Genomic DNA, 50,448 nt, shown 5'->3' with positions numbered 1-50,448 from the left:
CGTTTCAGTGACAGGATGTTTCCATTGAGGTGTCTGTCCCAATATTAGGACGGACTTTTTGGAATTTCAATGGGATTTTGCAGTAAAAAGTTTAAAGAGTTCTTCCAAAAAAAGTAGCCTCTTTATAATCAAAAAAGCCTCGCATCCCTGCAAGGATTTTTCTGTAGTCGTTGTAGCATCGAAGTACTTCCGCGATAGATAGTTTTTCGTTCTATTATACCGGGTCACAGACCCTCTTGATCATTTGAAGGCACAAGTCGCAGACTTGCGCCAGTTTGGGGCTATAGCACATCAAAACGTAAAGCATTTCGTCCAGCAGGTCGCTGAGGTATAAGGCTCCGGTGTCGTGCAGGTAGGTGTCCAGTTCTTTGAAGTTGTGATGGTAGTGGTTAGGCATAGAAAAAAGTTTAGTTATGCATATCTGCTACAAACATACACTTTAATCCATTTCAGCCAAAGATCATACTATTTTTTTATACACCAAAATCATGGTATTTTTGAACAATCAATGATTAACCGCTTTATTAATAGCATATAGTGTATGAGCACATTTAGTAAAAGGCTTAAAGAACAAAGGGAGGCACTTGGGTTATCGCAATCCAAACTAGCCCAAGAGGTAGGAGTACATCAATCGATTATTGGCAGATACGAAAGAGACGAGGCCAAACCAACTATCGATGTAGTTTCTAAAATAGCTCTAGCTTTAAATACTACGGTGGGCTACTTGTTAGGTGAAAATGAGCAAGCTGATACCTTTAAAGATCCTGATATGCTCAAGCGTTTTAAGGACATTATTTCATTCCCTAAAGATAAAAGAGACCATATTTTGTATGCCATTGATTCAATGATCAAAGCTACTAAACTTGATAGCCTCTAAACTTTAAAAGTAAAAGCCGCTCTACTGAACGGCTTTTTTAACTTCTACAAGACTTTCAAATTATGTTCTAGTATGCCATGTAATGCAGGAATAAGGAAAGAAAGAATCAAATAACCTCCTATTAACCACTCATCTCTTACTTTTCGTTCCGGGTCTTCATCCTTCCATTTCTCTTCAAAATTTTCAAGGTCTAAATTTTTTTCATATTTATACCAGTTCATAAAGCCAATTAGAATAATCAAAGGTAGCACATAGTATTTATGGGGAAGGGAAAAGGGATAAACTAATCTAATTAATACTAAAATATCAAGTAATGTAAAAAATTGTATTAGCGATAGTATTAGCGTTCCTTTTGTTTCAGGAACATTATCTCCTTTCTCTCTAAAAAAAGTATAGATTCTATAGAAAAGATAATCAAATAAGCTCTTTAATTTCTTCATTATTAATTACCCTTAGGGATTGGTATGAAGCCAGCTGGCCCTGGTAAAAACATAAAATTATTATCTATATGCTCTCCTATTGATTCTCCTGTCATGCCTACTGTTATCATATTAGACACAAAATAAACTCCTGAAACGGCCGCCCCGATAGGCCCCATAAACCCAATCACACCAAAGGTTGCATCTAGGCCATTACTAATCGTTAAACCATTATCATACATGTCGTATGCTGTGAAAGCAAGCCCTACGTACCCCATCCGGTTGCTAAATTTAGTAGCACCTTTTACGGTACCAGCCCATTCAGTAACTCCCGTATATAACGGCCTAGAGTTTTTCACCACAATACTTGCAGCACCTCCAAAAATAGAAGCCTGGGCAGCAGCAACATTACGCCAATTATGACCACTTTCTTCAGGAGCTTGATTAAACCGGCTAAACAATGAAGGGTTAAGAGGGTTAAAAGCGGCAACATCGAGTTTGATATTTTGAGGAAGCACTTCCAACCTTCCGGTAATATCCTCTCCATGGTTTCTGGCTCCGGTAACACCGGCCACCTGGTAGAAAGTACCATCTGAAGCCAACTCACCTCCTAAGAAGTTACCTATTTGTCTTCGATCTGCTACCGTTGGGGCGCTGCTAATGGCCCGTGCAAAGTCAAACCTGTTTCCATTATTGATACCATAAAACCCGTTAAAGGCAGAAGATGACATCAACATTGCATTCCCTTCAACAGAACGGTGAAAGTCACTCCAGTGCTGACCGCTTCCCGGCCCTGTATACCCCATATTCCCCAAACTATTAAACACCTGATACCCTCCATTGACAAACACATCATCCCTGCTCAGGTCTGCATAGGATCCCCCACTCGGATCTGAATAGTAAATAGGATTAGCCCCGGCATAGCTGTATGGGCTTTCATCCAGATAACTACTGGCATAAGGGTCAACCCCTGTCATTCTTCCCGTAGCGGGGTCATAGTGGCGTAATGGAAGCTCGTAAATACCCAGGTCCTCATTCAACTCGCTGCCACCATTAAACAAATAGTTATTCTTCAAGCTTGTAGGTCTTGTCCAACTGGTGTTATGTTGCAGGCCGAAAGGGTAATAGTCATTCATTTGCACTACAGGGTGCTCCCGAAGGGTTATTTTCATATCATCAAAGAACACCGGCAATGGGCTGTCACTCTCATTGCTCAGGTAAATATAAACAAAACCCGACTTTTCTGCCACAACACCCTCAAGGGAGATGCGCCTGTGGTAGAAGGATTGAGATGTTATCTGTGCGTGACCATGTTTGTAGGGTTTCATATTTCTATCAAACATGATATAGTTCAGATATGCAGCGGGCCGCGTATCACTACTGGTGCCGCTTAGCAGCATGTTATTGCTATGAGCAGTGTTGAAAGCATCGTAGGTAGCCTGCTCATAGGTGTTCCCCCCGTTCACTCCACCAAAGGCTCCTGCTATTGAGCTCACCAATACCGTAGCCGCTTGTGTGGTGGAATAGCCGCTGCCGCCCTCAAAGTATCCGTACACTTCCATATCCAGCTCGTCACCGGGGTATACCGGCAGGCTCAGAGCGGGACCCGTGGGTTGCGAATTGTTGAGCTGTACCACCTCGTTATCACCACTGACGTGGATATCAGAAGCTGTTGCATCAGCACTGTTGAACTGCACCCTCGTCTCCGAAAGGTTGCCGTAAACTGATTCCTCGTCTATAGCTGTTTCGCTCTCAAACCGGGCAGCAAACTCTATGGTTTTCGGCCGCGTGGTAAAAACTACCCTGGTATTTCCCAGGTGATCCCTTATGAAGTACTGGTATTCATACCCCCTCGCTGCATTGGCCACCACACGACCTTGTTCATGGTGGATATACCGGAGTGTATCATTTTCATAAATAAACCCTCCTATATAATCGGTACGCTTTTTCAGTTGACCAGAAGCATTATACTCCTCACGGGCCAGCTTCACCCCGCCAGCAGTATAAATATACCGGGTATACTCCCCGCTACCTTTGGTTATCCTCTCCGGCAAATCCAGGTGATTATAGGTGATGGTACTGATATCCTTGTTATTGTCATAAGTCATGTTTCCATTACTGTCATACAGGTAATCATCACCAATTGTATCTTTAAAGCCTTCGCCACTGAAAGAAGAGTTACTATCATCCTTCACTTTGATCAGTTGGTTGCTATGTGCTGAGGTGCCCTGCCCATAATTATAGACCAGTTCATCTATCTTTTCCCTTCCACCAACATCTGCAAACCTGGTTAGCCTCAGGATGTTGCCATTCAGGTCATATTGAATGCCTGCCACATCATAATCACCTGCACTTCCCCATGAGCTGTTGTGCCGTTTGTGATACCATGCTGACTTTAGCCGGTTCATGCCATCATAACTATAGGTATAAGCGCTTTCATCCAGATCCCCCAGCCCCAGGTGACTGCCCCATTTCACGGCTGAGATGTTACCATTGTAGGCAGGAGTATTCTGAAGGTTGTTCTCCACCCGGTCGTGATAGAACTCTATACCAAAGTAGTCTTGGGGCTCTGTCCCATCATTATGCAACTTTGCTCCATTGATCCTGGTCAGCCACCCCCGGATATTATAGCGGTAGTCCACCGATTGTGCAAACGTGTTTCCTTCATCTTCGGAGTGTAAATTTTTCTCTATTAACTCACCGAGTTCATTGTAATGATTTTCGGCCAGTAGTTTTGTTCCATAGTCTATCATTACATTTTTGATAGTCTTTCCCTGCTCTATCAGCGTCCCTTGCACATATAGATCCCGGGCCTGCTCAAAGTCCATCTCCAGTGTTACACTTTCATGGTCATAAAATTTCAGTTTTCCCTGCTCGCGCTTGATGCTGTAGCTACTGGTACCACTGCTGGAGGACAGCCATTTTTTAAAAGCGCCATTGACCCGTATTAAAGGCCGGCTGCTGCCGTTGTAATAAACGATACAGGCCCCTTCGCTGCTGTTCCCCGGCCAGTTCAGGCATATTCTCTTCCCCCCGGACTGGTGATACCGGTAGGTAACCCCTCCGTCTTCCCCTGACAGGATCACTTGTTTACTCGTTGCCCGGTGCGGCCCCTCTTCTCCCTTCCAATACAATTCATAATTCTGATTGACCCCTACATTCTCAAGGTCAGTCCACTGTACTCCCTCACTCAAAGCATGATATGTCTTCAATAACCTTTCTGCATGGTCGTAATCGAAGCTGCGGGTGATGTCTGTCTGGGATTCGGTGGGTGAAGCATAGTCGAAAGATGTTCTCGCCTCCAATACTGTGGAATTAGTAGCGTGTATACTTACATCTACAATTAATTCTGTTTCTGAAGGTACTCCCGAGGTATAGAAAACCTGGTCATTATGTAGATAATTTATGATTCCGTTAATCCTCTCTACTTTGAAAATATCTCCTTCCTGGTAATTATGAAACCACCCCCTATGCCCACCGTTTTCATATATCAGGATGCGACTGTCTTCGTAAAGATATATCGCATAATCGATCGTATGATAGGTCAGAGACTCATCTTTGTCTGATAAACCAAACATTAACTTTTCAGTGGAAGAGGCTGCTTTAAAACTTGCCCATCCGTCTTCCGAAGCTTTTAGTTTATTAATGGAAGATGCTCCCGCGTTCGTCCAGCCTGAAGCACCTGGCTTTACCAAACTGTCAGGACGTGAGTAGACTCCCTTCATTCCTGTCCATAGTACTGGATATGGCGCTTGAGCATCAGGTGTACCAAATGAACAGGTAACATAACCCAGTGAAGCCGGTGCAAAGGATAATGCGGCATCTATTGAAAGTGGTGTAGTGCTCTGCCCTTCAAAAGTGTATACGAGATTATTATTGACCAACACCCTCACTTCTCCATTTACACGCTCCATACGCACCCGATCGCCCGCGTTTATGGTGCCTTTGGCTCCTAATGAGCTGCCGTTTCTGTATGCCCGTAGGCTTTTGCCATAGAAATATACGGAATAGTCAATATCCCAATAGCTATGACTGTCATCCCATTCATTAAAGCCTATGAACTTGTTAGTATTTGTTTCCAGTACGGTGGTCTCAAACCAGCCGTCCTCATTCGCTGCCAGGGTGTTGGCCGAAGAGGCCCCCGCACTCCAGTTGGCAGTAGTATTGGAGGTAAGCATAGTGCTCGTGGCAGTAACATTCCGCAAATTTTTCCAGATCACCTTCATAGGCTGAAAGTGTGTAAGCTTGCTTTCCAGTACTTTCCCCACAAAATCATAGGTGCTGGTCATTCTTTCGGTGCCTTCCTTATGGTTGTTGCTTACTGTCTGGATCACTCGGTACTTGTCATCATAATAATTTACGGTGCTGATCCACCGCTCTTCCCCTAATATACGGGTTTTTGTTCCGGTCACAAGGCCTTTTACCCTGTTAAAGTAGGTGCTGTGGTCTTTATCGGGGATAAAGGCGTAGTCAGGAAGTGTTGCATGGTGAAAGTCATAGTTGTCATAATATGTGACGGACAGAAAACTGTTATCATCTTTCACCTGCGGGAATGTCAAATCGCTGTAGTCAAAATGACCTGAACTTTTAGTTTCGTAATACCGGGGACTCGCCATCTTTATAACATCACCCAAGGAATAAATAGCAGCATCAACAACCAATGGTCCTGTCTGAACATTAGGAGTGATATGAAAAATGTTTCCGTTTCGTTTATACCTAATCTCATTACCTTTTCTTTCTATCTGAAAAACATCTCCTGGATCCAGATAACCGGTATGCCACTTCTTGACACCACTTTCATATACATAAAATACTGATTGATTGATGTAAACAGCGTAGTCAATGGTATTGTAGTGTGCATTAACATCAGCATCGGAAAATCCAATCATGTACCGATCATTAACATATTTCGTTTCGAAGTGGATGGTGCCATCCTGATCATCCTGAAGCACTACCCCTGTAGAGGCTCCAGAATTACCCCAGCCGTTGGCTGCGGTACTTGTTAACAGACCATCTACTACCTCTGCGCCCTGAAATTGTGTCCAAATTATTTCCTGGTTATAGTAGCGGTCCAATTTATCTTGCATGGCTACTCTATCCGCGCCATCTTGATAAATACCAGTGGCTACCAGTCGGTTCAGTGCATCATATTTATTAAACAGCCACTCGCCCTTCAATCTCTGGTTGCCATCCTGGGTCAGCGCCAGCCTGTCTCTCTCATCGTATACCATATGCACCCAGGCTGTTCCCGGGTCTTTTTTGCCTACCATGCGATCTCTGTGGTCGTACTCATGCTGAAAAGCCCAGCGATCCAGCAGATCCTGTGAAACTGTAAAAGGCAAAGTGGGATTTCCTATTTCCTTTACCGCTTCAGGGGGTAATACGTACCTCAAATTGCCGTAGGTGTCATACACGTAATAGGTGTCAGCCCATGCTCCTGTACCTTCGGTTGCCTGGCTTCTGGTAAGTATGGTACGTCCTTCGGCATCAACAAAGCTGAAGCGATTATGGCCGTCTTCATCTGATACGGTGGTTTTCTGCAACTCACCCGGTCCGTAGGTATTCGCGATCAACAGGCCTTCATTAACGGTAAACCGGTAAAAGGCCTCACTGCCATCGATAAAAGTGTATTGGTATGCCATAGTATTGCCGGTGCCCGGCTGCCAGGCATCACCAGCAAAACCGGATTCGCGCAGCAGCCCACGAGGTGAATCGTCTATCTTTCTTTTGGCAAATGGGCTGTTCGTTTGAGACGAATAGTCTACTTCTGTTTGATAATACTGCTGTACTTTGGTTTTCCAGTCGGTGACAAATTTATCCGGTTTGGTGTCGGTCACATATGGCAGCCATGTGGTGGTTTCACGACCGGTTTCATCATACTCCCGCGTTTTTATGATGTGGTTCCCGCTTTCGCCATAGTGTATAGCCTGCTCCGCCCGGCCCATACCGTCATAAAAAACCAGTGACTCGATCTTATCGCTTGCTGGCAGGTCCCTTACCTCCGCCTCATGCTTTACGCCTTCTTTTTTGATGGTGACGGTGTGTTTATAGCTTCGATTTTCTTTCTCAAGGGCATGCCGCACCAGGTAATAGTCTGAAATATCGTAGCCACTCACTCCTGCTTTGGTCACCTTCACTGCATAGTGGCCCGCTCGTGTTACTTCCAGGTTTTTTGACACTTCACCTTCAATAGCCCCATACTGATCAAACCACTGATAGCTGTCGTAGCTAAGATTTGTGGTAAGTGTAACGGTAGTCTGGGCAAGGTCCAGAATGGCATTTCCTACCGGTACTACCTTTGGCCTGGTGTAAACAGAAACCTGCACCGCTGTTCGCGGGCCTTCACATCCTTTGTCATGGACTCCCGCCACATAATAGGTTTTTGATTGGGTAAAGATATCTTTCCAGCTTTTACTGACGCTGGCTACGGGGTTTATTGCTGTGGCGCTGGTATACCAGTTATACGAAACGGCATTGGGTGTAGAAGCCGTTAAGTTAAGGTATCCTTCTCCGAATCTTTTTGTACCGCTTACCGAAACCTCTCCGGGTTGGGGGTCTACTACTACATACTTACTCACACTTGCCCCCCAACAGCCGGCAGTAGAGCGGCTTCTTAAATAGTACGTGCCGGTAGAGAGCGCCCGGTATGTAGAATTGGAATCATCCATACTATACCCATTCTCATTTTTACCCTGCCAGTACCAGACAACTCCTGTTGGGGGAGTACCCCGCCTCAATATATCGTTGTTGCAGCCTTCCAGTCCGGGAGCATCCGGAATACCTGGCGTACTTTGCACTGTAACAGACTCACTCCATGAATGGGTACTCCAGCAGCCGCCATAGGAGCGGGCTCTCACATAGTATACATTTGAGCTATCCACTGTATGGGTATTGCCTACATACGTCATGGAGGTACTCTTCCCTATGATATCCCAAAAATACTGTACATACTGCTCGGGATTGGTAACAGTCAAGACCTTATTGCCACAGGTATTTGTTGATACTGTGAACTTCGGATTAGCAGGGGCATCGCATCCGCCATCTCCTCCGCCTCCGTCATTACCTCCGCCATCTCCACCTCCGCCACCATCATCAGGTGGTGGGGGTGCGTTCAACTGCTCCACCTGTGTGGTGTCATTTTGCTCTTGTGACTGGGCTAATCTGTATGAAAAGGTGATCAATATTAGTATCAATAGCACCTTTATAAATGATCTGTAAATAATCATTTTAGCTTTATTTTTAAAATTCCTCACAATCAACTGTTCTCTTTCCTTTTAGGAATACTTCCTGGCTTACAGCGTCTCCCATGGCATCGGTGATGGTACATCTGAGGGTGCCAGCTTCCTGGAAGGTATAGGTAATGATAAACTCACCTGTGGAGATGGTAGTAAACTGGCTGGTTTCATGTTTTCTAAATTGCCACTTTACATCATAGGATCCACATCCGTTTCTCGCGGTGCCTATTACTTTTATTACATCTCCGGGGCAATACATGGACTGCTCTCCATAAAAAATATCGAATTCATCCATCTGAAGCGGGCTCAGGTAGGTGTCGGTATTGATGTGATGGTAGATGGTTTTGCTGTTGAGCGCTCTCTCGTCTGTTACCGTACATTTTAAAGTAAAGTATTCCTCGCATGCATACAGGTTCCCGGTGCTTATGCTGCTTGACGAATTATTCAATGGGTATTGCCTGTTCTGTGCATCGATGTAGTACCAGTTATACCTGAGTTTTCCGCATCCGCCTGCGGCAATAACTTTTAAAGCGTTGCTTTGTACCTGGAAGCTGGCCGTGATCGGGTAATCACCGGAGGGGTCTTCACACGGTGGCAGGTAATGGTTGTGGTAGCTGAACTGTTGCAGGATATTTTCATCCTTATCCCGTACCCTCACCAGGCTCCCGCTTTCATCGTACTCATTGTAAGTGAAAATATCATTAACATCTGATTGCGATATCGCCTGTGATTTGCTATTGAAGGAGGCGGTGGTCATTATACTGCCGGAAGGGTATACTTTTATTTCGTCCAGCGCTTCTCCCTTATTGATTGCGGAGGTAAAAGGGCCGGTATAAAGTAGCCATTCTCCGTTTTCAAGGTACCAGTAGCTCATCTCATAGCTCTTGCCGGATGGCGGAGTAAACGGAATGGTGAAGCTTCCTCCCTGGTGGCTGTACAGTCCTGCTTTGGCTTCGTCATAACAGCATTCTTCAAAGCCATTGTAGTACACTTCGGAGGCATCGGCCCTGACGGCCTGTGCTACCGGAAGCAGCTTATCTTCATCCCAAACGGCAGCATATTTTTCGTCATTATGGGTGGTGGTCACTACATTGCCGTATCCGTCATAGGCTAATGAGGCTTTTTTCTTGTAGTTCAGCGAGCTGACTGTTGGGATCTCAGACTCCGCCACGCCTCCGTCAGGCACACGCTCTAAATGATATATCGCGACCGGCACCATCTGGGTTTCTCCATTTATAGCGTTGGTGTTGGCGCTGAATTCGACAGCCTGCCCGTTGGTAATTGTACTGCCGGCATTATCTGTTCGTGTGGTATGGCTTTCTACAACCACGGATTTCATATTTCTGACTGTCAGCTCGTCACAGAAGCCAACGCCCGGATAGTCCTCCGCGTAGGAGTAGGCTTGTTCGAAGTGTACATTGCCCGGCAGGTTTTGCACGACCTGTCTTGGATAGTTTTGTGCTGTGTAGCTGTAGTTAGCCGATGAAGACTGGCTGTTACCCTCATCTCCGTATGCGGTGTTTTCCACTTCAAGCAAACGGGCTTTCCTGAATGGCACCTGTTTGTAGGTGAGGCCGCAGACTTTATCTTCATGGCCTGCCACCGAACCGGTGCCGCCATTCAGGTAGAGCTCACGGATCGCGGCTTCCACTCCTCCGGTTCCCCCGTTTACCAGGTCTGAGGTGAGCTGCAGCAGGGGTACACCGGATTCCTCAAACACTTCATAGTCATAGCTTGTGCCGGATATCAGCCTGTAGGTGTTATTTTCTTTGGCGTATTGCTCCTGCGACTTTAGCTTTCCGTAAAGAAAATCCAGGTGAGTAGTAATGGGACCACTGGAGCTGTTGTTGTAGCCTTCGGAGGTAACGGTGGCCGTTGAAGCTTTGTCGTTATAAAACGCAAAGCTGTTCATGCCTCTTCCGGCCACTTCGGTCTTAACTACGCCATAAGTGACCGCAGGCGCCAACCCCAGGTAGTTATTGATAAAGTTAGTACGAACACTGGTGTTCTTTAAAGTCCATTGGCTGTTGATATTATGCCACCGCTGGCCGGTGTACCTGGTCACGGGGGGCGCCTGCAGTTTCCCGGAAGTTGAGCCTCCGGGCTGTGTATAGGCGTACGTGGTCGTAATCACCGGCCCTGTTCCGTCATGCGATTCTATGGTTTTGATCCGGTAGCCTCCTCCATAGCTGTATCCCACTCCATGCTCATCTGTCAGTGTCTCTTCAAATTGATGGGGTTCATAGGTGTAAACTACTTTCTTTCCCAGGCTGTAAGCCATCTCTTTTAACAGGCCTGCCGGGGTGGACGAAGGTTTTTTAACTACTCCGGATGTGGTAAGCTCATCTTCCAAATGATGGTTGTAGGTTACTTTGGGGAAGTCTCCCGTAGCTGTACCTCCATTGTAGTACCCCCAGTAATCGGTGCTACCATAGGCTCTGTTGATATTGTCTCTGTCGTAGTAGGTAAACTTTGTTTCCGCGTAGGCATTGCCGACCGTTTCCCGGTGTTCGGAGATCTTTTCGAGCCATAACAGGGGGCCTTTTTCATGGTGGAGGGTGAAAATCTTTAGAAGCTCTCCTGTATGACTAACATCATGGTGCCTGAATATCCGCACACTTTTTAATCTCTTTCGCGAGCTGCCATCCTGCCGGTCTGAGGCTATTTCAAATTGTGCTGAAAATGCGCTTAACCCGGAGTTTAAGGTGATCTTTTTTAAATATGGGGTGTAGTAATGGGATACAGCGCTTTCAGTCTCCAGCAAAGAGGGTATGCCTGAAGCGTAATATTCTGTTTTCCCCGCATTCTTCACTACGGGTATTTTAAATGGTGTATGATATTCAAATGATATCATCTCGCCATTAGGGTATACTATTTCCCTGATAAACCAGGCTGTGACCGCGATCTTGTCTGTCTGGCTGTTTCCGGCTTGCTCTACAAACCCTGTGCCTCCAAACCGGTAAATGATACCCGAATGGTCCTTTACTTCCCAGATATCAAGCTCATTGCTGGGTAGGGAAATATCCAAACGGTCGAAGCCGGAGTTGATGATGCTGCCATCAGGCCTGAAAAGAAACTTGCCCGAATGCCCTGCAAAGCTGTAGTAAAACTGGTCGGGTTGTGTATCATACCCCTGGGTCAGGTAGTTGTTAAGCCCGGCAACGCCTGCACCCTGGATAGTGGTGGGAAGGTTGCTTCCTATATATCCATGCGCTGAAAAATCATCCGATGATTTAATCACACGAGCTATCATACCTCCTGCCTCCAGAGACCATCCCTCACCTGCCCAACTGGAATAAAGGTTGTGATGGGGGGTTTGGGTATGATACCTCAGGGAGATCGGCAACGCGGCTTTTCTCCCCTTCAACGTGTAGAGCGGTGCGCCTGCGTCAGGTACCCCGGTATGAAGTCCTGACCGAATAGCAACGTGACGGATAGTGGCGAGCACATCTGACGAGGGCAATACTGATCTTGAATCTCTTATGTGCAAATGCTGGGCTTTGCCGGCTACTGTAGCCAGTAAGAGAAAACAAATACAGGGTAAGACGCGCTTTAAAATGAATTGAACACAGTTAATACACATATTATGTTAATTTTGTGCAGTTTTTATTTTGGGTTGCAATTTTACCAAAGTATTTAAAAAATCAAAGAATTTTTAAGACTAAAATAAATCAAATTGTTTCCGAATCGTATTAGTACTGTTATAGATAGTACGCTAAGATGATTTTGGGTTTCGCACCCCGCCAGTAACTGATTTACTGATTTAAAAACATGGTTCAATTTTAATACTGCTCACTGAAAAATCTCTTCAGTGCAACAAGAAATATCAACTTTTATAATTTTATAACTCAAGTGGTAGAATTCCAGGTCGAAAGGCGGAGGTTAATTAGTGTCTGTAAGAAAACTCTAAGTGGCTTTGCCAAAGGGCGGGACGAATTCCCAAAAAGCGGAGCGCACTGAGGTACGAGAGCATTTTGGAACAAGCGTAACGCAGACCTTGACGTTTTCTTAGAGCCACTAATTATAAATCCAATATAATATTTGCCTTCCTGCCAGACCTGTCGATACCAGATTTTTCAAACCCAAACGTGAAGGTGACTCTCTCTTTATAGCAATAACTCCGCCTTATAGTACAGAAATATATAGGTGCGCCCAACTCTTTCATTTCATTGATAATGTTGTAGACTTGTCGTTCGCTAATCCCCATTCTCAACGACAAATCCTTTGGAGAGCCTGTGGCTTTTTTCTTTATCAGCTTGTCCATTCTCTCAATTTGTTTAATTTTTTCAAACAACTTCATGCTCTGTAGACGTTGGTTTTAGAATTTTGAGTTCGAGCAGGTTTTTCCAATAATCTTTCTAATCTTTGAAAAGCAGACCTTTCTTATATTTATTCGGAATTACCAAAGCGCCCAACATATCGTAATACCTTGCCAGCACCTCTTTATATAGTGGAGAATTGTCCTTCACGTAAACACACTGGTGGTGCGATAACAGAAAAAAAATGCTCAGACTGCATTTTGAGACTTGTATTGTCTTTTGACCCAGGTCAACCAATACTACGCGCCAACCTTCTTGTATAAAATATGAGTCTTTCATTATCCTGGTATAGTCGTATATCTTCATCTTCATTAATTAGTGTTTGTAAGAAAACTCTAAGTGGCTTTAAGAAAACGTTCCCGCCAAAGGGCGGGACGAAGTCCCAAAAAGCGGAGCGTGGGACAAGCGTACCGCAGACATTGACGTTTTCTTAGAGACACTAATTAGAAGGATAATTGACTTCATCTCTGATGATCATCATGTGGACCCGGTCACGCAAGTGATTCAGGCCTTGTAGATGATCCTGAAAATGCTTGTGAAGTTTTCGAAACTCTTCTTCATAGAATTCATAGCATCCGGTTTTCTTAAGTAGCGGTATCAGATCATCACCGTATAAGTGGTAGCCAAAACCGATATTCGCCTGCTGATAGGTATATAATATTTTGTTGGTTTCCTCAATTAAAGAATTGAGGTTCGTTAGCAGCAGGTTATACTTCTTTTGTGATTCTTCCCATGTAGTTTTCATGCACTTTCATTTTTTAAATTTTTTGCCACATCCCGGGAGATGGCAAGGCACATCTCCCGGTCAGCGGCTATTTTCAACCTAAAACCGTCTTATAAATTTTCATAGACGAAGCTTCTTTTGGATTCGTCATATCTGTTTATCCTCCCGATTTCATTAAAGATGTTCAGGTAGTTATAGACGTGTCTTTTCGATATGTTCAGCTTTTCTGCCAATTCTGTTACGGTTCCTGTTGATTCACTTTTGATCAACTCATCGAGATAAAACATTTTCTTAATTGCGTGCTTTAAGGCCAATTTCTTATGCATTAAAGTGGACAATTAGGATATGGATACGCTGAACCCGGTTTTTAGGGGATTTCTGAAGTTCAGGTTTTTGTCAAAGTGAATTTTCGCGACCGTCTGCCGGGAATCCTGTGAAACAAATTCGAGAACGGCTTTTCTACGGACACAATTAATTCCGATAGTCGACAGCATTGATCCACATCGATATTCCAACTCTTCGTGCGCCAACCAGCAAATGCGGTAACTTTTTATTTGCTGGAAGGCGGTGGTAACAAAAGAATTGCTAATATCGGAGGTACATAGCTCCAATCTTGGATACAGTAGTGTTGTGTTGGTTAACATGGCTGGTTAGGCTTTATGATTAATTAATATTTGGTTTTTTGAATGTTTATCAAGTCAAATAAACATTTTTTTGAATATTTATTCAAGTAGACCTGAGAAATATTTACATGAAGCTCGTGTTTTTCTTCAATAACGGCTACGTGGCCAGGTTGAATAAGGGCTTACGGTACAGAGAGTGACGAACAGGTGCTGGTTAGTCTAAGTGCAAGTGGAGAGAAACGAAAAATGAGTAACTTGTCGAGCGTAGCAACCGGCAAATACTTTTTGCATGAACCGGTGGTTCACAGATTAATTTGTTTTCTTATATTTAGGAACCAAATTTAACATGGCGCCTCGCTGCCATCAATATTTAGTAACACAACTTGTACTCGACTAAATTGGCAAAATCAAAAAATAAAATAGCTTTTTTTCGGAAAAGACGCGGGTTCACCCAAGATGACATAAGGCAGGAAATTTATAAAAGAACAGGAAAAAAATTTACCCAGGGCACTATCTCATCATGGGAAAATGGTAATACTGCGCCTGATATGAATATTTTGAATATTCTGGCGTCCATACTTGACGTAAGCGTCAACGCATTTTACGAACCTGATCAGGAGGATGAAGATATCATTAATCGTGCTGAACTGGCCAGATTCGAACAAGACCTTCGGGAAGCGAAATTAATGTTTAGCCGGGATCAAACAAAAGAGGCTTTTACCAGACTGGAAACTTTAAGCGGTGAAATGCTTGAAAAGCTATCGACACTTTCAACTTCTTATGAAAAGATGAAAGTACAGGTAAAGGCAGTAAGGGAAATAATGAAGATATAGCTCATCCGGCCAATACCTTCCTCACCAAATACGCTCTTCTTAAATGTATGAACAAAGGGATCGCGATCAGGATCGCAACAAGAATGGCAATGGCCATATACACCCTGCTTTCCTTCAAAGCGGCCACTAGTTCTTCAACCTGCCCCTTTAAAAGAGGGACCTCATAATTTACCTGAAGCATGTACTGATTATTCAATGACATTAATTTGTGATTCAATTCATCTATCAGGGTCAATTGTTCATTATAGAGATTTTCATATAACAACATTTCCTTGCCGTCAGGGTATTGATTCTTTTCGGCTTCTATGTTGTGTATTTTGTTTAGCAACTTTAGCGCCTTTAACAGGTCGCGGTTAATAATATCACTCTTGGTATCAAGAGCAATTGATCTCAAATATTCACTGGCTTTCGAATATTCACTTCTTTCAAAATGCAACTGTCCAAAATTTAGAAGGGTTATACCTCTTAATTTAAAATCCGGGTCCCGCACCTGTTGCACTAAATCCAGGGAATGATTAAAAAGGTCTGCAGCTTTGTCGAACTTTTCTTCGGCCAGGTATGATTCACCAATATTATTAAATGCAATTATCTCTTTTCTTTTTTTGTCGGTGAGATTGTCTATTGAAATTGATTTTAAATAGTTGTCCCTGGCAAGATCGTATTTCCCCTCCTCATAATAAGATATTCCCATCCGGTTATAAACAAGATTTAAAATATATGAATCGCCATTGGCTTGTAAAATCGCCTTATTATATTTTTCGATAGCCTCGCTGTGTTTGCCCTTCGCTGCCAAACATCTCCCTATGTTCAAATTGATCCAGGAAAAATAGGTTTCGTCCCCTTCATTGCTAAATAGCTCGTAAGCCTTCTCAAAATATTTCTGCGCGTTGTTATAGTCTTCAGCCAGCAAGAATATATCGCCCAGATTATAGTAATTGTCTGCCAGATGGAGATATTTTTTCAACGCCTTGAATATTTCAATAGCATTCACATAGTTGGAAACTGCCTTATCAAGAGCTCCCTCTTTTGTATCGATATAAGCCAGAATTCCGTATGCTTTACCAAGCCACAATTGATTGCCAACACGACTGGCTAATTGCTTCTGCTGAAGGGCATAATCATATGCAAGGCCGGGATCAGTCGGATACAATCGCTTGCTGAGTTGGTAAAGAGCCTCCAACCTGACTTCCTCTCTTGAGCTTTCGGCCAGAAGCTTTAAGCTATCTATATCCGAGGCTTTGGCTGCAAAAGAAAGCAATAAGGCAAACGATATTAAAAATTTCATTTTTTTACTATATTTACTGGTTTCAGTCAGCAAAATACAGTAATAATTCAAAAAAGCAGAAGCCTCAATTCTGCAATATAAACCCTTTCCTTACACCTGATTGATATAATTGAACTCAATATAATTATTGGCTTCTATCCATGCACTTTATGTCAGTCTCTCGGGGGTATCACAGGAGGATCTTCTTCCCCAGTATCAAGCTGCTCGTGAGTATCGAGGAAATCTGGTGTGATTTCTTCAGATTCATCAGCACAGGCAGTAAAGCCTAACCCGCCAATTATTATTCCAAACGCAAAAATTAATCTTTTCATGCTCTTTTCATTTTGTTGTAACTGTGACATGAAATAACGGACAAAAGCAGTGCAATAAAAATGGATGTGAAGTTGGGAGTTACTCCTGTAATGAAAACTACAGCAGTGAAGGTCGTTTGTAAATTATGGTTCCATCATTGGATTTTTTATTCTTAACAGCCGAGAAAAGATCTGTACCAGAAAAAAGGAATTCATACAAATTCACTCCACTTATTCCAATCATAGATCAAATATTACATGCTCCCCAATTGATGCCAGTGAAATTTAGTAACACCAATTAACCTTTCACAACATTATTGATTGCAAAAATTCTGGCATTAACAAGTTACAAAATTTAAAGGCAACTTAATATCCCTTTCATGGCGTGCCCTATTTACAATATTGTTTAATAAAATAAGAGGCCTTGGCATCGCCTAGTTCCAGGGCTTTCTTCCAGCTTTCGCACGCTTTATCGGTTTCCTCAAGCTGATAGTGAATATTACCCTTCACTTTATGATATGATGCTTCCGATGTCTTTAGCTCTATGGCTTTGTTGATAGCCTCCAATGCCCCCCCTACGTTGCCTGATGACACCTTGGCGTTGGCCAGATGGAAATAAGCGCTGGCATCTTCCGGTGTGAGCTGAATTACTTTATTGTAGTCGGTAATAGCCCCCTCGTAGTCCTCATTTTCCTCCCTTAGATAAGCCCGGTTATAGTAGGCATTTGCATTATCGGGCTCTTTTTTTATTACTTCATCAAGGTCGTTGGCTGCCGCGCGTGTATTACCTATGAAGAGATTGGCGCGTGCCCTGTCCATATAAACACTTGCATCCTTTTTTCCGGCATTCATCGCGTTTTGAATATCTCTCAGGGCTCCTTCGTAATCCTGTGTTTCTATCAGCGCTCGCGCCCTGTGGTAATAGGTATCACCGCTTTTATTGCCTGCTTCTATCGTCTTATCAAAATAAGATAGCGCTCTGATATAGTCGCCCAGGTAATAATAAGACTCCGCCAGGTAAATGATCACTTCTCCATCCGGCTTTTCTTCCAGCTTCTCATACTTTGATAGATCTTTGGCGGCTTCTCCATACTTCTGCATGGCAAAATAGGTTTTTCCCCGGTTTTCATAAGCACGCGCATAACTGCCATCATTCCTGATAGCGTCTGTATAACTGGCAACAGCCTCATCAAATTTATCAAGCAACTGATAGGCTTTACCCCTATTATTGAAAACGATAGGATTGCTCACCCCGTTTTTTATGGCTACATCATAGTCATTGATAGCGCTTTCATAGTTCTTAAGTCTGAACTTTGCGTTTCCGCGGTGAAAGTGCGCTGATCCGTAGTTATTTTTTGCATCAACAGCTTTATTCAGTGCCGAAACAGCACCTTCGAAATCATTTATTTCATAAAGTGCATGCCCCAGGTTATGGTATACCTCTGCTTCGCTGGCACCCAATTCCACTGCTTTTTTAAGATCGGCAGCAGCCATTTGATATTTTTCGAGTTGGTAGCCTGCCATACCACGATTAGTGTATGTTTCAATGCCTTCCACGCCCATTTGAATAGCTTTATCCAGGTATGGTAAAGCATCTTCATATTTTCCCTGGTAATAAAGGGCATTTCCAAGCCCATAGTAAAGCAACTTGTCGTTCACACCAAGTGCTCTGGCTTTTTCAAGGGCTGCCACTGCTCCCTGATGATCTTTGGTCTGAAATTTTGACACGCCCAGGTACAGGTACTCATGCATTCCTCCCTGGCCGGCATCTATGATCTTGTTGAGATCTGTGATAGCCCCTTTATAATCCTCAGACAAGTATTTGGCTGTTCCTCTGTTGAGCAAAGCAATATTGTAATCAGGCTTGATCTGAAGCGCTTTATCAAAGTCAATAATGGCCTGAACCAGTTGCTTGTTGATCATTTTGGCTTTACCACGATTGTTATAGATAATTTCGTCATTAGCGCCCAGCGTAATGGCCTGGTCATAGCTTTTAATAGCCTGATCATACTGCTCAAGACGGAACTGGGCATTTCCAAGATGGTACAAGACCTGCTTGTCTTTAGATCCTTTGGCCACGGCTTTTTGCAGATTGACTGCTGCATCTTCATAGCTCTTTAGTTCGTATTGGGAGATACCCATGTTGGCATAAAGCCCGGCATTATCGATACCTCCTAATTGTGCCTGGGTGAGGTCGGCAACAGCGCCACGGTAATCCTTCAGGTTGAACCTTGCCAGGCCTCTCTTCTCATATATTTCTGCAGATTTTTCTCCCAACTCTTCCGCTTTATCCAGATATTCAGCCGTTTTTTTGTAATCTTTATCTTCAAAGCTTAACAAGCCGCTATAAACATAAATTTTTGGCTCCTTTACCCCTTCCTTGACCGCCTTTTCAAGATAGGTCCTGGCCTCCTGCTTATTCCCCGTTTCATAATAGGCCAAAGCCAGCATTTTTACCACCTCTTTGCTTTGCCCTGAGGCCTCTTTTGCCTTTTCAAGATCGGAGATGGCGCCAGTATAATCCTTTAATTCAAAGCGTGCAGCGCCCCTGTTAAGCAAAGCCCTCCCATAATCCCCTTTCAGAGCTATTGCTTTGTCAAAATCTGCAACCGCACCCTGGTAATTCTTCATTACGAGCTTGGCTTTTCCCCTGTTATTGAGCACCACATGATCATCAGCCTTTAAACTGATGGCTTTATCATAAGCGCCAACTGCCTTTTGCATCTCATTCTTCGAATAATAGATATCTCCAAGGGATTTGTAAGTATCGTAGTCTGCAACTCCCAGAGACAGGGCTTTTTCGAAATCTTCAAATGCTCCGTCAACATTGTTGGAAGTATATCTGGCGTGACCGCGGTAGCGATAGAGGTCATTGTTTTGAACGCCCCCGTTTAGTGCCTGGGTTATATATTCCTCTGCTTTGGCATTATTTTTACTCTCGTAAGCCGCTATACCCAACATTTCATATACCTGAGGTGTGGCCTGACCTGCTTCGGCTGCCTTTACCAGGTAGGTATAAGCCTCCTTAGCATTACCCGTTTTATACAAAGCCGTTCCCAGTTTCAAATTCAGTTCTTCATTGGTAGCTCCGCGCTGCATAGCTGATCGCAGGTCTTTTACAGCTCCTTCAAAATTGCCACTGTTAAAGCGAGCAAGACCTAACTTTTCATAAACTTCGGGATCTGAGCTACCTGATTTCTGAATGGTTTCATAGTCGGCTATTGCTCCCGCCCAGTCTTTCATAGCATATTTTGCAGCAGCTCTGTTTTCCACTGCTTTGCCATAATCAGTTTGGAGGGCAAGGGCCTGGTCAAAATCCTTCACCGCTTCGGCATGCTTCCCAAGATAGAATCTGGCCTTCCCCCGGTTATTAAAAATCACCGCATCAGTAGCCTGTATAGCTATGGCCTTGTCATAATTGGCTTCTGCCAGGTTATATTCTTCCTTTTTAAACTGAAGATTACCTAAATAGAAGAATGCGTTATAATCCTTTGTACCCTTATCGATGGCTTGTTTGAGATCAGGCAAAGCGCCCTCTTCATTCTTCAGTTCATAGCGTGCCAATCCCCGGTATAAATAGTTTTCAGTGGCATTGTTGCCTTTATTCAGCGCCTCGGAAAGGGTGGTTTCAGCAGCAGCATAATTCTTACTCAGAAAATAGGCTTTCCCCAGTTTGGTGGTCAGGTCCTGCGCTTCCACATTGGCACGTTGGGCCTGCTCATAATACTGCGCTGCTTTTTTATAGTCGTTTTTTATGAAGTAGACATTACCCAGATAATAGGGCAATTCACCAATCTTACTGCCACGCTGTATGGCACTTTCCATATCTTTGATGGCCTCATCATATTTCTCCAACCTGTACAAGGCTATACCTTTTCGGGCAAAATTTTCATCCGTAACCTTACCGGAACTGATCAACTGAGCATAGTCTGCAATGGCTGCGTCCCATTTTTCAAGCTTAAAATTTGCCTCCGCACGATTCTCGAGCGCCTTGTCATAGTCAGATTTCAGTGATAGCGCCTTATCGTAGTCAGCGATGGCTTCCTGATATTTATCCAGGTAAGATCTGGCTTTCCCCCGGTTATTGAAAACCACAGGATCTGTTGCTTCAATGGCTATGGCTTTATCGTAGTTGGCCTCCGCCAAATGATATTCCTCTTTTTTGAATTGCAGGTTGCCAAGGTAGAAGTAGGCATTATAATCTTTCGCGCCCTTTTCCACAGCGTGCTTCAGGTCCTGCAGGGCCCCTTCCTCATTTTTAAGCTCATAGCGTGCCAGCCCTCGGTAGAGATAGTTATTCAGGTCATTGTTCCCTGCGTTCAGAGCATTGGAAAAAGTGGTTTCAGCAGCAGCGTAGTTCTTACTAAGGAAATAGGTCATTCCTAATTTTGTCGTCAGATCATCAACCGCTACATTAGCTCGCTGTGCCTGTTCATAATACTGACCGGCCTTTTTATAATCTTCTTTGGCAAAATAAATATTACCCAGATAGTAGGTCAGCTCAGGGATCTTACTGCCGCGCTGGATCGCACTTTCCAGATCTTTGGTTGCCTCATCATATTTCTCCTGCTGGTACAAGGCAATACCCTTTCGGGCAAAATTTTCATCCGTAACCTTTCCTGATTTGATCAACTGGTCATAATCAGCGCCTGCTTCACTCCATTTCTTCAACTCATAGTAGGCCTCTGCCCGGTTTTCCAGGGCTTTGTCGTATTTACTATCTGCTGCCAGCGCCTTGCTGTAATCTTCGACAGCTCCACTATAGTTCTTTAAAATGAATTTTGCTTTACCTCGATTATTAAACAGCGTAGCATCTTTTCTCCCTGCTGACTCGGCCTGATCATAGTATTTTATGGCGTCCTGATAGCTCTCCAGCCTGAATTTGGCATTCCCTAAATTGAATAGCGCTTCGGCATCCTTGAAACCGGAACCCACAGCCTTCTCCAGGTCGCCCGCCGCCCCCTGGTAGTCCTTTTGCTCATATTTCACAAGCCCTCTGTAGCCATATAGCTCAGGGGAGTCTATCCGGGCTTTTACAGCATTGTCAAAATCGGACTTTGCTTTGTCATACTCCTTCAGGTGATAATAGGAGATGCCTCTTTTGACATACACCTCAGTGTTGCTAAACTTGGAATTGATCAACTGAGAATAATCGAGTACGGCACTGCGAAAATCTTGCTTATCAAATTTTTCGTTGGCTTTGGCATAAGCCTTCTGAAGTGGATCGCCCTGTTCATCCTGTGCCAGGGAGAAGCCTGAAATAAGGCTCAAAAATAAGATTGAAAGTAAGTAAAAGTGCTTATTCATATTCATTTCAAAAAATGGCCGGATAGTAAAGTTATTAAAATACGGCTTTAAACGATATTTTTTAATTTAAAATCATTGCCAGGGGTTGAAAAATACAATGGCTTCATGTTCTTCAGATACCGATCAATAATCAATTTACTAAAAATTTGATCAGGAGCACAAATTGATGGCTCAGTTGTAAAAGAATACCGTTTAGAAAAAACACCTTTACGCAGATGACGCTTTTTAATAAAATTGCAAACTAAACACTGCCGAAATCCTTAAAGCTGACTTGAAGAAATATTATACTATAGTTTTATTCTTTTTCTACATTAGCACATTCATGGGCTATGGTATTTTTACTATTGCTCACGATATTTTGCATCATATTCCTAACATAATTCACCACCACGACCACCACCATGCTCATCATGTAGAGGATCACAGTGAAACATTGGGACAGCTCAAAGAAACAGGATCAGAAGATACTGATACACTAAATCCGTTTGAAGTGACATGCTTGATCAATTTTCTTCCAAAGAATAATACCCTGAGCATGACACGTCCGCTTGATTATGAAATTATCATCTCGGTGAACCAAAATTTGGCAAAAGTACACCGCCGGTCACCGCCAACTCCTCCTCCTAACTAATAGCCCCTTCTTCGCCACAGATCAGTCGCAACCAGCGCTGGTCATTACTTTACATTTTCAATCATTGACAAGTCACCTGCAAGGAGACCTCAGGCAGCCTATGCCTGAAATGTCAGTATATTAAAATATTTTTATGAACAAAATAACACTAGTTTTATTCATAATAGCGATCTGCTATTGCCCGGAGATATTAGGCCAGGTAGTAATTAGTGGTGTGATTTATGAAAAAACCAACACAGCCTTACCAGGAGCCAATATCACTGTAGATAATGGCCAAGGCACTTCGAGCGATATGCTTGGCCGTTTTAAATTAATACTTAAACCAGGGGATTATGCTATCACAGCATCTCATATTGGATATGAGAGTCTACAAATAAATGTTAAAGTTGGCAGTGAACCTGTTGATAACGTTGATTTCCATCTGACCCCTGGTGAGATTGAACTATCTGATGTGGTAGTTACCACAGAAGAAGCCAGAAGTTTGAAAAGGATCTCCGCTTATGATATCAAACTCAGACCTACCGGATCGTCACAGGATGTTTTAAGGTTGGTGCCGGGATTGTTTATCGCTCAACATGCCGGAGGGGGAAAAGCAGAACAGATCTTCCTACGCGGCTTTGATATCGATCATGGTACTGATATCGCTTTATCTGTAGATGGCTTGCCTGTGAATATGGTCTCGCATGCTCATGGACAGGGGTACTCGGATCTGCATTTTCTGATACCTGAAACGATTGAGTCTGTCAATTTTAATAAAGGCCCTTACTATGCGGAACAGGGTAATTTTAATACCGCAGGCTACGCTGCCTTCCAAACCTTGACCAGGCTGGATAATAGCATGGTCAAAGTTGAGGGAGGTCAGTACGGTACACTGAGAGCAGTGACCATGCTGGATGTACTCAACAGGCAGGTTGCAGGCAATAGAGAACATTTGTATCTGGCATCAGAGATTAACCTTACCGATGGCTATTTTGACAGCAATCAGAATTTTTCCAGGATAAATTTTATGGCAAAGTATGCAGGTTATTTAGGAAATGATCGTTTGCTCAAGATCGTTGCCTCTAACTTCAGCAGCCAATGGGACGCATCGGGGCAAATACCCCAGCGAGCTATCAACAGTGGTCAAATAGGCCGATTTGGAGCTATTGATGACACAGAGGGAGGAAAAACCGGGAGAACGAATCTTAACTTACAATATGTAAGCAGTCTGCCAAATGACGCTATTCTTTCTCATCAGATGTTTTTCACCAGGTATGACTTCAAATTGGTATCCAATTTTACTTTTTTCTTAAATGACCCTGTCCACGGTGATCAGATCACCCAGTCGGAGAACAGGTATATTTATGGCTACAACGGCACCTTTGAAAAGGAGGGGCAGTTGAAGGGTGCAAAAATAAAATCTGAGGTAGGCGCGGGGTTTCGGTTTGATGATATAGAAGACATCCGCCTCTCTCATACCCTAAACCGAAAAGAGGTGCTTGAAGACCTGGCAAGGGGTGATATTTCTGAAGTAAACCTGTATGGATATGTCAGTGAAACGCTCCATCCTGCTGCTGATCTTGCTATAAATGCCTCCTTACGCTACGACTACTTCATGTTCAGCTATGTGGATGCACTTTCTACAGCATACGAAAGACAAACGGAACGTAAAGGCGCTGTGAGCCCTAAATTGAGTATTAACTACAGGCTAACCCCTGCTGCTACGCTATTTGTCAAGGGAGGACTTGGTTTTCATTCGAATGACACCCGTGTGGTTGTGGCGCGTGAGGGGCGTGACATACTCCCCAAAGCCTATGGGCTGGATGTAGGAGGTATTTTTAAGCCTGCTCCCAACATAGCTGTTAATATTGCGCTATGGCAGCTCCACCTGGATCAGGAGTTCGTATATGTAGGTGACGAGGGAATTGTAGAGCCATCAGGAAAAACCAGAAGGAAAGGTGTTGACCTGTCGATCAGGTATCAATTGTTAAAATGGTTATACCTGGACACCGATATTAACTATACTGATCCCGAAGCTGTAGACGAGCCAGAGGGTGCAAATTATATTCCGTTGGCACCTACATTCACGAGTATCGGAGGGCTTAGCGTCAGGTTTGCAAACGGGATCAACGGTAGTCTCAGATATCGCTATCTTGATGACAGGCCTGCTAATGAAGATAATAGCGTGGTTGCTAAAGGTTATTTCCTGCTCGATGCCGTGGTGAACTATAGGCAACCAAAGTACGAAATAGGTATATCAGTAGTTAACCTGCTAAACCGCAAATGGAAAGAAGCCCAGTTTGACACAGAATCACGGTTATATAATGAAACCACTGCTGTATCTGAGATACACTTTACTCCCGGAAGTCCTTTTTTCTTTAAAGGGAGTATCAGTTATTTCTTTTAAGACCGATGGAAGGTGTCTCAAAAGACCAAACTCAAAAACTGAAAGTCATTCTGACGCAGGAAGAATCTTACTAAGATCCAAAACACCTGCCTTATAACTTAGTAGGTCCCTCGTCACGTCGGGATGACTGGTCTTTTGAGACAGCTCCTATTGGTTTCCTGTCAATTACTCCACATTAGCGCCCACATCACCCTGCGCCACCAATGTAGCCAGATCGTCAGCGCTCAAGTGTACATTGATGTGACCGTGATAATTGATCAGATCATCGTAGGTCATAGCCTCTCCTTCATCAGTTTCAGTAATATTCGTACTGCTTATGCCCATACTACTAACATTTGACAGGCTAATGGCTATATCTCCAGGCGCCTCCGCCACCGAGCCTACATGTATGTGAGCAGGATGATCACCGGCAAATGTAGTACCTGCCAGATCGATCACTACCAGTGTTTCATCATTCGCCCTTTTATGAAAAGTAGCTGTTCCTGTAACGCCAGGTACATCGACCGCAGTCAAATCATAAGCCTCACTTTCACCTGTAAGTGCATTTTGACCTATGTCACCCTGCGCTATCAGAGTGCCCAAATTATCAGCGCTTTGATGCACATTGATATAACCATCGTAGCTGATAAGCGCTTCATAAGTAAGGGCGTCACCGTCATCAAATTTTGCCACATGGGTCATACTCATACCTGTTTCTCCGTTTACACTATTCAGGGAAACAACAATGTCACCTCCTTCAGCAGCCGTATTCATGTGTATGTGTGCCGGATGAGTACCACCTGATGCTGTGTTATCCAGATCGATAGTAACAAGTGTTTCTCCATTCACTCTTTCCTGGAAAGTAGCCACACCCTGAATATCAGGATCTGATACCGAAGCAAGGTCATACTGAACAGACTCACCTGTCAATTCGTTGCCACCAATGTCCCCTGCTGCAACCAGTGTTTGCAGATCACCAGGACTTAAATGTACATTAACGTGTCCGTCAAATTCAAGTAATTCTTCATATGACAGGCCCGATTGATCATCAGCCTCTGTAACAATAGTAGTACTTTTTCCAGTATTACCATCTACAGAAGTCAGGGTCACTGCTATATCGCCACCTTCCACTGCTGAATTAAAATGGATATGTGCCGGATAAGTCTGGTCCGAAGAGGTGCCTGTAAGATCAATTTCGACAGAGGTAGTACCATCGGAAAGCTCGTGAAAAGTGACCTCTCCACTTATATCATGATCAGAGACAGAAGCCAATGTATAGGTTTCTGAGTTGCCGGTCGGAACAATACCTCCACCGTTATCACCATTATCATCATCGTCACAGCCCGCTAGTACAAAGCCAAATAAAAGCATGAACAGAGTTGCTAGTGTATAATTTTTAAAAATCAAATGTTTCATAGTTTCTGTTGTTTTCGTTACCAAAATTGTTATCTCAAACCCAACCATACAACACACTGTATTACAGTCACTTACTTATCTAACAAAGTTGTAAATGAAAGAAGAGGCCACCTCAAAAGCCACCACGTCATTCCAAACTTGATTGGGAACCCCTAAAATAGTGCAGAAACTAATCAGGGGATCCTGAATCAAGTTCAGGATGACGTCAGAAGTAGGCTATTGTGAGGGCCTCCTCCAACACTGAGAGGCCAAAGATCCGGACCTGTCACTCAGTCGAAGAGCCTTTTTGATAAAGCGCTTTTACTTCGCCCGAGGTGATGGGTTTATTAAACAGATAAATACCTTTCATTACACCTTTAAAATCCGGGTCAAGCTGACACCAGTTAGAATGGCCAATGTAATTTTTATTACGCTGAACATTAGCTACAGGGTGACCATCTGCCTTTTCAGCAGCTAATTCTCCGTTTATATAGATCTTCATTTCGCCTGAGGGTGAAATACTTGCTGCATAGTGCATCATTTTATTGTTGACTATCACATCTCTGGCTATTAATCTACCCTTTTCCCTGTTGGTCGTAGAGTCCGTGTCTATCCAGCTTGTCAACGCCAGGCTGTTTGACCGGGCAAGTCGTGAAAAGGAGATGTTCATTCCGCCATGTTCGCCCCATCCATTTCCCAGATCTACTATTCTTTCAAAATAACGCTCTTCCTGGAATTCCACCCAGGCAGCTATACTGAAGCCTTTTTCCCAAATAGCGCCCAATGTGTCCAGCTTTATATAATCACCTCCGATTTGCCCGCAACCATTGTCTTCGTCAGTGGCATTGAATACATACGCATTATCTCCACGAAGCTCGGGATCACCAATTAATTCAAAGTCTAATTCGGTAGAGTCGGAGTCTGTTCCGAAGGAAAAAGTAGGATCAGGAAGAACAATTTCTTCCTCAGGTTCCACTTCATTTCCATCATCGTCTGAGCAACCGGCTATCATAAAAGCCAACGCCAGACACAACATTTTTAGCCAGTAAATATTTGATTTCATCATTTTATCGTTTTTAGGTATTTCAAATTGGTCTTGTGCAATAAATTTTACACTGCAACATTCACACCCAAAGGCACTTACAGATGAAGATCATGTACCTCAAATAGCAAAAACCAGTAGTTAATAAGTAAGGAAACCATGTTTGACCACCTGACGATTTGATTATTTTTTTAGAGAAATGAAACCAGGTTTTGTTGTAATTTGACTGATTCTATTATTAAATTAGAATCCTCTATGGAACATTTTCATCAACAATATGAGTTGATCCGCGGATCACGTGAAGTAGTTTTTGACTACTGTGAACGATTAATTCCTCAACACTTTGTAGAAGAAATTAATCAACAAGGGGCAAGTCTTCGGCATCTTCAGGTACATATCGCCAATGTGTATATACATTGGCTGGCCAATTTTTCAATGAAAAAAAATACCCCCTATTTTGACGTGGAATCGATAAAAGATATTACCTCGGTCAGGCAGGTTTTTACAAAAGTTGATAAATTGGTAGCAGAATTTCTAAGACAGTTCCCGGAAGGCGATACCTGTATTTCAGGAGTACTGCCCGGACGTGACAAAATGGAATTCGGTGCATTGACAGTCTTTACTCACGTGGTGACACACGAGTTTCATCATAAGGGTCAAATGATGACGATGCTTCGGCATTTAGGATACCCACCCCCTGATGCAGATGTTATCCGTTTTTAGCAGATGAAAAGCAAAAAGGATGCATCAAAACCAAGATATCGTCATCGCGATCCCAAAGTTTTGAGACATCCTCCTCTTTATGCCTAAGTAGTGTCTGTAAGAAAGCGCCAATGTCTGCATTGCGCTCGTCCCAAAAATGCTCACGTTCCTCAGTACGCTCCGCTTTTTGGCACCTCGTCCCGCTCTTTAGCGGGAACGTTTTCTTAAAGCACTTAGAGTTTTCTTACAAACACTATGTAATATTAAATATGAATCACTTCATCATAAGCTGCTGCTGCTGCTTCCATCACCGCCTCTGACATGGTAGGGTGTGGATGCACCGCCTTGATTATTTCATGTCCTGTGGTTTCTAACTTTCTCACAGCTACAATTTCCGCTATCATTTCGGTAACATTGGCGCCAATCATATGTGCGCCCAATAGTTCACCATATTTCGCATCAAATATCAGTTTTACAAATCCATCTTTAGCGCCGGCAGCGCTGGCCTTACCTGAAGCGGAGAAAGGAAATTTACCTACTTTAAGTTCATAACCCGCTTCTTTCGCAGCCGCCTCGGTATAACCCACGGAAGCCACTTCCGGACTACAATATGTACAGCCTGGAATATTGTTATAATCGAGAGGATGAGGATTCTCTCCTGCAATTTTTTCAACACAAATGATTCCTTCAGCAGAGGCTACGTGAGCAAGTGCAGGGCCGTGTACGATGTCTCCAATCGCATATACCCCGGGTATGTTAGTTTTATAGTAATCATCAACGATCACCTTTCCTTTATCATTAGCGACACCTATATCTTCCAGTCCTATTCCCTCGATATTGGTGGAGATACCAACTGCCGACAGCACAATGTCACAGTCGATTACTTCTTCTCCCTTTTTGGTTTTTACGGTTGCCTTACATCCTTTACCTTTGGTATCTACATGTGTAACTTCGGCACCGGTCATGATCTTCATTCCAGCTTTCTTGAAGCTTCGTTCGAGTGCTTTCGAAACCTCCTCATCTTCAACAGGAACTATTCTTGGCAGGAATTCAACAACAGTTACGTCCACTCCTAAAGTATTATAGAAGTATGCAAACTCAACACCTATGGCTCCTGAGCCAACAATGATCATTTTCTTAGGTATCTTATCCAATACCAGGGCTTCACGATAACCGATTATTTTCTTTCCATCGATAGGCATGCTCGGCAACTGCCTTGAACGACCGCCCGTAGCTATAATAATGTGATCCGCGCTGTATGTTTCTACTGTACCATCCTCAGTGGTAACGTCTATCTTTTTACCAGCCTTCAGCTTGCCAAATCCCATGATAGCATCTATCTTGTTCTTCTTGAACAGAAATTGGATACCCTTGCTCATACCATCAGCCACACCCCGGCTTCTTTTCACCATTCCTTCGATGTCGGCCTTTGCCTCCTTTACAGTAATTCCATAATCAGAAGCATGGCTGATATATTCAAAAACATTAGCACTTTTCAGCAAAGCTTTAGTAGGAATACAGCCCCAATTCAGACAAATGCCTCCTAATGATTCCTTTTCAACTACTCCTACTTTCATCCCTAACTGAGAAGCCCGAATAGCGGCAACATAACCACCGGGTCCACTTCCTAATACTAAAAGGTCGTATTTCTTTGACATGTTTTATATGTTTAGTTTCCTGTTTTAATAGTGGGAGAGCAAATTTAAACGAAATGCCTTTAGAAAAAAATTCTATTCCCGCTATGGATCTATAAAGCAGGCGTCCCTTCTGTACCTAATACTGGCTGTTCGGTATCAGTCCACCTGATAGATCCAACAACTTTTGTATACCATTACACATCAACCTGTAGGATTTTTCCACACCCCGGACAACAACACCCTTTATGAGGGTGATTATTAGTGCATGTAAGAAAACTCCAAGTGGCTTTACGAAACGTTAGTGCCAAAGGGCGGGACGAAGTTCCAAAAGTGAAGCGTACTGTGGTATGAGAGCCTTCTTGAGACAAGTATAACGCAGAGACTGGCATTTTCTTAGAGACACTATTTAGAGACACTATTAATATAAAATCAGCATTTTAATTGTACCAACCGGTTTTGGCACAGTTATATCATAGGGTAACGAGAGAAAGAAATGATTTTTAACCGTAAAAGATTATTAGTAATGAAACTAACTAAAATTTTTATGGCAGCATTCGCAATAATGTTTGCTGCAGTAATATCGACAAATGCAACCATAGATGTAAAAAATGATGTAGTGACTGTTAATGTAGATCCTACCAAAACGGAGATCACCCCATCACAACTTCCTGCTGATGTAAAAGATGCCATAATGGATGGTGACTATGCTCAGTGGAATATCGAAAAAGCATATAAGATCACTTACACCCCGGAAGATGGTGACGAGGCCAAAGTAGAGTATGAGGTGCATTTCTCCAATGATCAGGGACAGAAGGAAATTGAAGTATATGATGAAGAAGGAGAGTTAATAGAAGACTAACGATCACATTCACAGCAAATAGCACTTCTTTAACTCCTGAAAGGCTCACTTTACCAAGTGGGCCTTTCTTTTTATGAAGTTATGAGTGACATTTACAGCCTTCATTTGTTAAAGACATAACCATAAGCAAAATCCTTAAATGGCAAGTATACTAATAGTGGAAGATGACGCCTCGTTTGCTACTATGCTTCGCGGCTTTTTGAAGAAAAACGGGTTTGATTGCGAGCATGCTTCAAACGGCATGATGGCTTTGAAACAACTGAATGAAAAGTCATATGACATCATCCTTTCTGACCTGAAAATGCCTGATCTCGATGGCCTGGATCTGCTTCGGGAAATCAAGAACAAAGCACACGACTGTATAGCCATTATCATGACCAACTATGCACATATCAAAAGTGCTGTCAAAGCTATTAAACTGGGTGCATTTGAATATATAGCTAAGCCAATCAACCCGGACGAACTCCTCAGCATTATCAACAAAGCGCTGGAAAAACCGACTGCCAGGGAAACAGGAGCAAAAGAAACCTCAGGTTTTGAATTTGTACATGGCAAAAGCGAAGATTTTAAAAGGATTGTTCAGCATGTGGAACTGGTGGCAGGCACAGATATGTCGGTGTTGATATTAGGAGAAAGTGGTACCGGTAAAGAATATATAGCCCGCCTTATCCACCAACAAAGTAAAAGAAAAGACAAACCCTTCGTTTCGATAGACTGTGGGGCACTTTCGGAAAACCTGGCTGCCAGCGAATTATTTGGACATGTAAAGGGAGCATTTACCGGGGCAATTAATGATAAAGACGGGCAATTTAAGCTGGCCAATGGCGGTACACTTTTCCTTGATGAGATAGGTAACCTGTCGTATGAAATACAGATCAAACTGCTTCGGGTACTTCAGGAACGAAAGGTTAGAAAAGTAGGAGGTACTAAGGATTTTGACGTAGATGTAAGACTGATCACAGCTACAAATGAAAATCTGAACCCCAATACTTCTTCAGAATCTAGCTTTCGTGAAGACCTTTTCCACAGGATCAACGAATTCCAGATCAATATACCCCCGCTGCGGGAGCGGAAACAGGATATAGAAGTGTACGCCTATTATTTTCTGGAAAGGGCCAATAAAGAATTAGGCAGGGATGTGAAAGGTTTTTCAAAAGAGGTTATGGATGTATTCATGAACTACGACTGGCCGGGGAATATCAGAGAATTAAAAAATATGGTAAGAAGATCGGTGTTGCTGGAAACTGAAGAATATTTAACTGCTGATAACCTGCCTGAACTTATTGCCAGCGAAGAAAAAGTTACCGCAACACCTGTTGCCCCGCCAAAAGACCTGAAATCACTGGCGGTGGAAAGCGAAAAAGCGCTGATAGCGCAAACCCTTAAAGAGGTGAGGTTCAATAAATCAAAAGCGGCCAGAATTTTAAAAATAGACAGATCAACACTTTACAATAAGATCAGAAAATATGAACTGGAGGGTTAAGCAGAGGTTTTATGTTTTACATTTTCTAACAACTGCCCGGATAGCGCCCTTATTTGGGCATAGGTCTCTTTCAACTGCCTGGGAGTAAGGTCTTGGCCCTGAGTTTCCAGCTTTTGAAGCAGGCCGTTCAATGACTTATTTCCATAGTAAGCCACGGATGAGAGCATTTTGTGAGCACGATTTTGCAGTGCCGTGACATCTATCTTCTCTATCTCCTTTTGCAGCTCGTTGAGGTCATTTGTATAGTTCTCGATAAAGGTGGTGATATAACTTTGCAACAATTCCTGATCCCCACAGGCAAACTGGTACACTTTGCTAAGATCGATATCGTCAGACTCACCATTTGCCAGGTGTCTGATGAGGTCTATTTTATCGCTCGTCAAGGGCTTTGAAATGGTTAGGTCAGCAGTATGTTCGTATTGATCCGTAGCTGTAAGTACTACTACAGGCCCTCTGGATTTGCTTTTTATATTGCCAAGCAGCTCCTCGGCATTATAGCCATTCACATTCAGGTCTGTAACCACTATATCATAACCGTTTGAACTCAAAGCTCCGAGAAGTTGCTTATAATCGGAAAATGCGTGTACTGAAAAGCCATTTTGCTCCAGTTGAGCCTGCACCATTAAGCGGGTAAACTCATCATCTTCAAGGTATAATATGGTTTTATTCTGTGACAGCATCTCGTTTTCTTCTAAAGCAAAAATCAGGCCTTATCGGATCAATTCCATCAGCTTCTTTTGCCAGTGTAGTTTCTTTTAATTTTCTTTGAGCCAAGAGTTGATGAGAAACAGTAGACAAAAGCAATAGGCATCGAGAAATAAGGATTACGATAATGAAAGTCCTGTCGCAATATATGCATGAAATGACATAAGGCTAAGCCATACCAACCCCGCTAGTGATCGGGACAGGCCAAAGATGAATAATCGGCAGTTGACAGAAGCAGTAGGCAAAGGAGGGTTCGGCCCCGAAGCTGGCACGGTGGTCAGCAATCGTTAATCACTGTTTAGCAGGCCGTCAATGCAATAATGGACACTATTAATCAAAACACTTACAGCTTGAAACTTGTTACTTGCAGCTTAATTCGCAAATCAAAAATCGTGAATCGTAAATACAATCTCAATACTGAATACTAAAATCTCAATACTAAACATATATATGCATGAAACTATTAGAAGGTAAAACCGCTCTCGTAACGGGAGCATCCAAAGGCATCGGTTATGCTATTGCGCAAAAGTTTGCAGAACAAGGTGCCAATGTAGCATTCACTTACCTATCCAGCGTGGAAAAGGGCCAGGCCCTGGAGAAGGAGCTGCAGGAAAAAGGCATAAAGGCCAAAGGATATCGCTCTGATGCCTCTGATTTCGCAGCCGCTGAGCAGTTGATCAACGATGTGGTCAATGATTTCGGTTCTCTGGATATATTAGTAAATAATGCCGGCATCACCAAAGACAACCTTCTACTCAGGATCAATGAATCTGATTGGGACAGCGTGATCAATATTAACCTGAAATCGTGCTTCAATACGGTAAAAGCCGCTACAAAAACCATGATGAAGCAGAGAAGCGGATCGATTATCAATATGACTTCCGTAGTGGGCCTAAAAGGAAATGCCGGGCAGACCAACTATTCAGCATCCAAAGCAGGCATCATTGGTTTCACAAAATCAGTAGCCCTTGAATTAGGTTCAAGAGGCATCAGATCCAACGCGATTGCGCCCGGCTTTATAGAGACTGAGATGACCGATAAGCTGGATGAAAAAACCGTACAGGGATGGCGTGACGCAATTCCTTTAAAGCGTGGAGGTAGCCCGGAAGATGTAGCAGATGCATGCGTGTTTTTGGCTTCCGATATGTCTTCATACATCACCGGTCAGGTGATCCAGGTAGATGGCGGTATGCTAACCTAAGTGCGGAGCGCTTGGCGCAAAGAGCTGAGGGCAGGGAGGCAGAGAGATGAATACTTAAATAAGTGACAGGGAGTTTAATCAGTAGAAAAAACTCCCTAGGCTTTTTGCTTCATCTATCCCGCAAAACATACGAAATGGATAAATGGAAATTATCTACAGGCGCCCGGTCCATTTCTCTATTGACGCCTGGCCTTGATCTCGCGCCCCCCCTGATATAAAGTAAAACTCGTTGCTTTGGGTTCCTCACTCCCAAACTCAATTTCAGCAACGAGGTCCTTTAAAAAAAACCTGTTGTCAGATTTAGGAAATATTTCAAACCTGGGCTGCCCTTCTAGCTGTATATAGTACCGGTTTTCCTCCTCCCATATCTTTACATTTGTCCCGTTCATGTTATATTCTCCGCTGTAGCGTTCAAATGCACCTTCCTCTAAAGCCACCTCCTGCTGATCGGCTATTCTTGGTGCTTTGGCCTCAAATCCCCCCTGGCTATGTGCCGCGTAGTCGACCTCTCCCTGCTCATTGAGGTGAAACGTCACTTGGGCATCTACCACTTTCCAAAAAAACCGGTGATCTCCTTTAGGAAATATCTCATACCTGGCCTGCCCGGTTAGCTGCCCGTATAAATGGGCCCCATCCCGCGAAACGGTCATGATCACACCTCCTGGGTACTCGTATTTACCAGTATATTTGTCGTACAGTGCATAATCCACCTCTACCTCTTCATCCTTTTCAAGGTGTTCTTCGAAGTAGATCTTTGTCAGGTTTTCAGCAAAACTGGTCGGAACAATATTTCCGGGAGGTGATGCATTAGACAAAACTACAATGGTGGCGTCCAACTCAGGATAGTAGATCAGGGATGACAGAAATCCATGCAGCCCTCCGCCATGAGCAATACGCCTGAGCCCTTTATATTCTCCTACACCCCACCCATACCCATAGGGATATTCAGAGCCGTCATTGAGCTTCACCTTTGTATGCGCTTTTTCCAAAAGATCCTTTTGGATCAGGGCTCCGGCAAATAATTTTTGATTCCAGCGGTGCAAATCACTTACAGTACTGTACATATTACCCGCTCCGCCAGCCCAGGTCATATCCCAATCCAGAGCCAATTCAAGATCCGCAGAATCCAATGAATAACCTTTAGCCTCATTTTTTGGCTTTTTGTCATTGTGATACACTCCCGTATTAGTCATGCCCGCAGGTTGGAAAAAATGCCTGGTCAGAAATTTTTCATAACTCATGCCCGATACTTTTTCGACAAGGTACCCCAGGATGTAATAGGCAGAATTGTTATACTTCCACTGCTCACCGGGTGAAAATTCATACCCAAGCGATTTGATCTCCTCTATCAATACCCCCTGGTCTACAGGTACGGTCACACGGTGTAAAAATTCCGGCTGGTCAGTATAGCTTCGTATCCCACTCACATGTGTCAGCAGATGATGAATAGTCACTTCCTCTCCCCTTGGGAAATCTAAAATGTATTTGGAAAGCGGATCGTCTAACTTCATTTTACCCATCTCGACCAGCTTAAGGATAGCTACGGCAGTAAATTGCTTTGTTACCGAACCTATCCTGAAAGTGGTTTTAAGATTGGCCTCAAGTTTTGCCTCCCGGTCAGCATACCCGAGCGCTTTTTGGTAAATAATGTCATTGCCTTTTGCCACCAACACCGCCACCGCATGCTCCTTTTCCGGTAGCGCCTGCTGCAGAAGTGAATCCGTCTTGTCTGAAGGAGACTGTCCATATGACAGCAATACGAAAAATACTAATGGTAAGGTTAGGTTCAGCCGTTTCATAGCGTTATTGGTTTGGGTGGATCAATATCAGCAATAATGTAATATACATCAACAACAAGCCCACCAACGGCCGCTGATACATATGACCGGATTTTTTATTGGGTGCAGGTCATCAAAAATTTGTAGCCCTCAACTTAACTAGTGTCTCTAAGAAAACGTCAATGTCTGCGTTACGCTTGTCCCAAAAATGCTCTCGTACCTTAGTACGCTCCGCTTTTTGGGACTTCGCAGGCATTGAAATTTAGCCGTTTACTCACAGCCTTGACTTTTTTGTGTCAAGTATTCGCATTGTAAAAGACAATGCTTCAATAATAGGAAACACAGACGCTGTAGCTCAAATAACCCTTCTGCATTGCCTTATTCGATAGCTTTCCCGTTATCCCGAATTTCACACCTCACCCATCAAAAGCCTATGCTTTTACTGCAGTCTGCAATTCCCTCTCCTCAGAGGAGAGGGCGGTTCTACTGTGCTTATACTTCACCCTGTTCAGGGATGAAGTGATAAACTCAAAGGGAATACTATAAGTTAATGGCTATGGCCCCCGAGAAATCTCCTCAACAATTGCCTTTTCTGTTGTTTGACAGAATTATGTGCCATAAGAGTAATAATTCCGGCTACATAAACTGTTTCTTAAGAGACAAAAAAGTAAAACTGATGCTATGAAAAAAGCAAAATCCAAAAAGCGTCAGTCCCCTCTTCCTTGACGTGCATTAAGAGGGGATCGCTTCGATTCCTCCCCGTGGCAAGCCAGTGGCAGGCGCGATGACGGCTAGAGTTTTCTTATAGACACTAACTAATACTTTTGCTAACGACATTAGCAGAAACAGAATGCAATGAGCATGGTTTAATCAGCAGGATATTGTACCTTCAACCTATGCGTTTGGTTTCCCACCCGGTATTATGCAACTACTATGTCACTTACAGGTGCAATGCAAAATGCGGCTTTTGTGACATCTGGGAAAGACCTTCACCTTATATCGACCTCTATTCAGCCATGGCTAATTTTCGGGACCTCAAAAAGCTGGGGGTTAAAGTCATTGATTTCACTGGAGGTGAGCCTCTACTGCACAGAGACATTGATCGGCTCCTGGCTGAGGCAAAGGGTCAGGGCTTTATTACTACGCTTACCACCAACTGCCTCTTATATCCCAAGTGGGCAAAAAAACTGAAAGGAAAAGTAGATATGCTCCATTTCTCCCTTGATTCACCGGTAAGGCAGGAACATGATCAGTCACGCGGTGTGGAGTGTTATGATTTTATTGTGGAGTCAATAAAAATAGCCTCCGGATTGGGTGAAAGGCCCGATATCCTATTTACGGTGTTTGAAAATAATGTACATCAAATCGAAGAAGTGTACGAACAATTCTGCCGGCCACATAACCTGGTACTGATCCTCAATCCGGTCTTCGAGTACAATGATGTTAAAACAGGGCAACCTTTGTCTGAAGACACATTGCAAAAACTGCAAAGCTGGGCAGGTAAACGAAATGTTTATCTGAATGAGGCCTTTATCCAGCTAAGAAAAGACGGAGGAAATCATATCGACAATCCGGTATGCAAAGCCGCAAGCTCTACGCTGGTAATTTCTCCCGACAACCAACTCGTACTGCCGTGCTACCACCTCGGCAAGCGATCATTCCATATTGAAGATAATCTTTATCAGCTATATACCTCACCGGAAGTGCAGCAGCTAATTGCCCGGGAAGGCCGGTATCCGGAATGCGAAGGGTGTACCATCAATTGTTATATGCAGCCGTCTTTCGCTGTAGAAGTGAACAAGTACTGGTGGAAAGCCCTGCCCAGCACCATTAAGTACAGCTACATGAAAGGGACCTGGAAGCAGTTGATTAGCAAAAATTTACACTTCTGATCAAAAATTTCATCTCTCCAAAAGGCTACTGACATAAGGCTGTCACCCCACCCGGTTTTCTTTGTTAAAAAGAAAATGAAACAACACTTAACCATGCAAGCCATGATGACAATGCCAGATGTAAAAACGCCACCGGTTGTAACTGAAGATACAGCGGTGCTTGAAGTAGTAATTTATAAAGTAAAACTGCAATATGCCGATGACTTCAGGGAGATCCTTGATGAGGCCAGAGCAACTATTCAAAGTTTTCCGGGTATCATTGAATATCAAACTTTCAGATCTACAAGTAATGAACTGTTATTTATGGATATTGTTCGATGGGAAACCCTGGCACTAGCGAAGAATGCCGCAAAAGAAGTAGAGCAGATGCAGGAATTAGCTCCTTTTATAGCTGTATTTGAAGAGATCATCATGATGGATCATTTTGATCCTTTTGCCGATAAAGGTCAGGAAGTACCACTTGCCGACCTCTTGCAACTGAAAAATGAGTATTACAAAGCCAGCGAGAGGCCTCAGTTGGTTGAGTTTCCGGCTTATCATTATTTATCTATTAAAGGTGTGAGCGCACCGGAAGATCAAAGGTTTTTAAATGCAGTTGAAGCTATTTATGAAGTGATCTATAACCTTAAGTTCACAAGCAAAGCTTCTGGCCGGAATTTTATTATAGATGAAATGGAGGCGCAATGGTGGGTAGAGTCAGGCTTGCCGTTTGACCAGACACCAAGGGAAGAATGGCATTGGAACATACTTATTCGTGTACCCGAATTTATTACCCCGGATCAGGTTGATCTGGCCGTGCAGGAGGTGATCAAACTCAAAAATGTAGTACTCGCCAGCGAAGTTGAATTTGCTACCATCACTGCCGGAAAATTCGTTCAGGCGCTACACGTAGGTTCTTATGAAGCAGAGACTCCTACAATCGAAAAGATAATGCAGTTTATAGATGAAAATAACCTGGAGGTTACCGGGCATCATCATGAGATATACCTGACCGACCCACGCAAGGTACCTGTAGAAAAGCTAAGGACCATCCTTCGCTATGCAGTGAAATAGAGAAAATTCTTTGAAATAGAAAGTTGCCAATAGCCCTTTAAACAGGCTATTGGGCTTTTTTTTGTCAACTATCGTTCCTTTTCGCTAGTTCATGCTAAATAAATGTCAGTTTGCAGAAATCAGGGAATATTTTCCACGATAATATCGTTCTTTATATCTAATAACTAACCAAATTTAATAAAATGAAGAACGAGGGAAAAGAGATTAAGTTGAGGAGAGCGTTGATCCTCGGCAACTTTTACGATAAGAAGGTTCGAATTGTAAGAGCTCTAAGTGAGGGGTACGAAATCATCATAGATACGGTGGTAGGTATAAAACCGGATACAGTATTGACAAAGGGAGGAAGAAATATCCCGACCAACTCAATTAAAACAATTTACCAGCTTTAGCAAACCTAAATGCCGTTTGGCCGACTTACCAAACGGCATTTAAAATATAAACCCGAAGCGGACGTAAAATAGTGTTTCCTCTCGCGAAAAGGCAAGCTCAGAAGATAACACTGTTTTATTAAAAGGTGATATCCACAAGCCGCCACCAAAACCGTGATGCCAGGTATCGGAGTCCTCACCATCCAGCCAAACACGGCCAACGTCATTGAAAGCCAGTACACCAAAGGAGGCAGGAAATATGTATGTCTGAAATGAAAACAGCCGCCATCTTAGTTCAAGATTGTTGTAAAGTTTGCTGTCTCCATAGAAGCGGGTCTTTCTGTAGCCTCGCAGCTCAGACTTCCCATCCAGGATCTGTGCCTGATAAAATTCATAATCCCCTAAATTAAAACCGGCCCCAAAGCGTGTAGCAACTGTTAAATCAGAGGGGCTTACAAATGTGTAGTAAAATGCCAGCTCAGAATTAAAACTGGAAAAAGTGTTGTCACTGTTGCGAAAACCTTTCATCACAGACAGGCGATTGTCCCATACTACTCCTGCTGTAGTTAGGGTAGGGTGATTTCGTTTGTCAAAACGTAATCCTATTCCACCTCCGGCATAAGTCCTGTACTTTCCAAATAGTGCCTGTCCTGTTGCCAGATCAAAATCCTGGATAAACCGGTCGCTGCTTCCCGGATCTTCAATGGCTACCGCCTGCATATTTCCTCCCATGGAGAATGTAGCGAACCCTCCGATTTTCTTAGAAAAGCTAATATCTGAAGATACCTCGCTAAAGCGCAACCTGTAGTAGGCAATAGGGTCATCTACACCTAAAGTTTCATCAATATTTTGATCAAACTCTGACTCGTTGCCCAGTCCGAAAAAGTTATTAACGAAGTTGGGTTGCTTAACATTGATATCCACGTGCATGTCCCACGAGCCCGCAACATCTGTGAAGTCTCCATTGTACCTGAAGTCGTAAGATGAGGTTTTAATCGCATAGCTGCCCAGCAATTTGTGCCTGGTCTTATAAGGGGTCTTTCTGAAGCCTTGTGTAGTGTACATAAATCCGGCCCCAAGAAACAACCCGTCATCCGGATTGAGGTTACCTGTTACGAGCGGCATCAAAACATTATATTCAAAAGCCCTGCGATCATAATTATTGACCTGTGGGCTGTCAGATGTTTTATCCTTACTTTCCGTATTAAGATTGAAGCTATTGCCTTCCTTTGTGTCATAAAAGATATTCTTCCGGGCCGGTCCTGCCACATTCGAATTATCGATCATTGTGTCCTGGTCTCTGCCTCCAATAACACGCACTTTAATTCCTGCGGCACCCTCACCCTGTATTTCAAACACATCCTCCCCGCCCAGGCCGTAAAGGCGGATCTCATTCGTTTCATCTGCGTGAAACAAGCGGTCATAGATCACCTGCTTTTGATCACCATCTTTCTTTATCTTCCTTACCACCACATGAACACTACCGTCTTTCCTTCTCTCCACTGAAAAGTGCTCATGTTTATCGCTACCAACTACATCCACCGTCTTAGCCAGAAAAAGATAATGCTCAAGAGCATATTCCTTTAATCGGTTCCTTCTTGATTTTAGCTTGGCAATGATCTCTTCCCCATGGAGCAAGTATATCGAATCAGGCCATTGCTTTATCGCCCGTTCAATACTTTCATCCGTGAGGCTATCCTGCAACTGCTCCGCTACAGATAGCCAATCCTCTTTAGAAAGCGCTGTTAAAAAAGACCGGTCAAAATACCTGGCGTTGAACATCAGCCCCGGCGTCCAGCGTACTTCATAATCAAACCCTTCCAGCTTGGGCAATGCCCACTTGCGACTTACAATACCTGGCAAAAAACCTTCATTAACGAAAAAGACCTGATCCCTGTCGCGAGGTATAGGGCGATAGATATTTCCCTTCTCACCTTTTTTATCAATAGTCGCCCATCGCCACTGATCATCATGTCGGTCCCAGTCACCGATAACCAGGTCAAATAACCTCGACCTCAGCACAAATTGCTGATCCACTTCATTGTCATTATCATCAGCCAATTTGTCTAATACCTTCATAGTACTGATGATCTTCTCTGAGTTACCAAAAAAATCTGCATCTGACCAATCGTCATCAGGCCGTTCTTCATACACGGCCAGTGTGTTGGCAAATGTTTCCTGGTAGTCGCCCAGCCGGGGGTCGTTCGGTATGTACACCAGCCTGGGATTAGTATGATAAACACCAGCCGCTTTGGCCAGTTCAGGCACTACAAAAGCACCATAGGGGTGTGCGGCAGAGATCTGATCCTGCACCAGATCAACGGCAAAGGTTTTTCTTAGAAATTCAGGGACGGCATTTTCAGGATACTTTTCAATAGACCGTAATACATATTGTTTTCCGTTTGTTGCCTCCAGCCGTAGCGACTTAGTTTGCATACCCCCTCCACGTTGTACGATCCGAAGACCCCCATGCTCTCTTCCAATATCAAACACCGGAACATTGATCTGCTGACGCCATTCTTTTCTATAGTTTTCTCCGAGTACCTTTTTCTTGAACTTACTTTTAGATTCGTAGCGCAGGCTTGCAGCCGTTCTGACCACGCTATCCTTCAGGTCATACTTTCTTACAAACTCTCCGGGAGTAAGAGCAGGCTCAAAAGGCTGCTTCATCAGCAATTTCTCAAATGAAAGCTTCCCATCAGGAGCATTATTCTTTGTTCGCCAGTATTGTACTCTTACCTCCCCGCTTTTATAAAAATCCAGCCTGGCAAATCCAAATGCAGATTCCGTGTATTCGGCAAATCCCTTTGTGCGAACATATTCTGTTTTACAACCTGATCCGCTCACAACATAGTGTATGCTATCAGCATAGGCGTACTCTAAAGCATGCTCATGCCCTGAAACATGGATCAGGTTGGGGTATTTCCGAAAAATATTGACCATACTATTGCGCATGCCCTGGTATGTTGGGTGAGAAATGTCCTGAATATTGCCAAAAATTTTTCTGAAAAGGGGATAGATAGATCCGATAACAGGGAGAGGTATATAAAGTGGTTCTGCCAGCTCTGTCAGTGGAAAGAAGTGGTCTTTTAGTGTATTAAACCCTCCATGATTACCGTAAGAATACATAGGGTGATGCGTTGCCACAATTACTTTTTTATTAGCATTTCTATTTCTCCGGATCATATCGTCCATCATTTGCAACACCTCAACCGGGTTGGCAGTAATGCAATCGCTCAGACCTGAGGGCTTACTCCAGCCATGCAAAAACCACTGGGTATCAATAATAATAACTGTAATTTCTTCATTCAGCGCCACTTCCACCGGCCCCGGACAGCCATCATCAGGTAAAAATACATTCTGCCCTTCTACCTTGTTTTCAATATATTGTTCCTGGTTACGCAGGTGCTGCCATCCGTAGCTCCTTCCCTGAGCCCAATCGTGGTTGCCGGGAATAAAGTAAAAAGTTCCCTTGAGATCCTGTGCCAGCGCCAGTTGCGCATCAATAGCAGCTTCGGCTATTTGTCTGTCCAGTGCATATGAAGGGGGCATTCCCTGAGGATATATATTATCGCCCAGGAACAGGAGTCCGGTGGGCACATTTGTCCAGGCTTGCTGGCCTTTAATTATATCAAAAACGCCTTTCTGTCCTGCTGTAACAGCACCCGCATCACCTACCAGAAAAAGAGAATAAGTGAGGGTATCAAGCTGTTCCTGAGCCCGCACCTGGCCAATAAAAACAAGTAGTAAGACATTAAAGATCAGGTATTTCATCAGAAATCAGATGCTGCTAAACAAGTTTAACAAAAGGATTTATTTTTTAATATTGTTATATAATAATTTCACCAGGGTTGCTTTCCCACCCTTACCCTCATTGGAAATATACATGGTGCCATCAGAAGCAAAAGAGATACCTTCCGGCTGTTTATAGATGTTCTTATCAAGCTTTACTACCTCTTTAAGTTGATAGTCGGCACTAAGTATTACTAAAATATGGTCCGCAGAAAGTATGTAGATGTCTTTACTTATCGGGTGTTTGGCTATTGCAGAAGGATCAAATTGTCTTATTTCATTAAAATATGAGCGGTCATTAACAAACGCAGAAAGTTGATCCTTTTCTATATCTACCACTTCCTTTGTGATCAATTTACTACCAGGAATATAATACCGGTATACTGCTTTACCCTTTACTTTGTTTCCATCAATATTACCGCTTGCTTTACATGCGATCAGTAGAGATTGTCCATCATGTCCCAGCCCTTCTAAATCATTCTTTGAAGAAAATACGGTTTCAATTTCCCGGGCTTCCACCTCATCCTGCCGGGTAAGTTTAAAAGAATAAAGCGTACCATTGCTTTTCAATACGTATACGTCATCTCCTATCAGCTCCACCCCTTCATAGTCTCCTTGCTTTCCAAATTTGATCTTGCGCAAGACACTACCATCCTCTGTGCTTAGGAGATAAACGTGACCGGTTTCATCTTCCACCGCAGCAAGAGTGTTATCATCTACTACACCAAGACCGGAGATCTCAACAAGATCATTGTGAAGCTCCATTTGTTTTGCGGGTTCATAAAACTTATAACCGGTCCGTTGATAGTCATAATCTACATATGCGCTGTCAAAGGTTGATCCGGTAATATTATTACAATGGCTGACAAAAAATGCCAACACCATAAGATTAGCCGATATGATCAATGGTAGTTTCAAGCTCACTATTAGTTTCAACAAATTTGTTTAAAATGAGTTTATAAAAAAATTCTCCTCGTTTTTATTACTTACCCGGACGCTTATCTTTGTGCATGCATTTAAAAAATGACCTCATCCTCCGTACTATTCGTGGTGAAAGAACAGAGCGCACTCCCGTATGGCTTATGCGACAGGCGGGCCGTATACTTCCGGAATACAGAAAGGTAAGAAATTCCCTAAGCGGCTTTAAAGAGTTAGTAGAAACTCCTGAGCTGGCAGCAGAGGTTACCATACAACCTGTTGATATTCTTGGAGTAGATGCTGCGATCATTTTTTCTGACATACTGGTTATTCCCGAAGCAATGGGATTACCCTACGAGATGATTGAAAAGAAAGGGCCGCGTTTTCCTGAAACTGTGAGCTCGGAAGCTGATCTGAAAAGACTAAGAATAGCTGAGGCAGAAGATATTAATTATACTATTGAAGCTATCAAACTCACTAAAAAGGAATTGGCAGGAAGAGTACCTCTTATCGGTTTTGCGGGAGCGCCATGGACCATTTTTGCTTATATGGTGGAAGGCAGCGGCAGCAAAACTTTCTCAAAAGCACGCGCCATGCTTTATACCAACCCACAGCTATCACATACCCTGCTGCAAAAGATCACTGACAGCACTATTAACTACCTAAAGGGTCAAATAACTGCGGGCGCTGACCTTATCCAGATATTTGACTCGTGGGCCGGTATACTTCCTCCGGTGCATTATGAAGAATTTAGCTTAAGGTATATCAGGCAGATTTGCGATGCCATTAGCGAAGTACCGAAGACAGTCTTTGCCAAAGATGCCTATTTTGCCAGAAAATCATTAGGGCAGATCAACTGCGACACTATAGGCCTTGACTGGTGTATGGATATTGAGGAATCAAGAGTATTAGCAGGCCCCGAAAAGACCTTGCAAGGCAATCTCGATCCTTGCGTGCTATATGGCACAGAAAAGAATATCCAGGATGCAGTAAGATCAATGTTGGAGCAATTTGGCCCTACAAGGCATATTGCCAATCTGGGGCATGGAGTGTATCCGGATACAGACCCGGGAAAGGTGAAATTCTTCGTAGATTCAGTAAAACAGCAGAGCGCAGAAATGCATTGAAAATTTTTGCATGTCAGGTACGCTAACTTTTCATGAAATACAGCTAAATTGTACTGAATAACAAAATAGACAATGAAAAGAACTTTACTGTACCTTACGCTGCAATTGAGCATAGTATTTTTAGCCCAAAGTCAGAATAAAGCCCTCCATTATAAAGAGTTGCAAAAGCATCTCCCAACAGAGATAATGGGGTATGCCTCCGAGGGTGATCCAATGGGAAATATGTTTGATATGAATGACATGTCATACTCCTCGGCGGTCAGAGAATATGCAAAAGGTGACTCATACCTGACTGTAGCTATCATAGACTACATTGGCGCCTCAAACATGTACCAGGCCTCCACGATGGCCTGGGCAGGAAATATGTCATATGAAGATGATGAACAAAAGGCCTCCAGTATTACGGTTGACGGCATGCCCGGATGGTTCAGCTATAATAAGATCGATAAAGAAGCGCAGCTTATATTGGGCTATAAAGATCGCTACCTGATCACAGTATCACTCACAGATACTGACGATGAGGATATTGTAAAAACGATAGTGCAAAAGCTTGGACTGAGTAAACTACCTTAGAAAATTTAAACGGAGCGCTCATGTATATTTTCATCCTGAGTGCTCAAATCCCCTTTACTCGTTCCGAAGAGATTTTACTGGGTTTACTATGGCTGCCTTTACAGATTGATAGCTAACGGTAATCCAGGCAATCAAAACAGCCGCTAACCCCGCAATTATAAAAGTATCAGCTCCAATGGTGGTTCTATAGGCAAACCCCTCCAGCCACCGACTCATGAAAAACCAACACAAAGGAATGGCAATAACCAATGCCAGGAATATAAGCTTTGTAAAATCCTTTGAGAGCAACAAGACAATAGCAATTACTGATGCTCCCATTACCTTCCTCACCCCTATTTCTTTGGTGCGTAAGCCTGCCATGTATGCTGCCAGGCCAAACAGACCCACACAGGCAATAATGATAGCCAGGGCAGCAAAAACAGCAAAAACCTTTCCTGAATTAGCCTCTGTTTTATAAAGTTCATTTAATTCCTGGTCCAAAAATTTATACTTAAGAGGTTCCTGAGGGGCAAATTCGCTCCACTTACTTTCTACGGCAGCCAATGCTTCCTGCAGCCGATCACTTTTCACCCTAACTGATATGAAGGGCACATTGGGAAGGCCATTTTCATTGCTCATCAAAACAAATGGACTGATCATATCTTTCAGGGTCATGTAGTGAAAACTTTTTACTACGCCCACCACTTCGAATTCGAGTATGACAGGAGGATCCCCGGGGATAGTATTGGTCAGCTTCATACCAATGACATCTTCCGGGTCAACATCTAACAATTCTGCTGTCTGCTCGTTGATCACCACAGATAGGGAGTCATTAAAATCTTCGGAAAACCCGCGCCCTTGAATAATTTCAAAGCCCATGGTCGTAATATAATGATCATCCAACTGCATGGCATTAACGGTAAGTACCTCGGATGCACCTGCAGGCATAAACTGTACCCCAAAAAACCGGTTGACAGGCAGGGTACCCGAGCCGCCCACTGCCTCGACAGCCGGCAACTTTCTCAACTCATCCATAAAAGCCTTCTGCTGTGCATCCAGTACACCTGCCCGCTCTATTACAAGAAGCCTTTCCTTTTGGTAGCCGAGGTCCTTATTCTTGATGAAAGTCATCTGCTCCTGTACAATGAGCGTTCCCGCTATCAGAAATATGGAAATGGAAAATTGAAACACCACGAGGCCATTTCTTAACCAGTTCCCGGTCCTGTTGGTCTGCAGCTTTCCTTTCATGACACTCACCGGGTTAAACCCTGACAGCACAAAAGCAGGGTAAGCACCTGCCAATAGTCCTACAGCAGTACCAAAAATGAATATAAGTGCTACGGACCATGACTTCAGGTTGAGCTCCAGGCCCTTCTCTGCCAGGATGTTGAAATATGGCAGAGCCAGATACACCAGGCCGAGAGAAATTAATGTGGCAAACAGGGAAAGTAATACTGATTCTGTCAAAAATTGCCCGATCAATTGTTTCCTTGGTGATCCCAGGGTTTTTCTAATACCCACTTCCCTGGCTCGCTCTGTAGATCTTGCCGTAGCGAGATTCATGAAGTTAATACATGCAATGATGAGGATGAGCAAAGCAATAGAAACAAATATATAAACATCGTTGATATCTCCGCCAGGTTTAAACTCACTCTGGTACTCAACAGGATGTAGGTGCACGTCCTCAAGTGAAATAAGTGAATAGTTATAACCATTGCCTGCAGCCACATATTGTTCGTATGATGTGTTTAGATTCTGCTCAATCTGCGGAGCAGCATATCTTTCCACTATCCTGGGAAATTTGGCCTCCAATGCCCCAGGATGCGCTCCTGATTCCAGCTCCAGGTAAATATGAGTGGAAAAGGAAGTGAAATTCTCATTCTGGAATATGAAAGGAATACTCGTCATAGAAGTGACGAAGTCAAACTCCATATGTGAATTTTCAGGTACATTCTCAACCACCCCGGTAACAGTAAATTCACCGAAATCCGTCTTTAGTATTTTGCTTACCGGCTCCCCATCGCCAAAGTATTTGGTAGCCATGGCTTGAGTAATAACCATGCTTTGAGGCTTCTTAAGGACATTTTCAGTATCTCCCGCAACCAATTTGAAACTGAACAGATCAAAAAAAGTAGAATCTGCCGCGATGAAACGTGTTTCTTCAAAGACCTTTTCCTCACCTGACTCATCCAGATAACGAACAATAACCGCATTGTTGCCTCCTCCGCCAAATATGCGAACGGCATTCTTTACTTCAGGAAAATCCCGAACAAGAACCTCTGAAAAGGAATGTGGTGTAATAGCATAGCGAGTGATATGATCAGGGTAAAGTCGCTCCAGCACAAACTTGTATACACGATCCGATTTGGTGTGAAACTTGTCGTAAGACAACTCATCTTCCACGTGCATTGCAATCAGTAGGAAGCCGGCAATCCCTACCGATAGTCCTATCACATTTATGAAAGTATAAATACGACTCTTTAGCAGATTTCTCAGAGCTATCTTGATGTAATTTCGTAGCATAGCAGTATCATTGAGGGTGGTACTATTAATACTGCCATTTATAAAAAAGGTTACTTCTGTTACATCAATAGCGCATGCTAAAGGATGGAAAACGATATTGAAAGGATAAAGGACGCCCGAAGGTGTTCCTCTACCTGAAATAACATAAATTCGACATTGCAGATTCCGTTAAAGGTGTGAAGTCAGGGAAAAACCTGCCCAAACACTCTCTGTTTTTAACGTTATTCTGCTTGTCCCGAACTTGCCTCGGGGAAGAACGTAGAACCTTATCAAGTTTATGGATCGAACTCACGTTATTTTAACATTTTCAGCAAAGTAGTTAGCCTTGACTTGAGATTCCTTCGGTCTACGATAAAATCAAGAAAGCCATGCTCAAGCACAAATTCAGCGCTTTGGAAGCCCTTTGGCAGGTCCTTACCTATAGTTTCACGAATTACGCGTGGTCCGGCAAAGCCGATGAGCGCCCCTGGCTCCGCAATATTAAAATCGCCTAACATAGCATAAGAAGCCGTAACTCCACCAGTAGTGGGATCAGTAAGCAAAGAAATGTAAGGTATTTTTGCTTCGCTTAATAGTGCCAGTTTAGCGGATGTCTTAGCCATCTGCATCAGAGAGAGTCCCGCTTCCATCATCCTTGCTCCTCCCGACTTAGAGATCATGAGAAAAGGAATATTGTGCTTTATTGAGTGATCGATAGCTCTTGCTATCTTCTCTCCTACTACAGACCCCATGGATCCTCCGATAAAACTGAAGTCCATACAGGCGATGGTGATATCCAATCCGTTCATTTTGCCATAAGCCGAACGTACGGCATCTTTCAAACCAGATTTATTTTGCGATTCTTTTATGCGCTTTGGATAAGGTTTGCTATCTGCAAATTTCAGCGGATCGCCCGATTCCATTTCAGGATCGAGTTCGGTAAAAGTATTGTTATCGAAAAGTATTTCAAAGTACTCTTTGGAGCCGATCCGGGTATGGTATCCATCCTCAGGACTTACATAAGCGTTGTTTTTCAATTCGCGCGTATGGATTATTTTCCCACTGGGCGTTTTGTACCATAGCCCATCAGGTGCCTCCTTCTTTGCTGCCGTAGGAGTTTGTATACCTTTATCTTTTCTTTTGAACCAGCTCATATAATTTTATATTTTTAAATCCACCAAAGTGGTATGATTGACAAAGCATTATTAAACAAAATTGCTTACAAATATCAATAGTATACAGCAGCTTTCAAAAATTACCCTCAAGAATGTGAGCCCATTAATTATTTTAGTTTCTTTGTACCGCTTTTTATCACTTAATAATTCTCAACCCAAAAATTTAAAAAATGTCAGCTTCACAATTTAAGGCCGGTGTTCTTACCGGAGATGATGTACAGAGACTGTTTCAGTATGCTAAAGAAAAGCAGTTTGCCCTGCCAGCGGTCAATGTTATTGGCACCAATTCCGTTAATGCTGTACTGGAAACGGCAGCAGAATTGAAATCGCCCGTGATCATTCAGTTTTCAAACGGAGGAGCCAGCTTCTATGCCGGAAAAGGTCTGGCCAACACAGACCAGAAGGCTGCTGTAGCAGGCGCTGTATCAGGAGCACATCACATACACCAGCTAGCAGAGCAATATGGCGCCACTGTTATTCTCCACACTGACCACGCTGCCAAAAAGCTATTGCCCTGGATAGATGGCATGCTTGATGCCGGGGAAGCTTTCTACAAAATACACGGCAAATCGCTCTACAGCTCACACATGATAGACCTTTCCGAAGAGTCACTGGAAGAAAACATTGAGACCTGCAAAAGGTACCTCGAGCGCATGAGCAAAATGGATATGACCCTTGAAATAGAACTAGGGGTAACTGGTGGCGAAGAAGATGGCGTGGATAACACTGGGATTGACAGCTCAAAGCTATACACCCAGCCTGAAGAGGTGGCTTATGCTTACGAAGAACTGAAAAAAGTAAGCGATAAATTTACTGTGGCTGCTGCTTTTGGCAATGTACATGGCGTTTACAAACCAGGCAACGTAAAGCTGACTCCTGTTATTCTGAAAAATTCGCAGGATTACATCCAGGAAAAATTTGGCACTGGCGAAAAGCCTGTTGATTTTGTATTCCATGGTGGTTCGGGATCGACTGTCGAAGAAATAAGAGAGGGTATTTCTTATGGGGTTATCAAAATGAATATCGACACTGACCTTCAGTGGGCGTTCTGGGATGGCATTCGTCACTACTACCAGACCAATGAAGGCTACCTGCAGGGTCAGATAGGAAACCCTGAAGGGGATGATGTGCCGAACAAAAAATATTATGACCCACGGGTTTGGTTGCGCAAAGGCGAAGAGACCTTCAAAGCCAGACTTAAGCAGGCGTGTGAGGATCTTAACAACGTTGGTACTCTTGCTTAGTAATAATAACTTGGAGTTGTCTTAAAAGACCAGTCATCCCGAGGTAACCAACAACTTTCAGTTGATTTTGTGATAATGACATTATACCATCATTAACCACAGAGGAAGCAGAGGA

The 50,448-nt window shown here is 43.3% G+C and carries 34 protein-coding genes; 14 read left to right on the top strand and 20 right to left on the bottom strand.

Annotated elements, in window-relative coordinates; genetic code table 11:
* Positions 1-214: 214 nt before the first annotated feature.
* A complete protein-coding gene (locus C900_RS04415) occupies positions 215-397 on the bottom strand; it encodes a hypothetical protein (protein WP_009578423.1) in 183 nt (60 codons plus the stop codon).
* Positions 398-541: 144 nt separating this feature from the next.
* Here C900_RS04415 and C900_RS04410 point away from each other — a divergent pair, with 144 nt between their 5' ends.
* Complete coding sequence (locus C900_RS04410) at positions 542-877, top strand: helix-turn-helix domain-containing protein (RefSeq protein ID WP_009578422.1); 336 nt, start codon at positions 542-544, stop codon at positions 875-877.
* 44 nt (positions 878-921) lie between these two features.
* Here the strand turns inward: C900_RS04410 and C900_RS04405 are convergent, their stop codons facing one another.
* The 7 genes from C900_RS04405 to C900_RS29130 all read right to left on the bottom strand — a co-directional run bounded on the left by C900_RS04405 (position 922) and on the right by C900_RS29130 (position 13,900).
* Positions 922-1,317, bottom strand: coding sequence for a hypothetical protein (locus tag C900_RS04405; RefSeq protein ID WP_040495650.1), 396 nt, complete (start codon positions 1,315-1,317; stop codon positions 922-924).
* Positions 1,318-1,319: 2 nt separating this feature from the next.
* Positions 1,320-8,522, bottom strand: coding sequence for an RHS repeat-associated core domain-containing protein (locus tag C900_RS04400; protein ID WP_009578420.1), 7,203 nt, complete (start codon positions 8,520-8,522; stop codon positions 1,320-1,322).
* A 13-nt stretch (positions 8,523-8,535) separates the two neighbouring features.
* A complete protein-coding gene (locus C900_RS04395; protein ID WP_157493892.1) occupies positions 8,536-12,021 on the bottom strand; it encodes a hypothetical protein in 3,486 nt (1,161 codons plus the stop codon).
* 531 nt (positions 12,022-12,552) lie between these two features.
* Complete coding sequence (locus tag C900_RS04390) at positions 12,553-12,795, bottom strand: hypothetical protein (RefSeq protein ID WP_157493891.1); 243 nt, start codon at positions 12,793-12,795, stop codon at positions 12,553-12,555.
* 94 nt (positions 12,796-12,889) lie between these two features.
* Positions 12,890-13,162 (bottom strand): hypothetical protein, encoded by a 273-nt coding sequence (locus tag C900_RS04385; protein ID WP_009578417.1) that lies wholly within the window; start codon positions 13,160-13,162, stop codon positions 12,890-12,892.
* Between the two features lie 127 nt (positions 13,163-13,289).
* The gene (locus tag C900_RS04380) at positions 13,290-13,595 is read right to left on the bottom strand and encodes a hypothetical protein (RefSeq protein ID WP_009578416.1); all 306 of its coding nucleotides are present in this window, start codon (positions 13,593-13,595) and stop codon (positions 13,290-13,292) included.
* 89 nt (positions 13,596-13,684) lie between these two features.
* Positions 13,685-13,900, bottom strand: coding sequence for an HTH domain-containing protein (locus tag C900_RS29130; RefSeq protein WP_040495646.1), 216 nt, complete (start codon positions 13,898-13,900; stop codon positions 13,685-13,687).
* A 695-nt stretch (positions 13,901-14,595) separates the two neighbouring features.
* Between C900_RS29130 and C900_RS04370 the strand changes: the two genes are divergently transcribed.
* Positions 14,596-15,030 (top strand): helix-turn-helix domain-containing protein, encoded by a 435-nt coding sequence (locus tag C900_RS04370; protein WP_009578414.1) that lies wholly within the window; start codon positions 14,596-14,598, stop codon positions 15,028-15,030.
* 1 nt (position 15,031) lies between these two features.
* Here the strand turns inward: C900_RS04370 and C900_RS04365 are convergent, their stop codons facing one another.
* From C900_RS04365 to C900_RS04360, 3 genes are all read right to left on the bottom strand, one after another.
* On the bottom strand, positions 15,032-16,315 hold the full coding sequence (locus C900_RS04365; RefSeq protein WP_040495645.1) for a tetratricopeptide repeat protein: 1,284 nt from the start codon (positions 16,313-16,315) through the stop codon (positions 15,032-15,034).
* A 152-nt stretch (positions 16,316-16,467) separates the two neighbouring features.
* The gene (locus C900_RS29710) at positions 16,468-16,626 is read right to left on the bottom strand and encodes a hypothetical protein (protein ID WP_157493890.1); all 159 of its coding nucleotides are present in this window, start codon (positions 16,624-16,626) and stop codon (positions 16,468-16,470) included.
* A 369-nt stretch (positions 16,627-16,995) separates the two neighbouring features.
* On the bottom strand, positions 16,996-21,912 hold the full coding sequence (locus C900_RS04360; RefSeq protein ID WP_009578410.1) for a tetratricopeptide repeat protein: 4,917 nt from the start codon (positions 21,910-21,912) through the stop codon (positions 16,996-16,998).
* A 271-nt stretch (positions 21,913-22,183) separates the two neighbouring features.
* Here C900_RS04360 and C900_RS04355 point away from each other — a divergent pair, with 271 nt between their 5' ends.
* Together C900_RS04355 and C900_RS04350 are read left to right on the top strand one after the other, a co-directional pair.
* Positions 22,184-22,543 (top strand): hypothetical protein, encoded by a 360-nt coding sequence (locus tag C900_RS04355; RefSeq protein ID WP_157493889.1) that lies wholly within the window; start codon positions 22,184-22,186, stop codon positions 22,541-22,543.
* Between the two features lie 133 nt (positions 22,544-22,676).
* On the top strand, positions 22,677-24,929 hold the full coding sequence (locus C900_RS04350; RefSeq protein ID WP_009578407.1) for a TonB-dependent receptor: 2,253 nt from the start codon (positions 22,677-22,679) through the stop codon (positions 24,927-24,929).
* Positions 24,930-25,094: 165 nt separating this feature from the next.
* Here the strand turns inward: C900_RS04350 and C900_RS04345 are convergent, their stop codons facing one another.
* Entirely contained in the window at positions 25,095-26,324 is a 1,230-nt protein-coding gene (locus C900_RS04345; RefSeq protein WP_009578406.1) for a hypothetical protein, read from the bottom strand.
* 265 nt (positions 26,325-26,589) lie between these two features.
* Entirely contained in the window at positions 26,590-27,369 is a 780-nt protein-coding gene (locus C900_RS04340) for a LamG-like jellyroll fold domain-containing protein (protein WP_009578405.1), read from the bottom strand.
* A 231-nt stretch (positions 27,370-27,600) separates the two neighbouring features.
* Here C900_RS04340 and C900_RS04335 point away from each other — a divergent pair, with 231 nt between their 5' ends.
* Complete coding sequence (locus C900_RS04335) at positions 27,601-28,068, top strand: DinB family protein (protein WP_009578404.1); 468 nt, start codon at positions 27,601-27,603, stop codon at positions 28,066-28,068.
* A gap of 242 nt (positions 28,069-28,310) precedes the next feature.
* Here C900_RS04335 and lpdA read toward each other — a convergent pair whose 3' ends face one another.
* Entirely contained in the window at positions 28,311-29,705 is a 1,395-nt protein-coding gene (gene lpdA, locus C900_RS04330; protein ID WP_009578403.1) for a dihydrolipoyl dehydrogenase, read from the bottom strand.
* Between the two features lie 523 nt (positions 29,706-30,228).
* Between lpdA and C900_RS04325 the strand changes: the two genes are divergently transcribed.
* On the top strand, positions 30,229-30,543 hold the full coding sequence (locus C900_RS04325) for a hypothetical protein (RefSeq protein ID WP_157493888.1): 315 nt from the start codon (positions 30,229-30,231) through the stop codon (positions 30,541-30,543).
* A gap of 139 nt (positions 30,544-30,682) precedes the next feature.
* Entirely contained in the window at positions 30,683-32,026 is a 1,344-nt protein-coding gene (locus C900_RS04320; protein ID WP_009578401.1) for a sigma-54-dependent transcriptional regulator, read from the top strand.
* On the opposite strand, the gene C900_RS04315 is transcribed toward C900_RS04320, so the two are convergent.
* The gene (locus C900_RS04315) at positions 32,023-32,706 is read right to left on the bottom strand and encodes a response regulator (RefSeq protein ID WP_009578400.1); all 684 of its coding nucleotides are present in this window, start codon (positions 32,704-32,706) and stop codon (positions 32,023-32,025) included. The two genes, C900_RS04320 and C900_RS04315, sit on opposite strands and share 4 nt — an antisense overlap.
* 479 nt (positions 32,707-33,185) lie before the next feature.
* Here C900_RS04315 and fabG point away from each other — a divergent pair, with 479 nt between their 5' ends.
* A complete protein-coding gene (fabG, locus tag C900_RS04310; RefSeq protein ID WP_009578398.1) occupies positions 33,186-33,932 on the top strand; it encodes a 3-oxoacyl-[acyl-carrier-protein] reductase in 747 nt (248 codons plus the stop codon).
* Positions 33,933-34,108: 176 nt separating this feature from the next.
* Here fabG and C900_RS04305 read toward each other — a convergent pair whose 3' ends face one another.
* Positions 34,109-35,731: a serine hydrolase gene (locus tag C900_RS04305; RefSeq protein ID WP_009578397.1), complete on the bottom strand. Its 1,623-nt coding sequence runs from the start codon at positions 35,729-35,731 to the stop codon at positions 34,109-34,111.
* A gap of 875 nt (positions 35,732-36,606) precedes the next feature.
* Between C900_RS04305 and C900_RS04300 the strand changes: the two genes are divergently transcribed.
* From C900_RS04300 to C900_RS04290, 3 genes are all read left to right on the top strand, one after another.
* Positions 36,607-37,602, top strand: a complete 996-nt coding sequence (locus C900_RS04300; RefSeq protein ID WP_040495640.1) for a radical SAM protein — start codon at positions 36,607-36,609, stop codon at positions 37,600-37,602.
* 75 nt (positions 37,603-37,677) lie between these two features.
* Positions 37,678-38,655: a GyrI-like domain-containing protein gene (locus C900_RS29125; protein ID WP_009578395.1), complete on the top strand. Its 978-nt coding sequence runs from the start codon at positions 37,678-37,680 to the stop codon at positions 38,653-38,655.
* 182 nt (positions 38,656-38,837) lie between these two features.
* Entirely contained in the window at positions 38,838-39,044 is a 207-nt protein-coding gene (locus C900_RS04290; protein WP_009578394.1) for a hypothetical protein, read from the top strand.
* A 39-nt stretch (positions 39,045-39,083) separates the two neighbouring features.
* On the opposite strand, the gene C900_RS04285 is transcribed toward C900_RS04290, so the two are convergent.
* Both C900_RS04285 and C900_RS04280 read right to left on the bottom strand, forming a co-directional pair.
* Positions 39,084-42,797, bottom strand: a complete 3,714-nt coding sequence (locus C900_RS04285; RefSeq protein WP_009578393.1) for a BamA/TamA family outer membrane protein — start codon at positions 42,795-42,797, stop codon at positions 39,084-39,086.
* Positions 42,798-42,836: 39 nt separating this feature from the next.
* Positions 42,837-43,754 carry an SdiA-regulated domain-containing protein gene (locus tag C900_RS04280; RefSeq protein WP_185113951.1) on the bottom strand — a complete coding sequence of 306 codons (918 nt, stop codon included), beginning with the start codon at positions 43,752-43,754 and terminating at the stop codon, positions 42,837-42,839.
* Positions 43,755-43,825: 71 nt separating this feature from the next.
* Here C900_RS04280 and hemE point away from each other — a divergent pair, with 71 nt between their 5' ends.
* A complete protein-coding gene (gene hemE / locus C900_RS04275; protein ID WP_009578391.1) occupies positions 43,826-44,860 on the top strand; it encodes a uroporphyrinogen decarboxylase in 1,035 nt (344 codons plus the stop codon).
* Between the two features lie 72 nt (positions 44,861-44,932).
* On the top strand, positions 44,933-45,433 hold the full coding sequence (locus C900_RS04270) for a hypothetical protein (protein WP_009578390.1): 501 nt from the start codon (positions 44,933-44,935) through the stop codon (positions 45,431-45,433).
* A gap of 54 nt (positions 45,434-45,487) precedes the next feature.
* Here C900_RS04270 and C900_RS04265 read toward each other — a convergent pair whose 3' ends face one another.
* Positions 45,488-47,935: an ABC transporter permease gene (locus C900_RS04265; RefSeq protein ID WP_040495633.1), complete on the bottom strand. Its 2,448-nt coding sequence runs from the start codon at positions 47,933-47,935 to the stop codon at positions 45,488-45,490.
* Between the two features lie 293 nt (positions 47,936-48,228).
* Positions 48,229-49,068 (bottom strand): acetyl-CoA carboxylase, carboxyltransferase subunit beta, encoded by an 840-nt coding sequence (accD, locus tag C900_RS04260; RefSeq protein WP_009578388.1) that lies wholly within the window; start codon positions 49,066-49,068, stop codon positions 48,229-48,231.
* 191 nt (positions 49,069-49,259) lie between these two features.
* On the opposite strand from accD, the gene fbaA reads away from it, so the two are divergent.
* A complete protein-coding gene (gene fbaA, locus C900_RS04255) occupies positions 49,260-50,333 on the top strand; it encodes a class II fructose-bisphosphate aldolase (protein ID WP_009578387.1) in 1,074 nt (357 codons plus the stop codon).
* Positions 50,334-50,448: the final 115 nt, after the last annotated feature.

The sequence above is a fragment of the Fulvivirga imtechensis AK7 genome (assembly GCF_000331535.1).
Classification (GTDB): Bacteria; Bacteroidota; Bacteroidia; order Cytophagales; family Cyclobacteriaceae; genus Fulvivirga; species Fulvivirga imtechensis.
This window is presented reverse-complemented; position numbering and strand designations above follow the sequence as displayed.

Coding starts and splice junctions, on each gene's coding strand:
- C900_RS04410 (WP_009578422.1), top strand. CDS start 542: ATGAGCACATTTAGTAAAAGGCTTAAAGAACAAAGGGAGGCACTTGGG.
- C900_RS04400 (WP_009578420.1), bottom strand. CDS start 8,522: ATGATTATTTACAGATCATTTATAAAGGTGCTATTGATACTAATATTG.
- C900_RS04285 (WP_009578393.1), bottom strand. CDS start 42,797: ATGAAATACCTGATCTTTAATGTCTTACTACTTGTTTTTATTGGCCAG.
- C900_RS04365 (WP_040495645.1), bottom strand. CDS start 16,315: ATGAAATTTTTAATATCGTTTGCCTTATTGCTTTCTTTTGCAGCCAAA.
- C900_RS04305 (WP_009578397.1), bottom strand. CDS start 35,731: ATGAAACGGCTGAACCTAACCTTACCATTAGTATTTTTCGTATTGCTG.
- C900_RS29125 (WP_009578395.1), top strand. CDS start 37,678: ATGAAACAACACTTAACCATGCAAGCCATGATGACAATGCCAGATGTA.
- C900_RS04390 (WP_157493891.1), bottom strand. CDS start 12,795: ATGGACAAGCTGATAAAGAAAAAAGCCACAGGCTCTCCAAAGGATTTG.
- hemE (WP_009578391.1), top strand. CDS start 43,826: ATGCATTTAAAAAATGACCTCATCCTCCGTACTATTCGTGGTGAAAGA.
- C900_RS29130 (WP_040495646.1), bottom strand. CDS start 13,900: ATGCATAAGAAATTGGCCTTAAAGCACGCAATTAAGAAAATGTTTTAT.
- C900_RS04345 (WP_009578406.1), bottom strand. CDS start 26,324: ATGAAACATTTGATTTTTAAAAATTATACACTAGCAACTCTGTTCATG.
- C900_RS29710 (WP_157493890.1), bottom strand. CDS start 16,626: ATGAAAAGATTAATTTTTGCGTTTGGAATAATAATTGGCGGGTTAGGC.
- C900_RS04340 (WP_009578405.1), bottom strand. CDS start 27,369: ATGATGAAATCAAATATTTACTGGCTAAAAATGTTGTGTCTGGCGTTG.
- C900_RS04360 (WP_009578410.1), bottom strand. CDS start 21,912: ATGAATAAGCACTTTTACTTACTTTCAATCTTATTTTTGAGCCTTATT.
- C900_RS04335 (WP_009578404.1), top strand. CDS start 27,601: ATGGAACATTTTCATCAACAATATGAGTTGATCCGCGGATCACGTGAA.
- lpdA (WP_009578403.1), bottom strand. CDS start 29,705: ATGTCAAAGAAATACGACCTTTTAGTATTAGGAAGTGGACCCGGTGGT.
- C900_RS04325 (WP_157493888.1), top strand. CDS start 30,229: ATGGCAGCATTCGCAATAATGTTTGCTGCAGTAATATCGACAAATGCA.
- C900_RS04270 (WP_009578390.1), top strand. CDS start 44,933: ATGAAAAGAACTTTACTGTACCTTACGCTGCAATTGAGCATAGTATTT.
- C900_RS04320 (WP_009578401.1), top strand. CDS start 30,683: ATGGCAAGTATACTAATAGTGGAAGATGACGCCTCGTTTGCTACTATG.
- C900_RS04405 (WP_040495650.1), bottom strand. CDS start 1,317: ATGAAGAAATTAAAGAGCTTATTTGATTATCTTTTCTATAGAATCTAT.
- C900_RS04265 (WP_040495633.1), bottom strand. CDS start 47,935: ATGCTACGAAATTACATCAAGATAGCTCTGAGAAATCTGCTAAAGAGT.
- C900_RS04385 (WP_009578417.1), bottom strand. CDS start 13,162: ATGAAGATGAAGATATACGACTATACCAGGATAATGAAAGACTCATAT.
- C900_RS04380 (WP_009578416.1), bottom strand. CDS start 13,595: ATGAAAACTACATGGGAAGAATCACAAAAGAAGTATAACCTGCTGCTA.
- C900_RS04350 (WP_009578407.1), top strand. CDS start 22,677: ATGAACAAAATAACACTAGTTTTATTCATAATAGCGATCTGCTATTGC.
- C900_RS04415 (WP_009578423.1), bottom strand. CDS start 397: ATGCCTAACCACTACCATCACAACTTCAAAGAACTGGACACCTACCTG.
- fabG (WP_009578398.1), top strand. CDS start 33,186: ATGAAACTATTAGAAGGTAAAACCGCTCTCGTAACGGGAGCATCCAAA.
- accD (WP_009578388.1), bottom strand. CDS start 49,068: ATGAGCTGGTTCAAAAGAAAAGATAAAGGTATACAAACTCCTACGGCA.
- C900_RS04290 (WP_009578394.1), top strand. CDS start 38,838: ATGAAGAACGAGGGAAAAGAGATTAAGTTGAGGAGAGCGTTGATCCTC.
- fbaA (WP_009578387.1), top strand. CDS start 49,260: ATGTCAGCTTCACAATTTAAGGCCGGTGTTCTTACCGGAGATGATGTA.
- C900_RS04315 (WP_009578400.1), bottom strand. CDS start 32,706: ATGCTGTCACAGAATAAAACCATATTATACCTTGAAGATGATGAGTTT.
- C900_RS04300 (WP_040495640.1), top strand. CDS start 36,607: ATGCGTTTGGTTTCCCACCCGGTATTATGCAACTACTATGTCACTTAC.